This window comes from Clostridium sp. MCC328, from assembly GCF_018785465.1.
In the GTDB taxonomy this organism is placed as follows: Bacteria; Bacillota; Clostridia; order Lachnospirales; family Lachnospiraceae; genus Pilosibacter; species Pilosibacter fragilis.
On the sequence record NZ_WQPW01000008.1, the window covers coordinates 1 to 57,671 of the forward strand.

General features: G+C 49.8%; 48 protein-coding genes and 3 tRNA genes (1 of these 51 running past the window's edge). 46 read left to right on the forward strand and 5 right to left on the reverse strand.

The window, feature by feature from the left end; translation table 11 throughout:
* Nucleotides 1-108 precede the first annotated feature (108 nt).
* The 11 genes from GPK83_RS01135 to GPK83_RS01185 all read left to right on the forward strand — a co-directional run bounded on the left by GPK83_RS01135 (nt 109) and on the right by GPK83_RS01185 (nt 14,654).
* Entirely contained in the window at nt 109-423 is a 315-nt protein-coding gene (locus GPK83_RS01135) for a DUF6110 family protein (protein WP_015554255.1), read from the forward strand.
* A gap of 5 nt (nt 424-428) precedes the next feature.
* Nucleotides 429-2,534 carry a heavy metal translocating P-type ATPase gene (locus tag GPK83_RS01140; RefSeq protein WP_252196196.1) on the forward strand — a complete coding sequence of 702 codons (2,106 nt, stop codon included), beginning with the start codon at nt 429-431 and terminating at the stop codon, nt 2,532-2,534.
* 242 nt (nt 2,535-2,776) lie between these two features.
* Complete coding sequence (locus tag GPK83_RS01145; protein WP_015554257.1) at nt 2,777-3,130, forward strand: hypothetical protein; 354 nt, start codon at nt 2,777-2,779, stop codon at nt 3,128-3,130.
* A gap of 179 nt (nt 3,131-3,309) precedes the next feature.
* Complete coding sequence (gene pyrH / locus GPK83_RS01150; protein WP_015554258.1) at nt 3,310-4,011, forward strand: UMP kinase; 702 nt, start codon at nt 3,310-3,312, stop codon at nt 4,009-4,011.
* Between the two features lie 15 nt (nt 4,012-4,026).
* Nucleotides 4,027-4,581 (forward strand): ribosome recycling factor, encoded by a 555-nt coding sequence (gene frr / locus GPK83_RS01155; protein ID WP_015554259.1) that lies wholly within the window; start codon nt 4,027-4,029, stop codon nt 4,579-4,581.
* Between the two features lie 239 nt (nt 4,582-4,820).
* On the forward strand, nt 4,821-5,549 hold the full coding sequence (locus tag GPK83_RS01160; protein ID WP_015554260.1) for an isoprenyl transferase: 729 nt from the start codon (nt 4,821-4,823) through the stop codon (nt 5,547-5,549).
* 11 nt (nt 5,550-5,560) lie between these two features.
* Entirely contained in the window at nt 5,561-6,364 is an 804-nt protein-coding gene (locus GPK83_RS01165) for a phosphatidate cytidylyltransferase (RefSeq protein ID WP_015554261.1), read from the forward strand.
* 14 nt (nt 6,365-6,378) lie between these two features.
* Nucleotides 6,379-7,527, forward strand: a complete 1,149-nt coding sequence (locus GPK83_RS01170) for a 1-deoxy-D-xylulose-5-phosphate reductoisomerase (protein ID WP_015554262.1) — start codon at nt 6,379-6,381, stop codon at nt 7,525-7,527.
* Between the two features lie 233 nt (nt 7,528-7,760).
* A complete protein-coding gene (locus tag GPK83_RS01175) occupies nt 7,761-8,846 on the forward strand; it encodes a M50 family metallopeptidase (RefSeq protein WP_252196198.1) in 1,086 nt (361 codons plus the stop codon).
* Nucleotides 8,847-8,886: 40 nt separating this feature from the next.
* On the forward strand, nt 8,887-9,951 hold the full coding sequence (ispG, locus tag GPK83_RS01180) for a flavodoxin-dependent (E)-4-hydroxy-3-methylbut-2-enyl-diphosphate synthase (protein WP_215703798.1): 1,065 nt from the start codon (nt 8,887-8,889) through the stop codon (nt 9,949-9,951).
* A 2-nt stretch (nt 9,952-9,953) separates the two neighbouring features.
* Nucleotides 9,954-14,654, forward strand: a complete 4,701-nt coding sequence (locus GPK83_RS01185) for a PolC-type DNA polymerase III (RefSeq protein ID WP_215703799.1) — start codon at nt 9,954-9,956, stop codon at nt 14,652-14,654.
* 467 nt (nt 14,655-15,121) lie between these two features.
* Here the strand turns inward: GPK83_RS01185 and GPK83_RS01190 are convergent, their stop codons facing one another.
* Complete coding sequence (locus GPK83_RS01190) at nt 15,122-15,703, reverse strand: cysteine hydrolase (RefSeq protein WP_215703800.1); 582 nt, start codon at nt 15,701-15,703, stop codon at nt 15,122-15,124.
* A 573-nt stretch (nt 15,704-16,276) separates the two neighbouring features.
* On the opposite strand from GPK83_RS01190, the gene GPK83_RS01195 reads away from it, so the two are divergent.
* From GPK83_RS01195 to GPK83_RS01265, 15 genes are all read left to right on the forward strand, one after another.
* Nucleotides 16,277-16,879, forward strand: a complete 603-nt coding sequence (locus GPK83_RS01195) for an ECF transporter S component (RefSeq protein ID WP_117504062.1) — start codon at nt 16,277-16,279, stop codon at nt 16,877-16,879.
* A 58-nt stretch (nt 16,880-16,937) separates the two neighbouring features.
* Entirely contained in the window at nt 16,938-17,714 is a 777-nt protein-coding gene (locus GPK83_RS01200; protein ID WP_015554270.1) for an energy-coupling factor transporter transmembrane component T, read from the forward strand.
* Nucleotides 17,702-19,402 carry an ABC transporter ATP-binding protein gene (locus tag GPK83_RS01205; protein WP_215703801.1) on the forward strand — a complete coding sequence of 567 codons (1,701 nt, stop codon included), beginning with the start codon at nt 17,702-17,704 and terminating at the stop codon, nt 19,400-19,402. The genes GPK83_RS01200 and GPK83_RS01205 overlap by 13 nt, the downstream gene beginning before the upstream one ends.
* Before the next feature lie 428 nt (nt 19,403-19,830).
* Complete coding sequence (locus GPK83_RS01210) at nt 19,831-20,751, forward strand: carbon-nitrogen hydrolase family protein (RefSeq protein WP_117483202.1); 921 nt, start codon at nt 19,831-19,833, stop codon at nt 20,749-20,751.
* Nucleotides 20,751-21,368 carry a flavodoxin family protein gene (locus tag GPK83_RS01215; protein ID WP_117483201.1) on the forward strand — a complete coding sequence of 206 codons (618 nt, stop codon included), beginning with the start codon at nt 20,751-20,753 and terminating at the stop codon, nt 21,366-21,368. The genes GPK83_RS01210 and GPK83_RS01215 overlap by 1 nt, the downstream gene beginning before the upstream one ends.
* Before the next feature lie 30 nt (nt 21,369-21,398).
* Nucleotides 21,399-21,971: an NUDIX hydrolase gene (locus GPK83_RS01220; RefSeq protein WP_345941749.1), complete on the forward strand. Its 573-nt coding sequence runs from the start codon at nt 21,399-21,401 to the stop codon at nt 21,969-21,971.
* Nucleotides 21,972-22,352: 381 nt separating this feature from the next.
* Entirely contained in the window at nt 22,353-22,592 is a 240-nt protein-coding gene (locus GPK83_RS01225; RefSeq protein ID WP_117514400.1) for a hypothetical protein, read from the forward strand.
* 70 nt (nt 22,593-22,662) lie between these two features.
* Nucleotides 22,663-23,175: a CarD family transcriptional regulator gene (locus tag GPK83_RS01230; RefSeq protein WP_215703803.1), complete on the forward strand. Its 513-nt coding sequence runs from the start codon at nt 22,663-22,665 to the stop codon at nt 23,173-23,175.
* A 308-nt stretch (nt 23,176-23,483) separates the two neighbouring features.
* Nucleotides 23,484-24,635, forward strand: coding sequence for a PLP-dependent aspartate aminotransferase family protein (locus GPK83_RS01235; protein ID WP_215703804.1), 1,152 nt, complete (start codon nt 23,484-23,486; stop codon nt 24,633-24,635).
* Nucleotides 24,636-24,669: 34 nt separating this feature from the next.
* Complete coding sequence (locus GPK83_RS01240; protein ID WP_215703805.1) at nt 24,670-25,848, forward strand: MalY/PatB family protein; 1,179 nt, start codon at nt 24,670-24,672, stop codon at nt 25,846-25,848.
* 342 nt (nt 25,849-26,190) lie between these two features.
* Nucleotides 26,191-26,424, forward strand: a complete 234-nt coding sequence (locus tag GPK83_RS01245) for a hypothetical protein (protein ID WP_015554280.1) — start codon at nt 26,191-26,193, stop codon at nt 26,422-26,424.
* A gap of 73 nt (nt 26,425-26,497) precedes the next feature.
* Entirely contained in the window at nt 26,498-27,358 is an 861-nt protein-coding gene (locus GPK83_RS01250) for a hypothetical protein (RefSeq protein ID WP_147326524.1), read from the forward strand.
* Between the two features lie 209 nt (nt 27,359-27,567).
* Nucleotides 27,568-30,093: a heavy metal translocating P-type ATPase gene (locus GPK83_RS01255; RefSeq protein WP_215703806.1), complete on the forward strand. Its 2,526-nt coding sequence runs from the start codon at nt 27,568-27,570 to the stop codon at nt 30,091-30,093.
* 247 nt (nt 30,094-30,340) lie between these two features.
* On the forward strand, nt 30,341-30,664 hold the full coding sequence (locus GPK83_RS17090) for a metal-sensing transcriptional repressor (RefSeq protein ID WP_117471811.1): 324 nt from the start codon (nt 30,341-30,343) through the stop codon (nt 30,662-30,664).
* Between the two features lie 22 nt (nt 30,665-30,686).
* The gene (locus tag GPK83_RS01265) at nt 30,687-30,998 is read left to right on the forward strand and encodes a hypothetical protein (protein WP_215703807.1); all 312 of its coding nucleotides are present in this window, start codon (nt 30,687-30,689) and stop codon (nt 30,996-30,998) included.
* 234 nt (nt 30,999-31,232) lie between these two features.
* Here the strand turns inward: GPK83_RS01265 and GPK83_RS01270 are convergent, their stop codons facing one another.
* Nucleotides 31,233-31,484, reverse strand: coding sequence for a hypothetical protein (locus GPK83_RS01270; RefSeq protein WP_215703808.1), 252 nt, complete (start codon nt 31,482-31,484; stop codon nt 31,233-31,235).
* Between the two features lie 448 nt (nt 31,485-31,932).
* Between GPK83_RS01270 and GPK83_RS01275 the strand changes: the two genes are divergently transcribed.
* The 3 genes from GPK83_RS01275 (at nt 31,933) to GPK83_RS01285 (ending at nt 32,204) form a co-directional block, all read left to right on the forward strand.
* Nucleotides 31,933-32,006, forward strand: a tRNA-Pro gene (locus GPK83_RS01275).
* A gap of 16 nt (nt 32,007-32,022) precedes the next feature.
* Nucleotides 32,023-32,094, forward strand: a tRNA-Glu gene (locus GPK83_RS01280).
* A gap of 37 nt (nt 32,095-32,131) precedes the next feature.
* Nucleotides 32,132-32,204, forward strand: a tRNA-Thr gene (locus GPK83_RS01285).
* A 143-nt stretch (nt 32,205-32,347) separates the two neighbouring features.
* Here GPK83_RS01285 and aroA read toward each other — a convergent pair.
* Complete coding sequence (aroA, locus tag GPK83_RS01290) at nt 32,348-33,625, reverse strand: 3-phosphoshikimate 1-carboxyvinyltransferase (protein ID WP_215703809.1); 1,278 nt, start codon at nt 33,623-33,625, stop codon at nt 32,348-32,350.
* Nucleotides 33,626-33,762: 137 nt separating this feature from the next.
* Complete coding sequence (locus GPK83_RS01295; RefSeq protein WP_345941752.1) at nt 33,763-34,890, reverse strand: prephenate dehydrogenase; 1,128 nt, start codon at nt 34,888-34,890, stop codon at nt 33,763-33,765.
* Between the two features lie 397 nt (nt 34,891-35,287).
* On the opposite strand from GPK83_RS01295, the gene GPK83_RS01300 reads away from it, so the two are divergent.
* Together GPK83_RS01300 and GPK83_RS01305 are read left to right on the forward strand one after the other, a co-directional pair.
* Complete coding sequence (locus GPK83_RS01300; protein ID WP_215703810.1) at nt 35,288-37,387, forward strand: elongation factor G; 2,100 nt, start codon at nt 35,288-35,290, stop codon at nt 37,385-37,387.
* A gap of 242 nt (nt 37,388-37,629) precedes the next feature.
* On the forward strand, nt 37,630-39,513 hold the full coding sequence (locus GPK83_RS01305; protein WP_215703811.1) for a tetratricopeptide repeat protein: 1,884 nt from the start codon (nt 37,630-37,632) through the stop codon (nt 39,511-39,513).
* A gap of 158 nt (nt 39,514-39,671) precedes the next feature.
* Here the strand turns inward: GPK83_RS01305 and GPK83_RS01310 are convergent, their stop codons facing one another.
* A complete protein-coding gene (locus GPK83_RS01310) occupies nt 39,672-40,859 on the reverse strand; it encodes a ribose-phosphate pyrophosphokinase (RefSeq protein ID WP_015554290.1) in 1,188 nt (395 codons plus the stop codon).
* Nucleotides 40,860-41,132: 273 nt separating this feature from the next.
* Between GPK83_RS01310 and GPK83_RS01315 the strand changes: the two genes are divergently transcribed.
* From GPK83_RS01315 to GPK83_RS01380, 15 genes are all read left to right on the forward strand, one after another.
* A complete protein-coding gene (locus GPK83_RS01315) occupies nt 41,133-42,527 on the forward strand; it encodes a DUF512 domain-containing protein (RefSeq protein ID WP_117469632.1) in 1,395 nt (464 codons plus the stop codon).
* A 15-nt stretch (nt 42,528-42,542) separates the two neighbouring features.
* Nucleotides 42,543-43,868: a ribosome biogenesis GTPase Der gene (der, locus tag GPK83_RS01320; protein ID WP_015554291.1), complete on the forward strand. Its 1,326-nt coding sequence runs from the start codon at nt 42,543-42,545 to the stop codon at nt 43,866-43,868.
* Nucleotides 43,869-43,871: 3 nt separating this feature from the next.
* A complete protein-coding gene (plsY, locus tag GPK83_RS01325; protein ID WP_215703812.1) occupies nt 43,872-44,507 on the forward strand; it encodes a glycerol-3-phosphate 1-O-acyltransferase PlsY in 636 nt (211 codons plus the stop codon).
* A 71-nt stretch (nt 44,508-44,578) separates the two neighbouring features.
* The gene (locus GPK83_RS01330; RefSeq protein ID WP_117469475.1) at nt 44,579-45,586 is read left to right on the forward strand and encodes an NAD(P)H-dependent glycerol-3-phosphate dehydrogenase; all 1,008 of its coding nucleotides are present in this window, start codon (nt 44,579-44,581) and stop codon (nt 45,584-45,586) included.
* Nucleotides 45,587-45,710: 124 nt separating this feature from the next.
* Complete coding sequence (gene spoIVA, locus GPK83_RS01335; protein WP_215703813.1) at nt 45,711-47,183, forward strand: stage IV sporulation protein A; 1,473 nt, start codon at nt 45,711-45,713, stop codon at nt 47,181-47,183.
* A 244-nt stretch (nt 47,184-47,427) separates the two neighbouring features.
* Nucleotides 47,428-49,029: an MBL fold metallo-hydrolase gene (locus GPK83_RS01340; protein WP_215703814.1), complete on the forward strand. Its 1,602-nt coding sequence runs from the start codon at nt 47,428-47,430 to the stop codon at nt 49,027-49,029.
* A 70-nt stretch (nt 49,030-49,099) separates the two neighbouring features.
* Nucleotides 49,100-49,579, forward strand: coding sequence for a ribonuclease HI (gene rnhA / locus GPK83_RS01345; RefSeq protein ID WP_015554296.1), 480 nt, complete (start codon nt 49,100-49,102; stop codon nt 49,577-49,579).
* Nucleotides 49,580-49,711: 132 nt separating this feature from the next.
* Nucleotides 49,712-50,635, forward strand: a complete 924-nt coding sequence (locus tag GPK83_RS01350) for a lysozyme inhibitor LprI family protein (RefSeq protein ID WP_215703815.1) — start codon at nt 49,712-49,714, stop codon at nt 50,633-50,635.
* 303 nt (nt 50,636-50,938) lie between these two features.
* Nucleotides 50,939-51,061 (forward strand): hypothetical protein, encoded by a 123-nt coding sequence (locus tag GPK83_RS17095; RefSeq protein ID WP_015554298.1) that lies wholly within the window; start codon nt 50,939-50,941, stop codon nt 51,059-51,061.
* A gap of 15 nt (nt 51,062-51,076) precedes the next feature.
* Nucleotides 51,077-53,731: an alanine--tRNA ligase gene (gene alaS, locus GPK83_RS01355; protein ID WP_215703816.1), complete on the forward strand. Its 2,655-nt coding sequence runs from the start codon at nt 51,077-51,079 to the stop codon at nt 53,729-53,731.
* A gap of 209 nt (nt 53,732-53,940) precedes the next feature.
* Complete coding sequence (gene rpsU / locus GPK83_RS01360; RefSeq protein ID WP_003504099.1) at nt 53,941-54,117, forward strand: 30S ribosomal protein S21; 177 nt, start codon at nt 53,941-53,943, stop codon at nt 54,115-54,117.
* A 223-nt stretch (nt 54,118-54,340) separates the two neighbouring features.
* Nucleotides 54,341-54,991, forward strand: a complete 651-nt coding sequence (locus GPK83_RS01365) for a bifunctional 4-hydroxy-2-oxoglutarate aldolase/2-dehydro-3-deoxy-phosphogluconate aldolase (protein ID WP_215703817.1) — start codon at nt 54,341-54,343, stop codon at nt 54,989-54,991.
* 23 nt (nt 54,992-55,014) lie between these two features.
* The gene (locus tag GPK83_RS01370) at nt 55,015-56,025 is read left to right on the forward strand and encodes a 2-dehydro-3-deoxygalactonokinase (protein ID WP_117566417.1); all 1,011 of its coding nucleotides are present in this window, start codon (nt 55,015-55,017) and stop codon (nt 56,023-56,025) included.
* A 193-nt stretch (nt 56,026-56,218) separates the two neighbouring features.
* Nucleotides 56,219-57,277 carry a tripartite tricarboxylate transporter substrate binding protein gene (locus tag GPK83_RS01375; protein WP_215703818.1) on the forward strand — a complete coding sequence of 353 codons (1,059 nt, stop codon included), beginning with the start codon at nt 56,219-56,221 and terminating at the stop codon, nt 57,275-57,277.
* 115 nt (nt 57,278-57,392) lie between these two features.
* Nucleotides 57,393-57,671, forward strand: the 5' portion of a protein-coding gene (locus GPK83_RS01380) for a tripartite tricarboxylate transporter TctB family protein (RefSeq protein WP_015554303.1). The gene runs 186 nt beyond the window's last position; only the first 279 of its 465 coding nucleotides appear in the window; its start codon is at nt 57,393-57,395; the stop codon falls past the right edge of the window.

Sequence of the window (57,671 nt, forward strand, 5' to 3'; positions counted from 1 at the left end):
TTATCAAAAAAACAGGGATTCTTTGCGGTTTTTACAAGTTTTTAAACGTTTTATTTGAAATAGCACAATAGGTTAAATTATATCTTTTACTTACAGGAGGAATTTAAAATGTTAGATGTTAAGAAATGCTTGAAATTAAAAAATGTTGCAGTATTCGCAGGCGGTGTTCTTTTCGGGACAGCTGGTGTCAAGGTTCTCGGAAGCCAGGACGCTAAGAAGTTATACATCAACTGCCTCGCAGCAGGTCTCCGCGCAAAAGAGTGCGTTATGACAACAGCTTCCAACATCCAGGCAAACGCTGAGGATGTTCTTGCAGAGGCTAAGGAGATCAACAGAGCACGTGCTGAAGAAGCATTCGGTGAGGAAGAGGAAGCAGCAGAAGACTTCACAGAGACAACAGAAAAAGCAGAGGACGCTGAATAATCATTATGAAATCAGGAATCAGATTTACGGTAAAACATGATATCAAGGGCCGTATCCGAATCCATCTCACCAGAGGCCGCCTGTCAGTCAGACAGGCGGACCTCTTTTCCTTTTATCTCGCATCCCTTCCGCAGGTAACGGCAGCAAAGGTATATGAGAGAATCGGAGATGCGGCGATCACGTACACAGGCTCAAAGGAAGATCTCATTGCTGAGATCTTAAGGTTCTCCTTTGACGATGAAGAGTTAAACGAGATCGTGCCTGTGACAAGCACGAGAGAGTTAAATCAGGAGTTCCAGGAAAAGCTCGTGACAAAGTGTCTTACAAGATGCCTTACAAAGATCTTCCTTCCGGCTCCGGTCCGTGCGGTATGGACAGCGATCCAGTCTGTTCCATTCGTTATTAAAGGCATCAGAAAGCTTGCGGGAAGAAAGCTTGAGGTCGAGGTCCTCGATGCGACGGCGATCACGGTGTCCATGCTGCGGTGCGACTTCAACACAGCAGGATCCGTTATGTTCCTTCTCGGAATCGGTGAGCTTCTGGAAGACTGGACCCACAAGAAGTCTGTCAGCGATCTTGCGGGCAGCATGTCCTTAAATATCGAGAGAGTATGGCAGAAGACAGAGGACGGGGAAGTACTTGTCCCGATCTCTGATATTAAGGAAGGAGATCTCGTCTCCGTCCGCGTCGGCAGCGTGATCCCGCTTGACGGCATTGTAGATTCCGGCGAGGCGATGGTAAACCAGGCATCAATGACCGGTGAGTCTGAGCCGGTCCGCAAGGAGAACGGCATGTACGTCTATGCCGGAACCGCGGTCGAGGAAGGAAACCTCATCGTCCGCGTCAAGAAAGCAGCTGGATCCACAAGATTCGAGCGCATTGTGAAGATGATCGAGGAGTCCGAGAAGTTAAAGTCTTCCTTAGAGACAAAGGCATCCGGACTTGCGGACGCTCTCGTTCCGTGGAGTCTCGGCGGAACCATCGTTACTTACCTTCTCACAAGAAATGTGACAAAGGCGATCTCGATCCTTATGGTTGACTTCTCCTGTGCGTTGAAGCTCGCAATGCCGCTTTCCGTACTCTCTGCTATGAGAGAGGCAAGCAGCTACAAGATGACTGTCAAAGGCGGCTCCTTCATGGAAGCAGTCGCTGAGGCGGACACCATCGTATTCGATAAGACAGGCACCCTCACAAAGGCACAGCCGGTGGTTGCAGACGTTGTGACCTTCGAGGGACGAGACCAGGCTGAGATGTTAAGGATCGCTGCCTGCTTAGAGGAGCACTTCCCGCACTCCATGGCGAACGCGGTTGTTGCGGCCTCCAGAGAGCGCGGACTTGTCCACGAGGAGATGCACTCTAAGGTTGACTATATCGTTGCACACGGAATTGCATCCCATATCGGCGAGGACAAAGTCGTGATCGGTAGCTACCACTTTGTATTCGAGGACGAGCAGTGTGTAGTCCCGGAGGGCGAAGAAGAGAAATTTGAAGCCCTTCCGGCAGAGTACTCCCACCTGTATCTCGCGATCGCGGGAAGACTGGCGGCTGTGATCTGCATCGAGGATCCGCTCCGTCCGGAAGCTCCGGAAGTTATGAAGGAGCTCAGAAAGCTTGGTATCAAGAAGATCGTCATGATGACAGGAGACAGCGAGAGAACGGCCCGCGCCATCGCCGCAAGAGTCGGCGTGGACGAGCATCACTCCGAGGTCCTTCCGGAGGATAAGGCGAACTTCGTTGAAGCGGAGAAAAACGCAGGCCATAAGGTTATCATGGTGGGTGACGGAATCAACGATTCCCCGGCTCTCTCCGCGGCAAGCGTCGGCATCGCGATCAGCGAGGGCGCCGAGATCGCAAGAGAGATCGCGGACATCACGATCTCCGAGGACGCAATGTTCCAGCTTGCGACTTTAAAGGCAATCAGCAATGCGCTGATGCGGCGTGTTCACAGAAATTACCGCTTCGTCATCAGCTTCAACTTTGGTCTCATCATCTTAGGCGTGATGGGCATGCTTGCACCGGCGACATCTGCCCTGCTTCACAACACATCCACTCTGTGCATCAGCATGCACAGCATGACGAACCTGTTGAAGGACGAGGAGAAGAAGCACTGATATAGGTAGAATTGTAACTATGAATGAATGCACTGAATAGTTACGATGAATTATATGCCCGCGGCATGGAGCGATCCGGCCGCGGGTGTTTTTTTCTCTGCATGGAGGTGACATGGAATACCTGGCGGTGCGGCTGCCTGCATTTTGTGGTTCACAAGACGCGGATTTCATGCTATACTAGTGCAGGCATGTGGCAGAAGTCTGTCATCTGCTTTTCAAAAACGACAAAGGAAGGCACAATTATGAACTATATGATCTGTATTCCTTCACCGAGACTCGTCTCGAGGGAATACTGTGAAAGGATCCACAACATTTTAGCCAGAATGTCGGATCAGTACCGGGTCAATATCGTTCCGGAGCCGGTTAAGATGCGCCAGGGATCCTGCCCGGATTTTTATAAGAAATACCGGATCTATAAAGATATCAAGGAACGCGACGGAAACGGGGAGGCGTACCTGACCTCTGAAGAAGAAAATATGATCCTCAGCGTGTGCAGGAATCCGGAGGAAGTGGAGCTTATGAAGAGCTGCACCTACGCGTACCGGTATCCGACAACACTGGTGCTCAAGAGCTTCCGGGAAGATAAAAAGAGGTAGGACAGGGAAACATCCACAAGCGGATCCTGCCGCTCTGAAACTGTTGGCAAACAGACGAAAGTGTGTTATACTTATCCTAAGTCCGCGGGGCGGTCGTGGTCTGCCCTGTGGAAAGGAAAAAGAGATTTGTGGCGACTGGAACGAAACAGTCACAGAAGATTACGAGGAGATCAGAGAAAATGAAAAACAGAAGAGTTTTTTTAAAGCTCAGCGGAGAGGCCCTTGCAGGTCCGAAAAAGACTGGCTTTGACGAAGATACGGTAAAAGAAGTTGCAAGACAGGTCAAGGCATCTGTTGATGCAGGTGTACAGGTCGGCGTTGTGATCGGCGGCGGAAATTTCTGGCGCGGACGCACAAGCGATGCCATCGACCGCCCGAAGGCCGACCAGATCGGAATGCTTGCGACTGTCATGAACTGTATTTATGTATCCGAGATCTTCCGGAACGCGGGAATGAAGACGCAGATCCTGACCCCGTTTGAGTGCGGAAATATGACAAAACTGTTCTCCAAGGACCGTGCAAACAAGTACTTTGAGCACGGAATGGTCGTATTTTTTGCCGGTGGAATCGGACAGCCGTATTTCTCTACAGACACGACGATCACTCTGATGGCGATCGAAATGGATGCGGACTGCATTCTCCTCGCAAAGTCCATCGACGGCGTATACGACAGTGATCCGAAGGTAAATCCGAATGCGAAAAAGTATGACGAGATCTCGATCCGGGAAGTGATCGACAAGCAGCTCGGTGTCGTTGACCTGACTGCTTCTATTATGTGTATGGAACACAAAATGCCGATGGCAGTATTCTCCTTGAACGAAAAGGATGGAATCGCGAACGCCATGCAGGGAAAAATTAACGGTACGATCGTTACCGTCTGATAACAGGAGGAAACCATGAGCGAAGAATTAAAAGTATATGAAGAGAAAATGGAAAAATCCATCGATGCCCTCTTAAACGAGTACGCATCCATCCGCGCAGGACGTGCGAACCCGCATGTACTTGACAAGATCAAAGTGGATTACTACGGAACACCGACACCGATCCAGCAGGTCGGAAATATCTCCGTTCCGGAGGCAAGAATGATCCTGATCCAGCCGTGGGAGAAGAGTCTGATCCGCCCGATCGAGAAGGCGATCCAGACCTCCGAGCTTGGAATCAACCCGAGCAACGACGGTTCCGTGATCCGTCTCGTATTCCCGGAGCTCACAGAGGAGAGACGTAAAGAGCTTGCAAAGGATGTTAAGAAAAAAGGCGACGGCGCTAAGGTAGCGATCCGCAATATCCGCCGCGACGCGAATGAAGCGTTCAAGAAGATGGAGAAGAGCGATGAGATCTCTGAGGACGATTTAAAAGAGCTCACCGAGAAAGTCCAGAAGCTTACCGACAAGTCCATCGAGAAGATCGACAAGGCCGTTGAGAACAAGACAAAGGAAATTCTTACCGTTTAATCGGAGTTTCCTACTACACAAAACAGACAGGGGGCAGGGGAAGTTTTCCTGTCCCCGTTTGTTTGCGCGGGCAACGAGTCAAGGCCCGTGCTTGCACGAGGTTTTGACGTTGCTAAGCGCCAGTGGCGCTTGTCCAGCAACGACCGGAACAGAGTGTAGAAGACGCGGCAACTTGAGAAATGCTTACGTTTCTCATAGTCTGCGCGGGCAACGAGCTAAAGGATAAAGGGAGAACAATCATGGAAGAGAACTTAAAGATTCCCGCCCACGTGGCGCTGATCTTAGACGGAAATGGAAGATGGGCGAAGAAGCGCGGACTTCCGAGACAGCTTGGACATAAAAAGGGCTGTGAGACACTGGAGCAGGTCGTTGAGGACGCAGCACGGCTTGGAATCCGGTATCTGACAGTTTACGGATTTTCCACAGAAAACTGGAAACGCCCGGAGGAGGAAGTCGGTGCGCTGATGCAGTTATTCCGTTTCTACGCGAAGAGACTTCTCGCAATGGCTGAAAAGAACAACATCCGTGTCCGCATGATCGGCGAGAGAGGCCGTTTTGCGTCGGATATCGTAGATGCGATCAATGTCCTGGAAGAAAAGACAAAAAAAAATACAGGAATGACCTTTGTGATCGCCGTAAACTACGGAAGCCGCGATGAGATCACGAGAGCAGTGAGAAAGATCATGACGGATGTGGAGGAAGGGAAGATCGCGCCGGAGGATATGACGGAGGAAGTTTTCGCGTCCTACCTGGACACGGCAGGAATCCCGGATCCGGATCTCATGATCCGCACCAGCGGGGAGCTTCGCCTCTCTAACTACCTGTTATGGCAGCTCGCGTACTCAGAACTTTACGTGACAGAATGCCTGTGGCCGGATTTCAATAAGGAAGAATTATTGAACGCGATCCGCCAGTACAATAAGAGAGAACGCCGGTTCGGAGGAGTTACGGCGGTAAAAACGGAGTAAGAGGTGATCTTATGTTTACGACAAGACTGATCAGCGGAATCGTCCTTGTGATCATTGCGGCGTTTCTGCTTGTTGAGGGCAGTACAGTCCTTTATTTCGGCTCCATGGCGATCTCCTTGATCGGACTTTATGAGCTTTACCGGGTCATGAAGATCGAGAGATCGGCACCGGGGTTTGTGGGATATGCGGCTGTCGTTGCTTATTACTGGATCATGGGAAACAGGGAGCAGTACGTAACGTTCCTCGCTATCATTTCCCTCATGATCTTAATGACGATCTACGTGGTGACGTTCCCGAAGTACGGGACGGAGCAGATCACGGTGGCGTTCTTTGGAATCTTCTATGTGGGGATCATGTTCTCCTACCTCTATCAGGTGCGGGAGATGCCGGACGGAAAATACCTCGTGTGGCTGATCCTTTTAAGTTCCTGGGGCTGTGATACCTTCGCCTACTGCGCGGGAAAGCTTTTCGGAAAGCACAAGATGACCCCGAAGCTGAGTCCGAAAAAGACCGTGGAGGGTGCCATCGGAGGTGTCGTGGGCGCGGCAGTCTTAGGATTCCTCTACGGGACCTTCTTTAAGAACAATATGATCCAGGTGATAAATCCGGGCGTGATCTCGGGAGCTGCCTGCGCCATCGCGGCGGTAATCTCCATGGTGGGAGATCTGGCGGCTTCCGCCATCAAGAGAAACCATGACATCAAGGATTACGGAAATCTGATCCCTGGCCATGGCGGAATCTTAGACCGGTTTGACAGTATGATCTTTACCGCCCCGGCGATTTATTTCGCCATCATGTTTATGGGCATCCGGTAGGAAAGGACAAAGAGATGAAACGAATTGCTATTCTGGGTTCCACAGGTTCCATCGGAACCCAGACTTTGGATGTAGTCCGTGCAAACGGAGATATTGAAGTTGTGGGAATCGCGGCGGGAAGAAACATCGATGCACTGGAAAGCCAGATTCGTGAATTCTCCCCGAAGATCTGCGGTGTCTGGGACGAGGAGAAGGCAAAAGAGCTGGCTGTCCGTGTGGCAGATACAGGCACGAAGATCGTCTCCGGCATGGAAGGACTTTTGGAGATTGCGGTCATGGAAGGATATGAGATCCTCGTGACGGCAGTGGTGGGCATGATCGGCATCCGCCCGACGATGGCAGCTATTGAGGCAGGAAAGGACATTGCCCTGGCAAACAAGGAGACTCTTGTCACTGCGGGGCATCTCATCATCCCACTCGTGAAGGAGAAAAAGGTCCGTCTTCTTCCGGTGGACAGTGAGCACAGCGCGATTTTCCAGTGTTTAAACGGGGAACACGGGAATAAGATTGAAAAGATCCTATTAACGGCATCCGGTGGTCCGTTCCGCGGATGGACGAGAGAGCAGATGAAGAATGTCCAGGTGGAGGACGCCTTAAAGCATCCGAACTGGTCCATGGGAGCGAAGATCACCATCGACAGTTCCACCATGGTCAACAAAGGTCTCGAGGTCATGGAGGCGAAATGGCTTTTTGATGTGGGAATGGACGATGTCCAGGTAGTCGTGCAGCCGAAGAGTGTGATCCACTCTATGGTACAGTTTGAGGACGGCGCTGTGATGGCGCAGCTTGGAACGCCGGATATGAAGCTTCCGATCCAGTATGCCCTCTATTACCCGGAGCGCAGACCAATGAAGGGAGAACGTCTCGACTTCTGGTCCATGAAGGAAATCATATTCGACAAGCCGGATTACGAGAATTTCCGCGGTCTGGCCCTCGCGAGAGATGCCGGAAAAGCTGGAGGTTCCGTGCCGGTAGTGTTTAACGCGGCGAACGAGTTTGCGGTTGCGAAGTTCCTCGGAAAGAAGATCAGCTATCTGGAGATCACGGATATGATCAAGGCTGCGATGGAACATCATAAGAAGATCGCCCATCCGTCATTGGATGAGGTGCTTGACGCGGAAGCGGAGACTTACGAGTTCCTGAAGAAGCAGTGGAATTTCTAAAGCTGTATAATGATTGAAAAACTCTGTTTTACACATCAAAGGTATGTGCAAAGCTTGAATGATATTTTGTAACTGTTCAGGAGGTCTGCGCACTTGCTGCGCTGACCATAAGAAAACCTGAGCTGGAAAGCAAAAATCCCATCAGCCAAGCTGATCTGGAATAGATTTTTGCATGTAACTATGAAGGTACTGAATAGTTATGATGTTTTAATGAAAGCAGGTGAATATTAAAGTTGAATCTTGGGTATCTGGCAGCGGTGGTTGTCCTTGGCGGAATCATCCTGTTTCATGAATTTGGACATTATCTCCTGGCGCGGTTAAACGGGATTGCCGTGGTGGAGTTCTCGGTGGGATTCGGACCGAGACTTCTCTCATGGGTGAGCCAAAAGACCGGAATCCGGTATTCCTTAAAGCTTCTGCCCCTCGGCGGCTCCTGTGCGATGCTTGGAGAATTCGGGGAAGATGAGGATGAAAAGGAAGAAGTCCCGGATGTGAAGGGAGTTTCCTTCTTTGATAAGGGACCATTGGCGAAGATGGCGGTGATCGCCGCAGGACCGATCTTCAACTTTATCCTGGCGTTCGTTTTTTCCCTGGTGATCTTATCCTGGGCCGGAATCGATCCTGCAGTCATCGCCGGAACCTCCGAGGGAATGCCTGCGGAGACGGCTGGACTGAAAGAGGGCGATGTGATCACAAAGCTTGATGGCAGAAAGATCCATCTTTCCAGGGAGATCTCCATGTACCTGATGACGGCCGGACAGGATCCCGTGCAGGTGGAGTATAGACGATATGACGAAACATCATCGTCGTGGACGACAGAACACACGGTGATCCAGCCGGAGTTTAAGGACGGCAGGTATTACCTCGGCGTCATTCTTCAGGGACACCGGGATGCCCCGGAGTCACTGGTGCAGGTTCTGCAGTACAGCGTCTACGAGGTGCGGTACTGGATCCTCACGGTGATCGACAGCCTGAAGATGATCGCCGGGGGCAAGGTCTCCACAAACGATATCGCAGGACCTGTCCGCATTGTCACGATCATTGATCAGACGGTGGAGGAGAACACCCAGTACGGATTCGTGACGGTGGTGATGAACCTCTTAAATCTTATGGTCATGTTTTCGGCGAACCTGGGCGTTATGAACCTGCTCCCGTTCCCGGCGCTTGACGGCGGACGGCTGGTATTCTTACTCTGGGAACTCGTCACGAGACAGCCGGTGAGCCAGAGAGTGGAGAGCGCGGTGAATATGGCCGGGATGGCACTGCTCATGACATTTATGGTGTTTGTTGTATTTAATGATTTGAGAATGATATTTTAGCAGGAGTGAAATTTCGTTTTTTGAAGTGGGAGAGAGATGTATGTATAGAGATCATACAAAGGAAATTCAGATTGGGGACAGAAAGATCGGCGGGGGAAATCCGGTTCTGATCCAGTCCATGTGCAACACGAAGACGGAGAATGTGGCGGCAACGATAGAGCAGATCCACCGCCTGGAGGACGCCGGATGTGACATTATCCGTGTGGCGGTTCCGACCATGGAAGCGGCTGCTGCGATCCGCGAGATCAAGAAGCAGATCCACATTCCGCTGGTTGCCGACATTCACTTTGATTACCGGCTGGCTATCGCAGCTATCGAGAGCGGAGCGGATAAGATCCGCATCAACCCGGGAAACATCGGGGCGAGAGAGCGGGTGAAGGCTGTCGTCGACAAGGCGAAAGAGTACGGGATCCCGATCCGCGTGGGAGTAAACAGTGGCTCTCTGGAGAAAGACCTCCTCGCAAAATACGGCGGTGTGACGGCGGAAGCTCTCGTTGAGAGCGCATTGAAGGAAGTGGCCGTTGTGGAGGAGCTGGGATACGATAATCTTGTGATCAGCATCAAGTCCTCCGACGTTTTAATGTGTGTGGCAGCCCACGAGCTTATCGCAAAGAAGACGAATTATCCGCTTCATGTGGGAATCACAGAGTCCGGAACACTGCTTTCCGGAAATATCAAGTCCTCCGTGGGTCTTGGAATCATTCTCCATGAGGGGATTGGCGATACGATCCGTGTCTCCTTAACCGGAGATCCGGTGGAGGAAGTAAAGAGCGCGAGACTGATCCTGAAAACGTTAGGGCTCAGGAAGGGCGGCGTGGAAGTTATTTCCTGTCCGACCTGCGGAAGAACCCAGATCGACCTCATTCACCTGGCAAATCAGGTAGAGGATATGGTATCCGGCATGGATCTTGATGTGAAGGTAGCCGTTATGGGCTGCGTGGTCAACGGACCTGGCGAGGCGAGAAGTGCGGATATCGGAATCGCCGGTGGAATCGGCGAAGGTCTCCTGATCAAAAAGGGAGAGATCATCAAAAAGGTACCGGAACATGAACTTCTTTCCGTTCTTCGGGAAGAGCTTTTGAAGATGCAGGAGATGCAGAAATAAGTATGGAAAAACCATTCCTTGAAGTTTTCCCGGGGCTTAATATTGCTGATGAACTGAAAGAGCTTTTGAAGCTTGTTGTGGTGGAAAAGGTCACCATGACAAAGGACAGAAGCTCTATTCGTGTTTATATCCGGAGTCCCCGGCTGATCCATAAAAAGAATATTTATGCCTTAGAGGAGGGGATCGCGAAACAACTGTTCCCGGGGAGACCGATCACGATCAAGATCTTAGAGAAATACCGCCTCTCGGCACAGTATACCCCGGAGAAGCTCTACGATGTCTACCGGGACAGTATCCTCATGGAGTTAAAGAACTACGGCATGATCGAGTATAATATTCTCCGCCGGGCGGACACGAAGTTTGTCACCGACGATAAGATGGTCATGACCATCGAGGACAATCTGATCTACAGGGAGCGGTCTAAGGAAGTCGGACGGGTACTGGAAAAGATCTTCACGGAGCGCTGCGGGCTTGCGGCTGAGGTAGAATTTTTATATAAAGAGAGTGAAAAGAAAGACCCGATGGACCAGCCGGTATTCATGAAGCCGGGAGGAGAACTCGTTTTAGGTGTACAGAGTGAGGAGAATTACTTAGAAGGTGCAGCGGAGAGTGCCCCCTGGGATGAAAGAACGTCAAACGGCGGATTTAACGGGACATTCGGGGATGGAAATGGAAACGCGGATGTTCAGATGGCAGCTCAAAGTGCGGCCGGTTCTGGAGCTTCCGGCGCCAGATCCGGCGCGGATCCGGGGAAGGCAGCCAGTGGAAAGAGCGGTTCCGGCACAAAGACATCGGCCGGTTTTGGAGCTGCAAAGCAGAAGACGGACGCGGCTGGAAAGGGCGGCGGAAACCAGGCTGGAAAGTCCGCGGGAGGAGGACAGAACGGGAACGGCGGCGGATTCACGAAGAAGACCTTCGGCGAGAAGGGGAAAGGCGGATTCTCCGGCGGCTTCCGGAAAGGTTCCGATGGAAGGATTCCGTACCGAAAGTCGGAAAATCCGGACGTTCTTTTCGGGCGCGATTTTGAGGGCGATGCGGTGAATATCCATGACATCGACGGTGAGATCGGCGAGGTCGTGATCCGCGGAAAGGTGATCCGCGCGGAGAAGCGGGAACTCCGGAGCGGAAACAAGCTCATGATCTTCGATCTTACAGACTTTACAGACAGTATTACTGTAAAGATGTTCTTAAGAGAAGGGCAGGAGGAGGATGCCACTGCGGCTATCAAGGAAGGAAACTTCATCAAGATCAAGGGAATCACCACCATTGATAAGTTCGACGGCGAGCTGACTATCGGTTCCATCGTGGGCATTAAGAAGAGTGAGGACTTTACCTCCAAGCGTGTGGATAATGCCCCGGTGAAGCGAGTGGAGCTCCACTGCCATACGAAGATGAGCGATATGGATGGCGTTTCCGAGGTAAAGGACCTGGTAAAGCGGGCGAAGAAGTGGGGAATGCCGGCCCTGGCGATCACAGACCACGGCTGTGTCCAGGCGTTCCCGGACGCGAACCATGCCCTTGACAAAGGGGATACTTTTAAGGTCCTCTACGGTGTCGAGGGATATCTGGTGGACGACATGAAGGAGATGGTCGTCAATTCCAGAAATCAGAGTCTCGATGGGGACTATGTGGTGTTCGATATCGAGACCACGGGATTCTCGCCGATAAAGAATAAGATCATCGAGATTGGTGCCGTGAAGGTGAGAAATGGCGAGATCATCGACAGGATGGATGAGTTTGTGAATCCGGAGGTTCCGATCTCCTTCGATATCGAGCGTCTGACAGGGATCAACGATGCCATGGTCATGGGGGCGGATACGGTGGACAAGGTGCTGCCGAGATTCCTCGAGTTTGTGGGGGATGCGGCTCTTGTGGCCCACAACGCGTCCTTCGATGTGAGCTTTATCTCCCACAATGCGGGTCTTTTGGGACTGCCCTTTGATCCGACAGTCCTGGATACGGTGACTCTGGCGAGAGCACTTCTTCCGAACCTGAACCGGTTTAAGCTGGATACGGTAGCGAAGGCACTGGGTGTTTCCCTGGAGAACCATCACCGTGCCGTGGACGATGCGGAGGCAACTGCTGGAATTTTCCTGAAATTCGTGGAAATGTTAAAAAAACAGCACGATATGACGAATCTCGACCAGCTGGAGGAGTTCAGCCACGTGAGCGATGAGACGATCATGAAGATGCCGACGTACCATGTCATCATTCTCGCAAAGAATGACCTGGGACGCGTGAATCTGTACCGTCTTGTCTCATGGTCCCACCTTAAATATTTCTCGAGAAGACCGAGAATTCCGAAGAGCGTGCTGAACCAGTATAGAGAGGGCCTGATCATTGGATCAGCCTGCGAGGCGGGAGAGCTATACCAGGCGATCCTGCGCGGTGTGCCGGATGCGGAGCTTGCGAAGCTCGTGAAGTTTTATGACTATCTGGAGATCCAGCCTCTGGGAAACGACATGTTTATGCTGAGGGATGAGAAGAGCACGGTGAAGACAGTGGATGACCTGATGGATATCAACCGGAAGATCGTTTCCCTCGGCGAGCAGTTTAACAAGCCAGTGTGTGCGACCTGCGATGTGCATTTTATGGATCCGGATGACGCGATCTACCGGAAGATCCTGATGGCCGGAATGGGATTTAAGGATGCAGATGAACAGGCTCCGTTGTTCTTGCGGACAACAGAAGAGATGCTCGCGGAGTTTGAGTATCTGGGAAGTGACAAGTGTTATGAGGTCGTTGTCACAAATACGAGAATGATCGCCGACATGTGTGAGCCGATCGCGCCGGTGCGGCCGGATAAGTGTCCGCCAGTCATCGACAAGTCTGATGAGACGCTGCGGAACATCTGTTACAACCGCGCCCATGAGATGTACGGCGAGAACCTGCCGAAGATCGTTGTAGACCGTCTGGAGCGAGAACTGCATTCCATTATCTCCAACGGATTCGCGGTTATGTACATCATTGCGCAGAAATTAGTATGGAAATCCAACGAGGACGGGTATCTGGTTGGATCACGAGGCTCGGTAGGTTCGTCCTTCGTTGCCACCATGTCCGGTATCACGGAGGTCAACCCGTTAAGCCCGCATTATTATTGTCCGAACTGTCATTATTATGATTTTGACTCGGAGGAGGTAAAAAAGTACGGCGGTATGGCGGGATGTGATATGCCGGATAAGGTGTGTCCAGAGTGCGGACATCCGATGGTGAAGGACGGGTTTGATATTCCGTTCGAGACGTTCCTTGGATTCAAGGGAGATAAGGAGCCGGATATCGACTTAAACTTCTCCGGTGAATACCAGAGCCGCGCCCACGATTACACGGAGGTTATCTTCGGTAAAGGACAGACGTTCCGTGCGGGTACCATCGGTACTCTGGCAGATAAGACGGCCTACGGATATGTGAAAAATTATTTTGAGGAGCATGGAGAGAGAAAGAGAAATTGTGAGATCAACCGGATCGTTCAGGGATGTGTCGGCATCCGGCGTACAACGGGACAGCATCCGGGAGGTATCGTTGTTCTGCCGCTCGGCGAGATGATCTATTCGTTTACCCCGGTACAGCATCCGGCGAATGATATGACGACGAAGACGATCACGACGCATTTCGATTACCACTCCATCGACCACAACCTGTTGAAGCTTGATATTCTCGGACACGATGATCCGACGATGATCCGTATGCTGCAGGATCTTACGGGACTGGATCCGGTTAAGGATATTCCGTTGGATTCCAGGGAGGTCATGAGTCTGTTCCAGAGTACGGACGCGCTGGGAATCAAGCCGGAGGACATCGGCGGGTGCAAGCTTGGGGCGCTTGGCGTTCCGGAGTTTGGTACGGATTTCGCAATGCAGATGCTTATTGATACGAAGCCGAAGTATTTTTCGGACCTTGTGCGTATTGCGGGCCTTGCCCATGGTACGGATGTGTGGCTGGGGAACGCCCAGACGCTTATCCAGGAGGGGAAGGCAACGATTCAGACGGCGATCTGTACGCGTGATGATATTATGATCTATCTGATCCAGCAGGGGCTTGAGGAAGGTCTTGCGTTTACGATCATGGAGGCGGTTCGTAAGGGCAAAGGCTTAAAGCCTGAGTGGGAAGAGGAGATGACGAAGCATGGGGTGCCGGACTGGTATATTTGGTCATGTAAGAAGATTAAATATATGTTCCCGAAGGCTCATGCAGCGGCGTATGTTATGATGGCATGGCGTATTGCTTATTGTAAGGTGTTTTATCCGTTGGCGTATTATGCGGCGTTTTTTAGTATTCGTGCAAGTGCGTTTTCTTATGAGATCATGTGTTTGGGGCGTGAGAAATTGGAATATCACTTGGCGGATTATAAGAAGAGGGCGGATACGCTTTCGAAGAAGGAGCAGGATACGCTCAGGGATATGAGGATCGTGCAGGAGATGTATGCGCGGGGGTTTGATTTTCTGCCGCTGGATATTTATACGGCGAAGGCCAGACATTTCCAGGTTGTGGGGGACAAGCTGATGCCTTCCATTAACAGTATTGACGGTCTGGGGGAGAAGGCTGCGGACTCGATCGAGGAGGCGGCGAAGGATGGGAAGTTCCTGTCCAAAGAGGATTTTAGGAACAGGACGAAGGTTAGTAAGACGATTTGTGATCTGATGGAGGAATTGGGGATCCTGAAGGGACTTCCGGAGTCGAATCAGTTGTCGTTGTTTGATTTTTAAATTTCATAGTGGCTGGGGGGACGCGCCGGTGAGACTTCGGGCGCGAACGCTTAGTGGGATTCCGGGAGGGTTCCTCTAAGCTCCCAGAAAAATGCTAAGGGCGGAGGCCCGGGGACACAACTCGCAACTTGCGTTGCTCAGACAAGTGTCCCCGGGCCTCCAACGCATTTTCCTGCGAGCCAAGAGGAAGCCAGCTCCCTCCACCCAGGCGGTCCGTGCCCGGAGTCTCACCGGCGCTGTGTGTTGGCGGGAGTGAGGGATGAAGGGAAGGTTGTGGTGGGAGAGAGGAGGTGGCGGAAGCTGGACGATGCGCGGGGGCCCTTTGGGCGCCGCGGCATCGCGAGGTTGTTGTGGCGGTGTGAGGAAGTTGAGGGATCGTGAGGATGTGGGCAGTATGGGGACGTTGGGGGATCGTGAGGATGTGGACAGTATGGGGACGTTGGGGGATCGTGAAGCATCTGAGGTTTTTATTCCTCTTGGAGGAGACTGTCCAGGTATTGCTGGGTGGTCATGAGTTTGGTGTGGAGAGGGGACAGGTAGGAAAGGATATTTTCGGCTTCTTTTTGTGAGGTCGCATTGAGCCCTGCTACAGCATCGGTGAGGTAGATGACTTTGCATCCGGCATCGATGGCGGAGAGGGCGGTGGAGAGTACGCAGCATTCTGCTACTACGCCGGAGATCACGACGTGGGAAGCGTGTTTTGCGAGTTCACGCACTTGTGGGATGGCGAAGGAGGAGTAGACGCTTTTTGTGTATACAGGGTATTTTTTTGTGTAGGGCAGAAACTCGGACATCATTTCGTTGAGCCAGGGGTCTGCGTTTACGGCGGCGTTGACTTTGTTGTATTCTTTCCATACGCCTTCCGGGTGTTTTGCGGCGAGGTACTGGGTGAAGATCACCTGGGAAAGAGCGCGGCTGTTTAGAAGGCGGAGAATGGAGTCGGATGCTTTTTCGACTTCTTCGCAGGCCCATTCCTGACCTTTAGTGTAGACATTCTGCATGTCAATGACAAGTAATAGATCCTGATTTGTTTTTGCTGTTTGATCCATAAAGAGATTCCTCCTGATTCTTGGCGGCCTGGTGAGAGAACCGTGTATCTAAAGTTTAGTATAGTTTTGATGAGGAGAATTTACAAGTGGAACGAATGTTACTTTATTAACAATCTTGCTTGAAATCAGGCGTTTTCATTGACTTTACACAAAATCAATGCTATCTTTATTGGGAATTGTTGTTAAATTGCAACTATCTGGGTAACTGTTCAGTAGGTCTGCGCATTTACTGCGCTGACCGTAAGAAAACATAGGCGGGTAGGCAAAAATCCCATTGCCGCAGGCAATTTTTCATGGATTTTTGCTCGTGACTGTGAAGGTACTGAACAGTTACCTATTTGGAAGCTTTTGCGCTTGATGCGCCAACTGGATGGTTGCGTTGAAGTCACAATTTAGTATGTTTTGGAGGGAGGATATTGTATGGGAAGCGAGCAGATGCTGCTGACTTAGATTTTAGTGAGTCTAAGGTAGCGGAATCTGGTGCTTCTGGGAGGAATGGTCAGGAAAGACGTGAGAAGCTCCTGATAAACTGGCAAGGATGAAGATCAAGAAAAAAGAAAGGGTATATGAGGTATGAAGAATTTATTTAAAACAAAGTTTGATGCGGCAGTGATCGTGCTGATCCCAGCCTGCATCGGTATCAATTATCTTGGAAAGCTGTTTGCGAGTGTATTAAAACTTCCGTTATGGCTGGATTCTATCGGAACATGCATCGGTGGATGCCTTGGCGGTCCGATCATCGGCGCGATCTGCGGTGCGGCGAACAACCTGATCTATGGTTTTTCCGCGGGAGATAATATTACGCTTATCTATGCATTGACAAGCTTAGGTATTGGCGCGGCAGTTGGAATCATGGCCCGCCTTGGATTTATGAAATCATTCCCGAAGGCAATTCTTACAGCTTGTGCAGCCGGTCTTGCTGCGGTTGTGATCTCCACTCCGTTAAACGTATTATTCTGGGGCGGTACTACTGGAAATGTATGGGGCGACGCTGTGTTCGCAGCAACTCAGGCGGCTTCCATGCCGGTATTTCTGGGATCTCTGTTAGATGAAGTTGTTGTGGATGTTCCGGACAAACTGATCACTCTGATCGTTGTATTCTTTATTTTAAAGGGTCTTCCAAAGAAGCTTACAACGCTGTATGAGGCAAATTCCGAGATCGAGACTCTGGACTAATCAGATTTAGAAAAGGAAATGCAGCTGTTCTTCGGAGCAGCTGCCGGGAAACAAATATATGAAAAGTATCAGCCTGTTTGTAGATAACGGGACATATCTGACGAAGGTGCATCCCTTTACAAAATTGATGTATATCGCTGCCGCCATCAGTATTCCGCTGATCACCGGAAAGCTTTGGATGTTTGGTGTGTTTATCGCAGTCAGTCTCTGTGTTCTGGCCAGCGGAAAGATCCTGAAAAAGACGTTTCCGCTGATCGCTTTTTCTTTTACGATCCTTTTGACGATTTTCCTGATCCATGGATTGTTCAACCAGAGAAACGAGAATGTGCTGTTTCAGATCGGCGGGCTGAAATTTTACAGAGAGGGCACACTTTACGCCCTCCATATCGGTTTAAACATTCTGAACATGCTGCTGTCCTTTGCAGTGTTCGTCCTCTCTACCAAGCCGTCTGAGTTTGTGGATGAGCTGGAGAAACGTGGGTTTTCACCGCGTTTCGGTTACATCGTGACATCCGTGTTCCAGATCATCCCGCAGATGATGGGAACTATGAATACGATCATGGATGCGCAGCGCAGCCGCGGACTGGAGACAGAAGGAAATCTGCGGACCCGTGCTAAGGCGTTTTTACCGCTGATCTCCCCGGTAGTCATGAGTTCCCTGATCAATACCAGAGAGCGGGCGATCGCTCTGGAGGTGCGTGGATTCGGCGCAGGAAAAAAGAAAACCTGGCTGTCAGATCGGAAACGTCACAAGGGAGACCAGGAGATCACGATTTTACTGGGACTCTGCATTCTGGCAGCTATTGCATGGAGGATCGTTGTATGTCTGAGATAATCATTGAAAATTTACGATACCGCTATCCTCACGCGAAGAAACTGGCGCTGGATGGTTTGAACTTTTCAGTAGAAAAGGGAGAGTTTATCGGTATTATCGGAGAAAACGGAGCAGGAAAAAGTACGCTGAGCCAGGCGATCATGGGGCTTGTTCCGCAGTTTTACAAGGGAGCTTACGGCGGAAAAGTCATTGTGGACGGCATAGAGGCCGGAAAGACTCCGGTATCACAGCTTTGTGGTCATGTGGGTCTGGTGTTCCAGAATCCGTTTAACCAGCTGTCCGGAGCAAAGGACAATGTATATGAGGAAGTCGCTTTCGGAATGCAGAACCTGGGAATTCCGGCCGAAGAGATGAAGGAGCGGGTGGAGAACGCCCTGAAGCTTCTTGATATCTGGCAGTATCGCGATCGAAATCCGTTTGATCTGTCCGGAGGTCAGATGCAGCGTGTGGCGATCGCCAGCGTGCTGGTCATGCGGCCGGATGTCATGATCCTTGATGAACCGACTTCCCAGCTTGATCCGGAGGGAAGCGACGAGGTATTCCGGGCGGTTGAGACCCTGACGAATTCCGGTATCACGATCTTAATGATCGAGCAGAAGATTGAGAAACTGGCGGCTTACTGCGACCGCATTCTTCTTCTGCATGGTGGAAAGCAGATCGCGTTTGATACGCCGCAGAAGGTATTTTCCATGCCGGATCTTGCGGATTATGGGATTCAGGAACCGGCATTTACCCGGATCTGTAAGGCAGAACATGTGACTCTGCCGGATGGAACGTATCCGGTCACTGTGGAAGAGGCTGCCGGAGTGCTGAAAGAGAGACATGCGGGAAGAGCAGAGGCAAAAGGAGCTGCAAAGGCGGATAAAAAAAAGAATTCAGAAGTTTTAAGCGAGGAACAGTTCCTCATTAAGAATCTGGATTTTTCCTATCTTCCGGATGTGCCGGTCTTAAAGGCGTTGAACATGAGACTGGATAAGCGTCCGACGGCGATCATCGGCCAGAACGGAGCGGGAAAGACTACGTTGGTAAAGCTGTTGAAGGGACTGCTGAAGCCGGTATCCGGAAATATTTATTTCCACGGTGAGGATATTTCGGGGAAGACGGTGGCAATGCTGGCCGGAAATATCGGCTATGTGTTCCAGAATCCGGATGATCAGATCTTCAAATACAATGTGATGGACGAGATCATGTTTGGTCCGATGAATATCGGGATGGATCCGAAACGCGCGGAGGAAGAGGCAAAGCGGGCGCTGGAGCTGACAGGGTTGTCGGGTAAGGAGAAGGAAAATCCTTATGACCTTGAGTTATATGAGCGGAAGATGACTGCGATCGCCTCGGTTCTGGCTATGGACACGGATGTGCTGATTTTAGATGAGCCGACGATCGCCCAGGACTGGAAGGGACGCCAGATCATTGGCGGCATTATCCGCAGCTTGTCGGAGAGAGGAAAGCTTGTGATCGCGATCCTTCACGATATGGATTTTGTGGCGGAGAATTTTGAGCGCGTGATCATTATGGCTCACGGACAGGTTCTGGCGGATGGAACGGCAAGAGATGTGTTCATGCAGGATGAAGCGTTGAAAAAGGCAAGACTGCAGAAACCGTATATGATGCAGCTCGGTGAGGTACTGGGGTATGAGAGAGCGTATCTGACGGTGGATGAGATATTGAGGAATCAGGTGTCCTGATTAAAGTGAAAAAGATGTGCAGATCATTGGCCCGGGGAAGATTTGAGCCGATGGGGCACATCTTTTATCAGTTACAAAAATCATAAATGTTTCAATCAGTTCACCATGTTGGTTTTATTTTGTGATATACTGTTTTATATAATTTCGGGTCTCCACTGCCGCTCTTCGTTCCACTACGGTCGGTTCAGAGCCAACGTCCACTGGACGTTGTGAACCGGTCGGCACAGAGCAGAGGTCCGCCGGATCTCTTGTGGTCTTCGCTTCGCTACGGTCGGTGCAAAGCGGACATCCACCGGATGTCCTGCACCCTTGTATTTGTCCGTATCAGAGTTTGTAAACACCGGTGGGTTGATATAGCACAAGGGAAACAATAAGGGAAATTCACTTTTTACATCTGAGTTTACGGTAACGACAGGAGGAAAATTATTATGATCATCAAGAAGGATACATGTAAACTTGCATTGGTGCAGGCGGCACCAGTCATGTTTGATAAGGACAAATGTGTGGAGAAAATCATCACCCTGATCGGGGAGGCGGCTGCTAAGGGAGCGGAACTGATCGTTTTTCCTGAACTTTTTATTCCGGGATACCCGTATGGAATGACTTATGGATTTACCGTCGGAAGCCGCAGCAAGGCGGGACGAGAGGACTGGAAGACTTACTACGACAATTCGATCTTAGTGGATGGACCGGAGATGCAAAGAATCGTGGATTGTGTGAAAGAGCATTCGGTGTATGTGAGTGTCGGATATTCTGAGCGTGATGCTGTTACGGCGACGATTTACAATTCCAATGTCATGATCGCGCCGGATGGACAGACGATGAACCACAGAAAGCTGAAACCGACAGGCAGTGAGCGCGTGGTCTGGGGAGATGCGGATAAGGATTTCTTCCCGGTAATGGAGACACCTTGGGGACCGATGGGTAATCTGATCTGCTGGGAGAGCTACATGCCGCTTGCGAGAGTGGCGCTTTACCAGAAGGGAGTTGCGCTCTATATTTCCCCGAATACGAATGACAATGAGGAGTGGCAGAATACGATCCGCCATATCGCCATCGAGGGACACTGCTTCTTCATCAATGCGGATATGTACTTCACGAAGGATATGTACCCGAAGACCGCCAGCGGGGATGAGGAGATTGCGAAGTTAAATGATATCGTGTGCCGGGGAGGAAGCTGCGTGATCGATCCTTACGGGCATGCAGTGAGTGAGACTGTGTGGGATAAAGAGGAAATCATCTACGCGGACCTCGACATGCAGAAGGTCCCGGCGAGCCGGATGGAGCATGATGTCTGCGGGCATTACGCGAGACCGGATGTTTTGAAGTTGAGTGTGGAGGATAAATAATGAAAGTATTGATGATCAATGGAAGTCCGCGGGCGAATGGAAATACATCGATCGCGTTGAATGAGATGAAGACGGTGTTTGAAAAAGAGGGAGTCGACGCGGAGATCGTGCAGGTCGGCAGTGAGGCGGTAAGAGGATGTATTGCCTGTAATCGATGCGCGGAGCTTGGGAAGTGTGTGTTCGACGATGTGGTGAATAAGCTGGCGGTGAAGCTTTCGGAGGCTGATGGACTGGTGGTCGCAAGCCCTGTTTATTATGCGTCCGCAAATGCGACCCTGATCGCGGTTCTGGACCGGCTGTTTTATAGTACATCCTTTGATAAGACAATGAAAGTCGGGGCGAGCGTTGTCTGTGCGAGACGCGGGGGATGTTCGGCGACTTTTGACGAGTTAAATAAGTATTTTACGATCAGCAACATGCCGATCGCATCTGGTCAGTACTGGAACTCCATCCACGGGCGCGGACCGGGAGAAGCTGTGGGGGATGCGGAAGGTCTTCAGACGATGCGGGTTCTTGCGAGAAATATGACATTTCTCATGAAGAGCATTGAGCTTGGAAAAGAGAAGTATGGTCTTCCGGAGAAGGAAGAGGTCGTGCGGACACATTTTATCAGATAGAGAAGAATGATATTGGAAGGAAATTATGCGATGAATCGGCAGAAACTGGTAAGTCAGATCAGAAGGTATGTTCCTTATAATGAGCAGGAAGAGGCGGATAAGGCTTTGATCCTAAACTGGATCGAGAAGAATGATGACGCGTTCCTTCGGGATAATGTGGTGGCGCACATGACGGCTTCGGCCTGGGTGGTGGATAAGGACAGAAGTAAAGTCCTTATGGTGTATCACAATATTTATCATTCCTGGTCATGGCTTGGCGGGCATGCGGATGGGGAGACAGATCTTCTGGCGGTTGCAATCCGGGAGGTGAAGGAAGAAGCAGGAATTTCCGATGTGCGGCCAGTGTCGGAGGAGATTTTTTCGCTGGAATCACTCACCGTCGACGGACATGTGAAAAAAGGACGGTATGTGTCCAGTCATCTGCATCTGAATGTGACGTATCTTCTGGAAGCGGATTCTGAGGAACAGGTGTCTGTGAAGGCGGATGAGAACAGTGGGGTCGCTTGGTTTACGCCGGAGGAGGCGTTAAAGAAATCTACGGAGCCGTGGTTTGTGGAGCGGGTGTATGCGAAGCTTGTCGAGAAGACGAAGTCCTGGAGATAAACGGAAACTAAATGGAAAGTCGGTCGATCGTATAAAGGGATGCATAAAGAAATTTTGAAAGAGATATAGGGAGAGCAGGTAATATGACTGCAGATGCTATGAAAAAATATGATAATGATCTTGAAAAAAATGCTGAGTGCACAGGAATGAGAGCTGCGTTGTCGTGGTAGAGGGAAATCAGGTTGAGATTACGGTTTAAGCGGAATACACTTGGGGAAATTCATGTGGTATAGTGAAAAGTACCAATAGAATGCCGGTAAAAGATTGTAAAAAATGCCTTTTGAATGTAATCTCTAAAATTGTTATAATAAATATAGCACAAAATATATTTCTGTATTTCGATGATCACGAAATGTAGAATAGAGATGAGAGGTATTTACAATGAAAAGAATCAAGGCAGCCTGCATTACCCAGACAGTGTGTTTTTCAAATCATGACGGTGATACGAGTGAATATGCGAAGAAGATGATCTGTCAGGAATATGAAAAGTATAAGGTACAGTTGGACAGAAGCGGGACAAAATATAAAATTTTATCCGAAAAGACGAATGAAGATGGAGCGATTGTGATCGAGATCAAAAAGCAGTACAATACATCTCCGGTGGGAGACTATCTGAGCTGATCCGGCGGTTTTAGAGGCAGAGATCAGATGTGTGAAACCTGAAGTCAGTGTTCAGCAAGGGGATGATTTCATGAGATATGAGATTGGAGATTTTGTCAGCAAGCCGGTCACAGGAGTGTGCAGGATAGAGGATATTTTGTATCTGGATGCGCAGGGGAAGAAGGACAATAAATTGTATTATCGGATGCATCCGGTGGAGGATGAAAAGGAAACGATATATGTGCCTGTGTCGAATTCGGACTCTGCTTTGAGACCATGCCTGACAGAAGAGAATGCGTGGAAATTGATCGAAAAGATCCCAGAAATTTCGACGCCATGGACGGAGAACGAGAAGATGCGGGAGCAGAAGTATAAAGAGGCGATCAGGGCGAATGACCCGAAGGCGTTGGTTGTGATCATAAAGATGATCTACCAGCGGAAGCAGCAGCGACTCGCGCAGGGAAAGAAATGCACAGCGACGGATACGAAATATTTCCAGATCGCGGAAAAGCTCTTGTATGAGGAACTGGGAACAGCCATCGGGAAGCCGAAGCAGGAGATCGTCGACACGATCGTTGAGCATATTGGACAAAATTCTGTTTGATTTTTCAGAAAACAGAAAATATCATTGTTGATGAACGAGTAGCAGACTGGTATAAATCCGGTTTTGCTGCTCGTTTTTTATTTCAGCCGAGAAGACTCCCACCTTTTTTAGAAAATAATTCGGTTCTATGCCCCGGATTGGTGTTTCTTTTTATTGACTAGTTATAGGTTTTCCCTATATGTAACCATAAAATAGAAAGATTATACAGAACTGCCGTCCGGTGGTAGATTATTATCAAATATCCTATGGGGATAGTAGGAATATGAACTCTCTATTTACAAGAGAAAACAAGACAGGAGTGAAAAGATATGGAGAGAGGGATTAATACACGATGTTTACACTTAGAGGAAACAGAAGGAAAAACAGATAATTACGGAGCACTGAGCTACCCGATCTATCAGACAGCGACTTACGCCCATGCAGGTGTCGGAAAAAGCACCGGATACGATTACAGCAGACTTCAGAATCCGACAAGAGAGCAGCTTGAGAAGGTGGTTGCAAGCCTGGAGGGCGGCATCGATGCTTTCGCCCTTTCGAGCGGAATGGCGGCGATCACACTGCTTATGGAAATCTTCAAGCCGGGTGACCATATTATCGCTGAGGCAGATCTCTACGGCGGAAGTGTCCGTCTGTTTGACAATGTCTCGAAAAAGAATGGATATGAGTTTACATACTTAAACTGTTCCAGGGATGACATCGAAGGTGCCATAAAGGAGAACACGAAGGCGGTCTACATTGAGACGCCGACGAACCCGATGATGAACGTATCTGATATTTCCAAGATCGCGGAGATCGCAAAAAGACACGGACTCTACCTGATCGTCGACAACACATTCCTGTCCCCATATTTTCAGAATCCGTTAAAACTCGGCGCGGATATCGTGATCCACAGCGGAACGAAGTTCCTGGGCGGACACAACGATACCTTAGCCGGATTTATCGTGACAAACAACGAAGAAGTTCAGGAAAAACTTCGGTTTATCATAAAGACGACCGGAGCCGGGCTCGCACCGTTCGACTGCTGGCTGATCTTAAGAGGCATCAAGACTCTCGGAATCCGCATGGAGCGGTCCCAGGAGAATGCCATCAAGATCGCGAACTGGCTGAAGGAACAGCCGGTTGTAAAACATGTATATTATCCGGGACTTCAGGAACACCCGGGATATGAGATCATGAAAAAGCAGACAAGAGGATTCGGCGCGATGCTGACCTTCGATGTGGACACAGAGGCACATGCGCTGCAGATCCTCGAGAGTGTCAGAATGATCAAATTTGCGGAGAGCCTCGGCGGCGTGGAGACACTGATTACCTACCCGACGACCCAGACCCATGCGGATGTGCCGGAGGAAGTACGGCTGAAAAATGGAATCACGCCGTGCACGCTCCGGGTATCCGTGGGAATCGAGGATATCGAGGACCTTCTCGCGGAGTTAGCGGAAGTATTTAAGGGATTGAAATAGGATCAGAAACGCGAAAAGAGGAGAGGATTTCGGCATGGCAGAGAGAAATTTGAATTTTGATGAGATCGTCGAGCGGCGCGGAACAGACTGCTTGAAATATGACTTTGCAAAGAGGAGAGGAAAGCCGGCGGACGTCCTCCCGCTCTGGGTGGCAGACATGGATTTCAAAACCTCTTCCTATGTGGAGGACGCGCTGATTGAACGGGCGAAGCATGGGATCTTTGGTTACAGCGATACCCAGGAAGTATATTTTAACGCGGTGGCAGGATGGATGGAACGGCATCATCACTGGAAGATCAAAGAGGACTGGCTGATCAAGACTCCGGGCGTGGTATTTGCCCTGGCAATGGCGGTAAAGGCGTTCACAAAGGCCGGTGACAGCATACTGATCCAGCAGCCGGTCTACTATCCATTTTCCGAGGTGATCCGGGACAATGACCGTGTGATCGTCAGCAATGACCTGATCCTGGGGGACGATAACCGGTATCATATCGACCTGGCTGATTTTGAAAAGCAGATCGTGGAACATGATGTGAAGCTGTTCCTTCTCTGCAATCCCCACAACCCGTCAGGAAGAGTGTTTACGAAGGAAGAACTGGCTGCAATGGGAGATATCTGTGTGAAGCACGGCGTCACGGTGGTCAGCGATGAGATTCACAACGATTTTGTGTTCCGGGGTGAACATACGGTGTTTGCGTCCATCAAGAAGGAGTTCGAGGACATCTGCGTGGTCTGCACGTCTCCGAGCAAAACCTTCAACCTGGCCAGCATGATGATCTCGAATATATTTGTCCCGAATAAGGAGCTGAGACAAAAATTTCAGCATCAGGTCGATGCCGAGGGAATCAGCCAGCTGGGCGTACTGGGACTTGTGGCGACACAGACGGCGTATGAGAAGGGCGATGAATGGTATGAGAACATGCTCAAATATGTCTGGGAAAATATCGCCTATGTAAAGAAATATGTGAAGGACAACATGCCGGGAGTGAACGTCATTGACGGCGAGGGGACCTACCTCTTGTGGCTGGATTTCAGAGGGACCGGAATCGATGCCGATGAGCTGGACCGTCGGATCATCTACGACGCGAAGCTGTGGCTGGACAGCGGAAAGATCTTCGGAAAGACAGGAACCGGATTCCAGAGGATCAATGTGGCGGCACCGAGGAAGACGATTGAGGAGTGCATGAAAAGAATAGAAGGAATACTGAAATAGCGCATTTTTGGTCTCATAGGAAGACCGGGATCGCAGAATATGGATTGTGACAGGATAAAAAGTCTCTGGGACAGATTGGAAAATTTTTTGATCTGTTCCGGAGACTTTTTTGCAGCTTCCTGCACGATGAATGGGAAGTTACGGAATCCTTACGAAACATGTACGATTTCATTAGAATCCTCCATTAAAAAGAACCGTATGCTATAATAAAATTGGCAGAAAACATGTGGATTCCAGAAAATATGGAATGTTTAGGCAGGAGAAGGATAGAAAGAAATTGGAAATGTAACAGGATGAAAAAAGTGTGAGTGGTAACAGATTTTCAGTGAGGAGGAATGCGGAATGAAGAGAGTGCTGATCGGTGGCTTTTTATCTTTGATCGGAAGTATCTGGGCGATGGCGGTGCTGTTTGTTGCGGGAAGTAATCTGACGTCCGGATGGACAACTCCACCGGGGAGATTTATGACTACGGTGGCGGAAATGGGGCTGTCGGAAGTGTTTGGCATGGCGATCCTTTTCGTTGTTCTGGGGATTGTGATCATGATGGTTGAGTTATTCCGGAGAGATAAGCAGTAGAGATGGTATTCCGTCGATGGTTATGATTTTCTGCGAGTATGTCGTTATCATGTTAATAAGGAGTGAGATTGGTATGAAAAAGAAAACGATGATCCTTTTAACTGCTGTGCTATGCGCATCAGTTGGTGCGCTGGTCATGTTTTTAAACAGACCCTATAAACCAGTATCATTTACTGTCGATGGAGATCAGTGGTCGGCGAAAACTGTTGATGGAGGTTCTCTGCTGCTGGAACTTCATAATGATAACAAAAGCAGAGAATGGTCAATCGTGTCGGAACCAGAAACTTTTGTAAGCGATTATCATAACATTGCGGAAAATATTTCAGAATTTCATATAATTGCATTGGAGGATGGAAATGGTGAGATGGTATTTCAATGTGTAAAAGATGATGGCAGCACGGACATGTATACGCTTGGACTTTCTATTTCACGTCATCAGAAAACCAATCTTCAAATTGATTCAATTACCTTCAAAATTTCCGGGTGTCTGAAACAGGGGATGGAAGAAAAATTGACAGAAACAGCGAAAGAACCGCGGAAAATCGGGAATGCGCAAGGAAATTTACAAGGAATGGCGATCTATTCTTCCTGCCCTTTTGTGCACGAAGACTCACAATGGGAACTTCAGATCTATGTGCAGGAAGATATGCTCATAGATGGAGAACTGACTATGGATGACAGCTGTCGATTTCTGATACAGGCAGTTTCCGGAGAGGATTCCTATGTATTTTTAGATGAAATGATCCAGTTAGGTATACCGGAGGCGGATATCTGGGAGGACGAACAGGAAAAAATGCATATAGTGCTTCGGGATGTACGGACTGCCAGATATAAAGTGTCTGATTTTGTTTTCAATCCGGAAGAAAAGAAATTTATCGGCAGTGATGTACTGGATGGAGAAGGAATCAATTACATTGGAACGACCGGCAAGTAAGAAAATTTACACCGGCACGATACCGCGAAAAAGATGGTATCAGAGGGAAGGCTTTACATCGTATAAAGCCGTTATGCAGCCATGACTTCTTAATCGCAGTCCATTTATAAAGAAAAAATCTCAAATACGGTTCTTGACATTTTTTGAATTCGTGCTATTATTTACGTATACCCAGTATGGGTATATGAAAATAGAAAGGAACGACAAAGATGGAACAGTATACAATAACAGGAATGAGCTGTGCTGCCTGCCAGACCCGCGTGGAGAAGGCAGTTTCCAAAGTGCCGGGCGTTATCTCCTGTTCCGTGAGCCTGCTCACGAACTCGATGGGTGTCGAAGGTACAGCTTCTTCCTCAGAAATTATTGAGGCAGTTCAGGCTGCCGGTTACGGCGCGTCCGTAAAAGGAGTGGAAAAAGCAGACATATCCGGAAACGTCACTCTCTATGATGAATCTGCCCTGGAAGACCATGAAACCCCGGCCTTAAAGAAGAGACTCATTTCCTCCATCGGCTTCCTCTTAGTCCTCATGTATTTCTCCATGGGACACATGATGTGGAACTGGCCGCTTCCGGCTTTCTTCAACGGAAACCATGTGGCGATGGGGCTTTTGCAGCTCCTTCTCACCGTGATCGTCATGGTGATCAACCAGAAATTCTTTATCAGTGGCTTTAAGGGCCTGCTCCACGGTTCTCCGAATATGGATACTCTGGTAGCACTGGGCTCCAGTGCCTCCTTTGCCTGGAGCACCTATGCCTTATTTATGATGACAGATGCTCAGGTAAAAGGGAACGCGGATGCAGTCATGAGCTATATGCACGAGTTCTACTTTGAGTCCGCGGCGATGATCTTAACCCTTATCACCGTCGGGAAAATGCTGGAAGCGAGATCAAAGGGACGCACCACAGATGCCTTAAAAGGTTTAATGAAGCTGGCCCCGAAGACCGCCGTGATCGAAAAGGACGGTGTTGAGACTACGGTTCCGATCGCCCAGGTTAAAAAAGGCGATATTTTCGTGGTCCGTCCGGGTGAAAATATACCCGTGGATGGTATCGTCTTAGAGGGAAACAGCGCAGTAAATGAATCTGCTCTCACCGGGGAGAGTATTCCGGTGGATAAGGAGGCAGGTGACCCTGTCTCGGCTGCGACATTAAATCAGTCCGGCTTTATCCGCTGCGAGGCATCGAGAGTCGGAGAGGATACCACACTCTCCCAGATCATAAAAATGGTCAGCGATGCGGCGGCAACAAAAGCGCCCATCGCGAAGATCGCCGATAAGGTATCCGGCGTATTTGTACCTGCCGTGATCACGATCGCGATCATCACGACCATCGGCTGGCTCCTCGCAGGCGAGACCATGGCCTTCGCCTTAGCCCGAGGGATCTCCGTTCTCGTCATCAGCTGCCCGTGTGCATTAGGACTTGCAACGCCGGTAGCCATCATGGTGGGAAACGGAATGGGAGCGAAGAACGGAATCCTTTTTAAGACAGCAGTTTCGCTGGAAGAAACGGGAAAAGTAGAGATCGTTGCCTTAGATAAGACGGGGACCATCACAAGCGGGGAACCCCGCGTGACAGATCTCGTTCCGGAAAAGGGAGTGAGCGAGTCAGAACTTCTTTCCATGGCATACGCTCTCGAGAAGAAGAGCGAGCATCCGCTGGCGAAGGCAGTCCTCTTAAAGGGTGAGGAAATGGGGCTTTCCGCAGCTGATGTGACAGATTTTGCGGCACTTCCCGGAAACGGACTTTCTGCGAAATTAAATGGAAATACGATCTACGGCGGAAACATGAAGTTTATCGGAACTCATGTGGCTGTTCCGGAAGATATGAAGAAGAAATCCGAAGCTCTCGCGGAGAGCGGAAAGACTCCATTATTCTTTGCGAAGAATGAGAAGCTTGTGGGCATCATCGCTGTTGCGGATATGATTAAGGAAGACAGTCCACAGGCAATCCGGGAGCTCCAGAACATGGGAATCCATGTAGTCATGCTGACCGGCGATAACGAGCGCACCGCAAAGGCCGTCGGAAAAGAGGCAGGCGTCGACGAGGTCATTGCCGGAGTCCTCCCGGACGGTAAGGAGAGTGTGATCAGAAAGCTCAAGGAAAAAGGAAAGGTTGCCATGGTCGGCGACGGGATCAATGATGCTCCGGCCCTCACAAGAGCCGATATGGGAATCGCGATCGGAGCCGGAACCGACGTCGCCATCGATGCGGCGGACGTTGTCCTCATGAAGAGCCGCTTATCCGATGTCCCGGCAGCGATCCGCCTAAGCCGTGCGACGCTTACAAATATCCATGAGAACCTGTTTTGGGCATTTTTCTACAATGTGATCGGGATCCCGCTTGCCATAGGACTCTGGATCCCGGTATTCGGATGGAAACTGAATCCGATGTTTGGTGCCGCAGTCATGAGCTTATCCAGCTTCTGCGTTGTATCCAACGCCCTGCGCTTAAATTTCTTTGATATCCGGCGTTCCGACAGGGACAAAAAGATAAAAACAAAAACTCATAAAGAGGAAAAGGAGAGTAAAACGATGGAAAAGACATTAAAAGTTGAAGGTATGATGTGTCCGCACTGCGAGGCAGCTGTAAAAAAAGCACTTGAGGCCATTGACGGCGTATCCGTTGCAGAGGCAGATCACGTAAAAGGAACCGCAACGGTGACACTCACAAAAGATGTTCCGACCGAAGTGCTTAAAAAAGCCATCGAGGATAAGGATTACAAGGTGATCGGTTGAGAGTTGACTGCAAAAAATGATTGAATATCAGCTGCCCCGGGATGAAAGATTCCTGGGGTGGCTTTCCTGCTATATAGGCAAATGCCTGTGAGGCAGATCAGAGAAGAAAACATGATATCGTAAGAACGTAAAATTGGGGAGGTTGTGCATGGAGAAAAAATCATGTTGCTGTGCCGGAGAAGCGGAGACAGTAAATGTAAATATGGAGATAACAGGGGTAACAGGAGCAGAAGCAACAGCAAATACGGTGACTGCCGAAACAGAAACACCGTCCGATGACGCTGTCTGTCACTGCCGCCACAAGCATAGAACAGAAAAGGAAGAGAAAGATCTTCTGACCCGCTTAAACCGCATTGAGGGGCAGGTCCGCGGCATCAAAGCTATGGTTCAGGACGAACGCTACTGCCCGGATATCCTGGTTCAGGTATCTGCCGTCCAGTCTGCCTTAAACGGCTTCTGCAAAGTTCTCTTGTCCAACCACATCAAAACCTGCGTGGTGGAGGATATCAAGAACGGAAACGAGGAGACCGCGGTGGCGGAACTCTGCGAGACGATCAAGAAGATGATGTAGAGATGGGAGGTAACAATGAAATTTGAAATATATAAAGCTTTACCCGGAATGTGTTATAATTACCGCAGTTGTATTGTATATAAAACATTTACTCTATCCTTATGATTTTCGTGAAAAATTCCCTTATGACGATCCGCCGCCGAAGTTTTTTGGCTCCTTCTCATTGGGGGAATTAGTACAATATATAATCCAGGTATTAACGTTACCTATTATAGGATTTGCTATGATTCCTTTGCAATTTTTAGGGAAGGTAGTGGATGTAATACTGATAATTTTATTAGTTATGTGGTGGTTCATACCAACAGGACTCGCTAGAAAAATAGATGACTGGTAATAGAAAAGCATCCCTGCTATAAAAGCAGAGGACGATTTTCTATTGCAGTAAGATATGTTTTAGAAAGAGCGAAAAACATTTGTGTAGATGGGATAAATTTTTTTCATCAGATGCGAAGGGCGCATTTTAAAAGGATTAATGGATATAATGTTAGATATAGGAAAAAGTGATCTTATATAGAACAATCGCAGGCATGGATTTTGATTTTCCAGCCTGCGATTATATCTCGTAAATCTATCCGATCGTGCGGTAAGTAAAGAATGCGAAGCCGAGGATACAGAGGGACGCGATGATCTCGCTGATGATCCGGATGATGGTATTTGGGGCGCCGTTGCCGGCGATCCGGTGGATGATCCGGATACTCACAGTGATCGCCACAAGAATGATCAGTGTGAAGTACGCAGTTCGCAACGGAATTACATTGAAAGCGCCGAGACCGGCAACGATCAGCATGGCAATGGAAAGAAGGATTCTGATTGCTTTCATAAAAACGCCCCCTCTGGATATAAAATTACGGAAAATTTAAGTTGAACGCACATGAACTCTGATGTGTGATCATGGTCAGTACAGGCTGACAAATTCTTTTCAGGATCACAGCATATCTTCGCAGAGTGCTTCTCCCAGATGGAGATGATATTCCCACTCGGAAAGGCTGTTATGATCCGGCGCTTATAGAAGTGGGACCTCATGACTGAGATAAGCAGATGCGATGAGTTCTCTTTCGGATATTATAACACTATTCTGTTTAAAAAGAAAACTTTTCTGTTAATTTCTTTTCAAAAATTTGATCCGTCAGGCATGTGTGACGGATTAAAAATGGGAAGAAGAGTAGAAAATGTAGATAATGTAGATAAAATGCAAAAAATAGAAAAAAATCAAAAAAAGCTGTTGACATTTCCGCAAATCTATATTATACTTACGTACGTAATCGAGACGAGGCGTGGCTCAGTTTGGTAGAGCGCTGCGTTCGGGACGCAGAGGTCGCAAGTTCGAATCTTGTCGCCTCGACTTACTTAAATACTAAGGCCTGTTGGTCAAGCGGTCAAGACGACGCCCTCTCACGGCGTAAACCCGGGTTCGATTCCCGGACAGGTCACTTGCTGTTGCGTTATGCAGCAGCATTTTTTAAAGGTGCTTCCGTGGCTCAGTTGGTAGAGCAACGCATTCGTAATGCGTAGGTCGCCGGTTCGAGTCCGGCCGGGAGCTTACTGATGAAACCCTTGTGAATCAAGGGTTTTTGTTGTTCTGTGTGAAGATGAAAGCTGTTTGGAATGGACGGCTTTTGTGCTTTTATAAAAAGAACCCGAATCCATCTCTGGAGAAGTACCAGATAGATTCGGGTCTTTTTACTATTTTGTAAGTTTTTCCAACTCCTCATAAAACGCCGGATAAGAGATATCCACGCAGTCCGCATCAATGATCTCAGTCTCCCCGTCCGCAGCGAGAGCAGCTACGGCGAAGGTCATGGCGATGCGGTGATCCTTGTGACTGTCGACGACGGCACCGTGGAGCGGTTTTCCGCCGTGGATGATCATGCCATCCTCAGTCTCCTCCACATCGGCGCCCATGGCGCGCAGGTTTTCGACCATGATGGCGATACGGTTGGATTCTTTGACTTTTAACTCAGCGGCATCGCGGATGACCGTGGTCCCCTCGGCGAAACATGCCATCATGGCGATGGTCGGAAGCTCGTCGATGAGAGTCGGGATGATATCGCCCTCGATGACGCAGCCCCTTAAGGAACTTGTGCGGACCAGAAGGTCGGCTGTCGGCTCTGCGTTCTCGTGATCCTCGTTTAACAGGGTGAGATCAGCGCCCATAGCCTCACAGACCTTGATGAGTCCGGCTCTTGTCGGGTTGATGCCTACATTCTTAATAAGAACTTCGGAATTTGGCAGAATCAGGCCTGCTGCCACAAAATAGACGGAAGAGGAGATATCTCCCGGCACATCGATCCGGTTTCCAAAAAGCTCTGTTGCCGGCCAGATCGTAACGGTAGTTCCCTTTGATTCCAGCTCTGCGCCGAAAAACTTCAGCATCAGTTCCGTATGATTTCTGGAAACCTGCGGCTCCGTGATACTTGTGAGCCCGTCTGCGTAGAGTCCGGCCAGCAGGATCGAAGATTTTACCTGGGCAGATGCGACTTTGGAAGTGTAATGGATCCCCGCAAGCGGTTTTCCACAGATCCTGAGCGGCGCACAGTCATTTCCGCGGACACTCTTGATATCAGCTCCCATCATGGATAACGGCTCGATAATGCGCTTCATCGGACGTTTCTGGATGGATTCGTCACCGGTCAGCGTCACGTCGAAATTCTGCGGCGCGAGAATACCGGAGATGAGTCTTGTGGTGGTTCCGGAGTTTCCACAGTCCAGGGGCTCGGCAGGGGCAGCCAGTCCGTGCATGCCCTTTCCGTGGATAGTGACAACACCATTCTTATTTTCGATATCGATTCCCATGCGGCGGAAACAGCCGATGGTGGAGAGGCAGTCAGCGCCCTCCAGAAAGTTATGGATCTCTGTAGTTCCCTTCGCAATGGATCCGAACATGACACTGCGGTGGGAGATGGATTTATCGCCCGGGACCGTGATCTCACCCCGGACATGGTCTGCTTTATGTAATTTCATATATAAATTCCTCGTAATTTGCGTTTAATACGATCTGATAAAAACCCGGTATGCATTTTGACGTAGCAGTCCGCGTATAACAGGCGGTCATGCGGTATCGGAATATGCTGGCGCATACCTGAATGAAACTATAAGTCTTACTTTGTCAGCACATAGTTATGGCTTCGCAAAAGCTCCGCTGCCTCATTCTTCTTATCCTCCTTATAGAAAGAAATCCGGAGCGCCCCTTCACCTTCCTCACGGCTGTGATTGATACCTATATTCTTAACACTGATTCCCTTCGCGGCAAGGATCGCAGAGAGGACAGAAATAGATCCCGGCTCATCCAAAACATCCACACAGAAGGAGTAATCCCGCTCGATGGGACCCTGTCCGCGGTTCGGGAATGTGGAACGGTATTTGCCTGATTCCTCGAACATCTTGTAGATCGCGTCACCGTTATGGTTTTCCAGCGTGTCGCAAATGGATTCCAGGGAAGTGATATACCGCTTTAAGAGTACCAGAATATTTTCTGTGTTCGTCATGCAGATCTGCTCCCACATGACAGGGGAGGAGGAGGCGATACGCGTGATATCCTTAAAACCTCCCGCGGCCAGCCGCTTCATGATCTCATCCTTTGAATCGTTGTCATGGACAAGATTAACGAGGCTGGATGCCACAAGGTGCGGCAGATGGCTGATGGCCGCGACGGAAAAATCATGCTCATGGTAGTCGAGAACGATGGGAAGAGCACCGATGCCCAGGGCAACCTGACGGATCCGGTCGATCTGCTCCGGTGTGGATTTTTTTGTAGGTGTAATAATGTAGTAGGCATTCTCCAGAAGATGGTCCGTAGAGCTCTCATAGCCGGTCTTTTCAGAACCCGCCATCGGATGGCCGCCGACAAACACATCCTCGTAACCCAGACGTTCCACCGCCTGATGGATGTCTGTCTTCGTGCTTCCGATATCAGTGATCAGTGCACCAGGTTTCAGAAACGGGCGTACCTTTTCGAGGTATACCGCGTTGTATTCTACAGGGGTGCAGAGAAAAATAACGTCACATGCGGAGAGCGTCTCATCGATCCCGTCAAGGATAATATCGATGGTCCCGTCCGCTTTTGCCTGCTCAAGCTTTGAGCGGGTCCGCATGTACGCCATGATTGTAATATCTTTATTCGCACGGCGAAGGCCTCTGGCGATGGATCCGCCGATCAGGCCAAGGCCGATAAAACCAAATGTAGAATCAGACATTGTACAGCTCCTCCTTTGTCCCTTCGATTTTATAACACAGGGATATGAATGTCAACAAGAAAAATCAATACTTTAAAGCGATAAATCAAACATTGCCAGGATCTGCATATCTGTGGGTGTGCGTCGCATGTCTGCCTACAAAACAGAGAAAAGAGAAGAAGAAAGATCTGTGTCAGCCAGAAAAATTTACAAAATAGAATGCGGATGTCAATTTTTAATAGATTTTCGTTTGAAACGCCCATATTTTCCACCACAATCGAAAAATGACAGAAAATATTTTGTGCAATTTCGATATTTAGCTTGAAAAATTCGAAAAGTTTTGGTAAAATATGACCATAGGCAATAAGCAGTATAGCCAAAACATCTGAACTCCGTAATTTGCGGAAGTCTTTTGAAAAATGGCAAAAAAACATATACGGGAGGGATTCATATGGATATTTATGGAACAAAACAGATCCGAAATGTTGTACTTTTAGGCCACGGCGGCGCCGGTAAGACGACGGTAGCCGAGGCACTGGCTTATCTGACCGGCGTTACAAAGAGAATGGGCAAAGTTGCTGACGGCAATACGATCAGTGACTACGACAAAGAAGAGATCAAGAGACAGTTCTCGATCACCACTACGATGGTTCCGATCGAGTACGAAGGTGCCGAGGGAAAGATCAAGATCAACCTTCTTGACACTCCGGGCTATTTCGACTTCGTAGGCGAGGTGGAAGAGGCAGTCAGCGCCGCTGACGCAGCGATCATCGTCGTAAACTGTAAGGCAGGAATTGAAGTTGGTACAGAAAAAGCATGGGATCTGTGTGAAGAATATAAACTCCCGAGAATCATATTTGTAACAAACATGGATGATGACCACGCGTCCTTCCGTGAACTGATCTTAAAACTTGAGAAGAAGTTCGGAAGAAAGATTGCTCCGTTCCAGGTACCGATCCGTGAGAACGAGAAGTTCGTTGGCTTCGTAAACGCAGTTAAGATGCAGGGCCGCCGCTTCACAAACCTGTCCGACTATGAGGACTGCGAGATCCCGGAGTACACAAAGAAGAACCTCGGAATTATCCGCGACGCCCTGATCGAAGCTGTTGCCGAGACAAGCGAAGAGTACATGGAGCGTTACTTCTCCGGCGAAGAGTTTACACAGGATGAGATTTACACCGCAGTACAGACCCACGTATGCGACGGTTCTATTGTTCCGGTCATGATGGGTTCCGGCATCAATTGCCAGGGCTTCAACGCATTATTAAATGCTATCGACCGCTACTTCCCGTCACCGGATAAGGGCGAGTGTGTCGGCGTTGACGTATCAAACGGCGAGCACTTTACCGCAAAATACAACGATGAGGTTTCCCTCTCCGCAAGAGTATTCAAGACCATCGTTGACCCGTTTATCGGAAAATATTCCCTGATGAAGGTCTGCACCGGCACATTAAAACCGGACAGCACTCTCTACAATGTAAATAAGGACACAGAAGAGAAGATCGCGAAAGTCTATGTGTTAAGAGGTAAGGACGTGATCGAGGTTCCGGAGCTGAAGGCCGGCGATATCGGTGCCGTTGCGAAGCTCTCCGTGACACAGACAGGCGATACGATCGCTTTAAGATCTGCTCCGATCGTATACCACAAACCGAAGATCTCCACCCCGTATACATACATGCGCTTTGCTGCAAAGACAAAGGGCGACGAGGACAAGATCTCCAGCGCACTCGCGAGAATGATGGAAGAGGACCTGACACTCCGCGTTGTGAACGATACCGAGAACCGCCAGAGCTTACTCTACGGAATCGGTGATCAGCAGCTTGAAGTTACCGTCAGCAAGCTTCTCGGCCGTTACAAAGTCGATGTGGAACTCTCCAAACCGAAATTTGCGTTCCGCGAGACGATCCGCAGGAAAGTGGAGGCTCCTGGCCGTTATAAGAAACAGTCCGGTGGACATGGACAGTTTGGTGACGTTAAGATGTCCTTCGAGCCGTCCGGCGATCTCGAGACACCTTATATCTTTGAAGAAAAAGTATTCGGCGGCGCAGTTCCGAAGAACTACTTCCCGGCAGTTGAAAAGGGCATACAGGAATGCTGTGCAAAGGGGCCGTTAGCCGGTTATCCGGTAGTCGGCATCAAGGCAACGCTCCTCGATGGCTCCTACCATCCGGTTGACTCCTCCGAGATGGCCTTCAAGATGGCTGCAACCCTGGCCTTCAAGAAGGGCTTTATGGATGCTAACCCGGTTCTCTTAGAGCCGATTGCTTCCGTAAAAGTCGTTGTTCCGGATAAGTTTACCGGAGACGTTATGGGTGACTTAAACAGAAGAAGAGGACGTGTTCTCGGAATGAATTCTCTCCATGGTGGAAAGCAGGAGATCGTTGCTGATGTTCCGATGTCCGAGATGTTCGGCTACAACACAGACCTCCGCTCCATGACCGGCGGTATCGGCGTATTCTCCTACGAATTCAGCCGCTATGAGCAGGCTCCTGGCGATGTTCAGAAGAAGGAAGTGGAAGCGAGAACGGCAGGCGGAGAAGTAGAGGCGTAAGCTTTGAAGATCCTCGTGAAAACTGAATAAAAGATGACTGCAGGGATCAGCTGTATGGCTGGTCCCTGTTTTTGCCGAAATTCTGCCATAGTTTTCCTCTGACTTCCATCTGGACAGAAAGAGAGAAAAATGGTATAGTTATAAACTGGTAAGCTTTAAATCAGCCGGATAAAAAACAAACTGCAAATCGGATAAAATTTTGCTCTATGACAAAATACTCCGGCAAAAAATGAGGAATTAGAATGAGAAAATGGTTTTTGATTATGGCCACAGCGGTGGTGCTTTGTTCCGCCTGCGGCAAGAAAGACGCTTCAGTGAACGATGCGACTCAGGCGGCACAGGCAAGTTCGACGGAAGCGGAGAATCTTTATAAGGAAGGATCCCAGTACGTCGGGGAAGAGGACTACGAGAGTGCCATCGAATCCCTTTTAAAATGTATTGAACTGGATCCGGATTACAGCAAAGCCTATATCCAGCTTTCCAAAGCCTATATTGGAAATGAAGAGTACGATGAAGCTATGTCGATCCTGCAGCAGGGATATGAGAAGACAAAGGATACATCCCTGGAAAAAGAACAGGATAACTGTGTCCGCACGATCTGCCAGGTCCTGACAGACAACGAGGATTACGAGACAGCGATCCCGTGGCTTTTAAAGCTTCAGGAACTCGATGGTGTCACCGTGGAGAATTCCCTGCAGCTTGCGGAAGCATATTCCATGATGGATGATTATGAAAATGCAGTGTCAGTTCTTCAGAAAGCAGATCAGAATGATGCAAGTATTAAAAATGCCCTGCTGGAGGCAAGAGTTGCCTACGGACAGTACTGCTACGATGAAGGAAAGAACGATCAGGCGATCGAGACTTTAAAGGCTGTGATTGATGAGGCGCCAGACCGGATCGATGCATACTCTATGCTGATCGGCGTATATGTAGATGCAGGAAAAGTAAAAGAGGCGGAGAGTATCGTCCAGAGTGGTCTTGAGCGGTTCGTAAACCAGAATTCTACGGTGACAGATGACCAGCTTGATGAATTTTTAAATTCCGCATCTTCCTATTATCTGGAACTCGAGAATGTGGATGCCTGCCTGAGATTCTGGGAGAAGGCAGTTTCCATGAGACCTGGAAATAAAAGTTATAAAGAAGAACTGGACAGCTACCGTTCCTCCGCTGCAGACGAGTCCTACGCGAAGGCAGATGAACTTCTGGAAGCAGGGGACGTGGAAGGCGCTTCCAAGTATTATAAGCGTGCCTTTGCGCTGGCTCCGTCAAACTATGACGCGGGCGTGATCAGCGGAGGCGACTATACATACTGCCTGAACAAAGATGGTTCCTGGAGACTTGGCTGGTATACAGATGAGACTGGCGGCTCCTACTACTTCAATCCGGCAGCGGGACGTCTCTACGCCAGTGCGGTGACGGGATACCAGCAGCTTGACGGTGCGGTATACTATTTTGAGGATGACGGCAGAATGCTGGTGGATGATACGACTCCGGATGGCCGTTATGCGGATGTGGATGGAAAACTTTTAGACCACAATCCATATGGGGATGAGACCGCTGCCGAGGATGAGACGGATGCTGCCGAGGATGAGACTGAGGCAGATACAGAAGAGGAGACGACAGGAAGCTCTGAGAAGGAATCTGCGGCAGCTTCTGTGAAAGAGACAACAGCAGCAGTTAAGGAAACGGTGGAGACCACAAAGGCAAATCCGCAGCCGACGCAGGCAGCGGCCGTGAACTCAGGAAACCTGAAACTGAATGCGGACACTCTTCAGGAAGCTCATGACAATGGCGGAACAACAACCTACGAGAAGACAGATCTCTTCGACGGATCCACAGGAAAGCTGACCATGGGAGATGTCTATAACTGCCTTGCCAAGTACGGAAAGACCGAGTGGGTGTCCCAGAAACTTCCATATGAGCTGAAGGTCGGAAACTTAAAGGTATGGATCCTGCCTGGCGATAACTGGAATACAACAGGACTCGTCATTAAAGACGCGTCCCAGTATTTTGAGGTATTAAAGAAGAAGGCGCTTCCGGATAATGTACAGTTTGCGATCGAATTCGATTCCGCCGCGACAGATAAGCTTGACATCAATAAAGTGAGACGTGTGAACGGAAACTAAGATGCTGTAAGAAATAAAAACGGGAATTCCTGCAGAAATGTTGGAATTTCCGTTTTTTTAATGGGATTCTGCGCCTGAAATGTGTAGAATATGAAAAAACACCGCCTGGAATCCATAATGGAAAGCCGGGCGGCGTAAATATTCTCTGAGATTTAAAATTAAAGAAGACCCTCGTTGTACTTTCTGATAAGTTTCTGGATCTTGTCTGTCGGGGACAGGGAGTTTCCGATGGAAACGTCGTGGTTTAAGGAGTTGATGATGGCAGCGATGTACTTGCTCATATCAGCTTCCACATACCATTCCTTTGTGAAGAGTTCCGGGGAACGGTAGTTTAAGTTTGTTGTGACAACACTGTCGATGTAGCCCTTCTGGTAGAACTCATCGAATTTCTCGAAGCCTGCGGTGAAGAGACCGAAGGTGCAGCATACAACGACCTTCTCGGCCTTGCGCTCCTTTAACTCTTTTGCGGTATCGAGCATGCTCTCGCCGGAGGCGATCATGTCGTCAACGACGATAACGGTCTTTCCTTCAACGGAGCTTCCGAGAAACTCGTGGGCAACGATCGGGTTTCTTCCGTTGATGACCTTGGAGTAATCTCTTCTCTTGTAGAACATACCCATATCAACGCCGAGGTTGTTGGCGAGATATACGGCACGGCTCATTGCACCTTCGTCCGGGCTGATGACCATTAAGTGGTCTTTATCGATCTTTAAGGTATTGTCATGTTTAAACAGTGCTTTTACGAACTGGTAGGTCGGCATGAAGTTGTCGAGGCCGGATAACGGGATCGCGTTCTGTACGCGCGGGTCATGTGCATCAAATGTGATGATGTTGGACACGCCCATGCTTACTAACTCTTCAAGTGCCATTGCACAGTCTAAAGACTCTCTGTGAGTACGCTTGTGCTGACGGCTCTCGTAAAGGAACGGCATGATAACGTTGATACGGTGTGCGGTGGATGCCGTAGCGCCGATGATTCTCTTGAGATCCTGATAGTGGTCATCCGGGGACATGTGGTTTACATATCCGGACATCTTGTAGGTAAGAGAATGGTTTGTTACATCGACCATGCAGAAAATATCGGTTCCGCGGACAGATTCGTTTACGATCCCCTTTGCTTCACCACTTCCGAAACGCGGGCAGGCGCAGTCGAGAAGATAGGAGTCAACATCGTAGCCACGGTACTGTAAATTTCCCTGGCGGCGAAGTAATTCTTCCGCATCGTTGCGGCGGAAGTTTACGATGTGGTCATTGACTTTCTGCGCAAGATCACGGCAGCTCTCAAGAGCAGCGATCTTAAGCGGTGCAAGCGGCAGACGGTCGTTGAAAACGTACTGATTAGACATGTCAGATAATCCTCCGATTTTTTGTGTTGCGGTCCGGCCTCTGCGGTCGGACTGTCAGATCATATTTTTGCCTGGATCTCCTTATTTATGCGGGAACCTGCAGGCATTCCACGCCGAGTATACCATTTTCAGACATTTTTCGTCAATAGTTTCCCATGAAAATTCGAAGGAAAAAGAATATCGTTCCTTTACAAATCGGAGGAAGATTGGTATGATTAAGTTTAGAACCATGCAGGAAGGATAAACGAAGTGAAATATCAGGGACATAAAATTATGGCAGTTACCCCCGGATCCATCGCGGAAGAGCTGGAACTGGAACCGGGAGATGTGCTGCTTACCATAGACGGGGAAGAGCTGGAAGATATCTTTGACTACGACTATATGACGGATGCCGAGAGTTTCGTGATGGTCGTGCGGAAGGCAAACGGAGAAGAGTGGGAACTTGAGATCGAGAGCGGCGGTGAGGATCTGGGACTTACCTTTGAAAACGGACTTATGAGTGACTATAAGTCCTGCTCCAATAAGTGCATCTTCTGCTTTATCGACCAGATGCCGCCGGGAATGCGTGAGACGCTCTACTTTAAGGACGACGACTCCAGACTTTCGTTCCTTCAGGGAAACTACATCACCCTGACAAATATGAAGGATAAGGATATCGAGCGGATCATCCGCTTCCACCTGGCCCCGATCAATATCTCCGTGCAGACTATGAACCCGGAGCTGCGCTGTAAGATGCTCCACAACCGGTTTGCGGGGGAGGCGTTAAAGAAGATCGACCGTCTTTACGAGGCAGGGACGGAGATGAACGGACAGATCGTTCTCTGCCGGGGCGTCAATGATGGAAATGAGTTGGCGTACACCATCGAACAGCTCTCAAAGTACGCGCCGGTGATGCAGAGCGTGTCGGTGGTTCCGGTTGGTCTCTCGAAGTATCGTGAGGGTCTTTACCCGCTGGAACCGTTTACAAAGGAAGATGCCTGCGAGGTGATAGACCTCATCGAAAAATGGCAGAAGATCAACTACGAGCGCCACGGGATCCACTTTATCCATGCAAGTGATGAGTGGTATATCCTGGCGGAGCGCGAGATGCCGGAGGAAGGAAGATACGACGGATATATCCAGCTGGAGAACGGCGTCGGTATGCTGCGGCTGCTGCATGAGGAAGTCATGGATGCCCTGGATGAGAAGACGGACGACGGAAAAGAGGAAGAACTCTCTATCGCCACAGGACGTCTGCCGTATCCGTATCTGGACACGCTTGTAAAGGAGATCATGAAAGTCTATCCGGGACGAAAGGTCCATATCTACCCGATCCGGAATGATTTCTTCGGCGAAAAGATCACGGTGGCGGGACTGATCACAGGACAGGATCTGATCGCCCAGTTAAAGGATAAGCCTTTAGGCGACAGGCTGATCCTTCCGGCCGTTATGTTTAAGAGCGGCGAGGAGGTTTTCCTGGATGATATCACAAAGACCCAGGCGGAAGATGCTTTACAGATTCCGATAAATATAGTAAAATCAAGCGGATATGACCTTGTGGACGCGATCCTTGACCCGGAGGCGGCGAGAGAACAGACTGCGGAACACGGGGCATATGAGCTTACAATGAAAGATGCCGGTCTCACAGAGGACGGGGAAGTTATCCCTGATTGGGACGGCGAAGTATAGAAATGAGGAAAATATATGAGTAAACCAGTAGTGGCGATCGTCGGCAGACCGAACGTGGGAAAATCCACACTCTTCAACGTCCTTGCCGGCAGCACGATCTCGATCGTAAAAGACACTCCGGGTGTGACAAGAGACCGTATCTATGCGGACTGCACCTGGTTAAACAACAACTTTACCTTAATTGATACAGGCGGAATCGAGCCGGATTCCAAGGATATCATTCTTGCGCAGATGCGTGAGCAGGCTCAGATCGCCATCGATACCGCGGACGTCATCATCTTTATCGTGGATGTGCGCCAGGGTCTCGTCGACGCGGACTCCAAGGTTGCGGACATGTTAAGAAAGTCTAAGAAACCGGTCGTTCTTGCGGTCAATAAGGTGGACAGCATGGCGAAGTTCGGAAACGATGTATACGAATTCTATAACCTGGGAATCGGAGACCCGGTCCCGGTATCCGCGGCTTCAAGACTTGGCCTTGGCGAGCTTCTCGATGAGGTAGTCAAGTATTTCCGTGAGGACCAGTATGACGACAGCGAGGATGACCGTCCGAGAATCGCCATCGTGGGAAAACCGAACGTCGGAAAATCCTCTATTATCAATAAGCTTCTCGGTGAAAACCGTGTGATCGTATCCAACATCGCCGGAACCACAAGAGACGCTGTCGATACAGAGATCGTGCGAAACGGCACTGAATATATCTTTATCGATACCGCGGGATTAAGAAGAAAGAGCAAGATCAAAGAGGATATCGAGCGCTACAGTATTATCCGTACTGTGACAGCGGTGGAGCGCGCTGATGTGGTCCTCATGGTCATCGATGCCGTTGAGGGAATCACTGAGCAGGACGCAAAGATCGCCGGTATCGCCCATGACCGCGGAAAAGGCGTGATCGTCGTTGTCAACAAGTGGGATGCCATCGAGAAGAACGACAAGACGATCTATGAGTACACAAGAAAATTAAAAGAGACCCTGTCCTACATGCCGTATGCGGAGTATATCTTCGTGTCCGCCCTGACCGGACAGAGAATGGAAAAGCTCTTCGAGCTCATCGATATGGTCCGCGAGAACCAGACGCTCCGCGTGGCTACCGGTGTATTGAACGAGATCGTGACAGAAGCTGTCGCTATGCAGCAGCCGCCGTCCGACAAGGGCAAACGCTTAAAGATCTACTATGTGACCCAGGTTGCGGTAAAACCGCCGACCTTTGTTATCTTCGTAAACGATAAGGAGTTAATGCATTTCTCCTACACGAGATACTTAGAGAACAAGATCCGTGAGGCCTTCGGCTTCCGCGGAACATCCTTAAAATTCATCATCCGCGAGAGGAAGGAGAAGGATTAAGCAATGGGCAGAGTGATTTGTCTTGTTATGGGTTATGTGTTTGGATTATTCCAGACAGGATATCTTTACGGTAAGATGAACCATATCGATATCAGAAACTACGGAAGCGGAAACTCCGGAACGACAAATGCGCTCCGGGTCATGGGAAAAAAAGCGGGGCTCATCGTGTTCGCGGGAGATTTTTTAAAGACGGTGTTCGCCTGTCTTGCGGCGCGGATCATCTTTAAGGGAAGCCCGGACACAGACCTCTATGTGCTCTACGCAGGTCTCGGCGTTGTCCTCGGTCATAACTTTCCGTGTTACTTAAACTTCAAGGGCGGAAAGGGAATCGCTTCCATGGCAGGCATTCTCGTGTCCATGGACTGGCGCGTGACACTTGTCTGTGCAGCACTGTTCCTTGGAGCTGTCATCATTACAAGATATGTCTCCCTTGGTTCTCTTCTGGTGGTGATCTCATTCTTTATCCAGATACTGGTCTACGGGGCGCATGGAACATTTACCGTCTCTGCGGATCATCTCATGGAGTTTTATGCCGTTGCCTTCGTCCTGATGGCGATGGCGATCTGGAGACACAAGACGAACATAAAAAGACTTTTATCCGGCACAGAGAACAAGCTCTGGGGCGGAAAGAAAAACTGAATAAGCGCTTAAGCACGAAAATATCAGTCGGTACAGGGCAGTGAGATTAAAGAGAAAAGGAGTTCCTGAACATGGAAAAAATTGGTATTATCGGTTCCGGTACATGGGGAACCGCGATTGCGGTGCTGTTAAGAAACAATGGACATGAGGTCACACTGTGGTCCGCGATCCCGGCGGAGATCGAGGAGATGGCAAAGACCAGGACTCACAAGAATCTTCCGGGAGTGACGTTGCCGGAGGGAATCATCTATACCGCTGACCTTGAGGAAGCGATGAAGGATAAGAACCTTCTCGTGATGGCGGTTCCGTCCGTATTTGTCCGCAGCACGGCGCAGAAGATGAAGCCGTTCTGTAAAGAGGGACAGCTCATTGTGGATGTGGCAAAGGGAATCGAGGAGAATACTCTCGATACAATGACCCAGATCATAAAGGAAGAACTTCCGATGGCGGAGACAGCTGTTCTTTCCGGACCGAGCCACGCGGAGGAGGTAAGCCGCGGACTTCCGACGCTCTGCGTTGCGGGATCCCGCAAGAAGAACGTTGCAGAGTACGTCCAGTCCACATTTATCAGCCCGGTGTTCCGCGTATACACGAGCCCGGATGTCCTGGGGATCGAGACAGGCGCCGCGTTAAAGAACGTTGTTGCCCTGGCAGCGGGAATCGCTGATGGCCTGGGTTACGGGGACAACGCGAAAGCAGCCCTCATCACCCGCGGTATGGCGGAGATCGCGAGACTTGGCATCGCCATGGGTGGAAAATACCAGACCTATACCGGACTTTCCGGAATCGGTGACCTGATCGTGACATGTGCCAGCATGCACAGCAGAAACCGCCGTGCCGGTATCCTCATCGGAAAAGGATACACGATGGAAGAGGCAATGAAGGAAGTCCAGATGGTGGTAGAAGGCGTTTATTCCGCGAAGGCTGCGAGAGCCCTCGCAAAGAAATACAATGTTTCCATGCCGATCGTTGAAGAGGTAAACCAGGTTCTGTTTGAAGGAAAACCTGCAAAAGAGGCGGTGGCCGACCTGATGCTCCGCGACAAGCGCATCGAGCACAGCGATCTTCCGTGGGAATAGAAACCAGAACATAATCTTGCAGCGGCCTGCACTTTGCCGTACTGCGGCGTAAGAAAAGGCTCTGTCGGCATAAAATGTCCCCCTCGTGCATACACTGCAACAGTATATGTGAGGGGGTATTTTTATGGATCATTTCCATGTATACAAGGATATCGAGGCGAGGACGGGCGGAGAGATCTATGTGGGCGTTGTGGGACCTGTGCGCACCGGAAAATCCACATTTATCAAACGGTTTATGGAGCTTCTCGTGCTCCCGAACCTCCCGGACGGACAGAAAAAGGCCCAGACCAGGGATGAGCTTCCCCAGAGTGCTGCGGGGAAGACGATCATGACCACGGAGCCGAAGTTTATCCCGAAGGAGGCGGCGGAGCTGGAGCTTGCGGAGGGGATCCGGGCGAAGGTGCGGCTCATCGACTGTGTGGGTTTTATGGTGGAAGGTGCTGCGGGACATACGGAAAACGGGGAGGAACGTCTCGTGAAGACGCCCTGGTACGATTATGAGATCCCGTTCACCCAGGCGGCGGAAATTGGGACGAGAAAGGTGATCCGGGACCATTCCACCATCGGGATCGTTGTGGCCTGCGATGGCAGCTTCGGGGAACTCTCCAGGGATGATTTTAAGGAGGCGGAGGAGCAGACGATCTCGGAGTTGAAGGAGATCGGAAAACCGTTCCTGATCCTGTTAAACTCTACAAGACCCTATGCGGCGGAGACGAAAGCCCTGGCGTTAAAGATGGAAAACCAGTACGGGGTCCCGGTACGGGCGGCAAACTGTGAACAGCTAAAGCGAGAAGACATCGAGGAGATATTGGGCACCGTGCTCCTGGAGTTCCCGGTGACAGAGCTCGACTTTGAGATCCCGAAATGGGTGGAGATCCTGCCGGATGATCATGCGTTAAAGGCAGGTTTGATCATGGAGGCGGGAAAACTCCTGAAGACATCCGTCCAGATGAAGGACGTGCCGAAGGAGGCTGTGCCGGAAACAGATCAGGCAGTGAAAAAACTGATCGCGGATGAGCTGGATCTTGCGAGCGGCCGGGTGACAATCCGGGTCTTGGTGGATGAGGCGGCATACTTTGAGGTCTTAAGCGATATTTCCGGCCTGCCGGTGCGGGATGAGTACAGCCTGTTTAAAATCTTAAAGGAATCTGCCGGGATGAAGGAAGAGTATGAGAAGGTGAGAAACGCCCTGGTGGAGGTGCGCCAGAAGGGCTACGGAATCGTCCTGCCGGATAAGACGGAGATCTCCTTAGATGAGCCGGAGCTGATCCGTCATGGCAGCAAGTACGGTGTGAAGATCCATGCCCAGGCACCCTCCATCAATCTCATAAAGGCCAGGATCGAGACGGAGATCGCGCCGATCGTTGGGAACGAGCAGCAGGCGAAGGACTTGATCGCGTACATAAAGGACGGGGAAGCGACGGAGGAAGGTGTCTGGGATACGAATATCTTCGGAAAGTCCGTGGAACAGATTGTTGAGGACGGCATGCAGGCGAAGATCGCCCAGATGACGGAGGACTGTCAGATGAAACTTCAGGATACGCTGCAGAAAATTATTAATGACAGTAATGGCGGAATGATTTGCATAATTATCTGAAATTTGCTATAATAGATGCAAATAATACAGCTGATTTGCAAACATGAAGATTTTCATCGAATTTTGCAAAACGATGCTGAAATTACAGTATTTGCGGCAGAAACCTGAAGGATAAAATCCGCGGTGAACGTGAAAAGGGTTGCGGACACTGCACGGTTGGGAAAAATGGATATTTCTGTATATCGACCACAGGAATAGGATGTTTGCATGAGTTTCCAGATTTCGCCGCGAAAGGAGGAGTTCCATGAAACTGACATTTATCGGTGCAGATCATGAAGTGACTGGAAGCTGTCATTATCTGAATGCGGCGGGAAAGAACATTCTTGTTGATTACGGTATGGAACAGGGCGGAAACGTCTATGAGAACGCGGAGCTTCCGATCCCGTTCTCCGATGTGGACTACATCTTTATCACCCACGCCCACATCGATCACACAGGCCTGCTTCCACTGATCTATGCGAAGGGCTTTAAGGGGCAGATATTCGCCACACAGGCCACCTGCGATCTCTGCAACATTATGTTGAAAGACAGTGCCCACATTCAGGAAATGGAGGCTGAGTGGAAGAACAGAAAGGCAAGACGTGCCGGAAACCCGGAGGTCCAGGCGCTCTACACGGTAAACGACGCGGAAGGCGTTTTAAAGCATTTCGTGCCATGCCATTATGGTGATATCCTGACGATCTGCGACGGATTGAAAGTACGGTTTACGGATGTGGGTCACCTGCTTGGATCCGCGTCCATTGAAGTCTGGATCGATGAGGACGGCGCACAGAAGAAGATTGTTTTCTCTGGTGATATCGGAAACAAGAACAAACCTCTGATCAAGGATCCGCAGTACACGGATGAGGCCGACTATGTGGTAATGGAGTGTACCTACGGTGACCGTTCCCACGACCGGACCCACGAGCATATCGAGGAGTTCGCGAAGATCATCCAGAGAACCCTGGACCGTCACGGAAACGTTGTGATCCCGGCCTTTGCAGTGGGCAGGACCCAGGAGATCCTCTACTTTATCCGTAAGATCAAGGAAGAGGGCCTTGTCACCGGACATGACGGATTCCCGGTCTATGTGGACAGCCCGCTGGCCGTCGAGGCGACCCATGTGTTCAATAAGAACATTTCCGAGTGCTTTGACGAGGAGGCGATGGATCTTGTGAACAGGGGAATCAACCCGATCGCATTCCCGGGATTAAATCTTTCCGTCAGCAGCGACGATTCCAAGGCGATCAACTTCGACTCCGAGCCGAAGGTCATTATCTCCGCGGCGGGTATGTGTGATGCCGGACGAATCCGCCACCACTTAAAACATAATCTCTGGAGACAGGAGTGTACGATTGTGTTCGCCGGATACCAGGCTGTCGGAACTCTGGGAAGGAGCCTCATTGAGGGGGCGGAAGTCGTAAAACTATTCGGTGAGACCATCGATGTAGAAGCGGAGATCGTGTGCCTGGACGGACTTTCCGGTCATGCGGACAGGGAAGGACTTCTCACCTGGATCAACGCCTTTAAGAAGAAACCGAACCGTGTGTTTATGGTACACGGAGACGATCTCGTATGCACGAAGTTCGCGAACCTCCTGCGCTCGGACTACGATCTTGTGGCGGACGCACCGTTCTCGGGATCAGAGTTTGACCTTGCCGCGGGTGCGTGGCTCAAACAGACCGTCGGTATTCCAATCCAGAAGGAGACAGCGAGACAGAAGGAGAATAAGTCCATCTTTGCTCTTCTTGTGGCTGCAGGCGAGCGCCTGATGCGGATCATCCAGAAGAACCGCGAATGCGCGAACAAGGATATCAAGAAATTTACGGCAGAGGTCAACGCGCTCTGCGAGAAGTGGGATCTGTAACTGCGGCTTGAGCCGTCTGAATTCCGGAATCATATAAAATAAGACATCTGAGAGGAATTACAAAATAGACATGAAAGTAACACTTTATACGGACGGAGCGGCCCGCGGAAATCCAGACGGGCCGGGCGGATACGGAGCGGTGCTCCAGTTTATTGATAAAAATGGGACTCTCCACGAAAAGGAATTGTCCGCGGGATATGTGCGGACAACCAATAACCGGATGGAACTTATGGCAGCGATCGTGGGACTTGAAGCGTTAAACCGGTCCTGTGAGGTAGACCTTTATTCCGATTCGAAATATCTCGTGGACGCTTTCAACCAGAAATGGATCGACGGCTGGGTTAAGCATAACTGGGTCCGCCCTAAGACGGGACCGGTAAAAAATTCGGACCTCTGGAAACGGCTGCTCGTCGCGATGAACCCGCATAAAGTGACGTTCCACTGGGTCAAGGGCCATGACGGCCATCCCGGAAACGAGCGCTGTGACCGCCTGGCCACCAGCGCTGCGGATGGTGGGGATCTGTTGGTGGATACGGGGCTTAGTAACTAAAAAGGCAGTTGCGCTGTTTTTTACAAAAGTCTTACAATGTATTACTAATTTGCGTTTTTTGTTCACAAAGATCTCACGATATGGTATCTTTTTAGTAGAACAGAAGTTACCTGAAAAATCGAGAGGGCACATATGAGCAGACGCAGAATATGGTTGATAATTATTGGAATCCTGATGGCCGGGGTATCCGCCACATGGGAAATGGAAAAATTTGTTTCTTCCCATGGGGTGAATACCGCGGCTGTCGTCGGTTTTGAGGCGGATGCCATGCAGCCGGATGCGGGAAATTCCGGGAATCCCTATATGACAGAGAATCGGATGAAGGTGGCAGAAAATACCCCGGCAGCCCAGAATGCGCCAGCTCCGGCGTGCGGCCCTGCCGATAACGGGATCGCCCTGTACCACGCGGATGCAAAAGCCAGCCGGGGACCGGAAGATGGGGGAGAAGCTTCTGATACTGAAACAAGGATGAAAGAATCTGCGACGAAAGAAAACGCAGCGGCAGAAGCTCCCGATGCGGAGGTCAGCGACCTGTCACTGGCGGATAATGATCAGCTGGCGGTGAGCGGAGGCACAGACGAGGCAGCAGGGATACCGGTGGAAGAGACGGTCAAGTCCCCGCTGGAACCGGACAGCACAGCATCGGAAAATGCAGGGGAAGCAAAACTTGTGATCGAATACACACGTTCTGATCTGGAGGAGCGCCTTGAGGCGGTTAGAATTGAGGCGGAAAAGTACCAGGATGACCAGACGATGAGTCAGACCTCCCGGTATGCGACGGCGGAATATGTGAGAAATCTCTGGGACCGCGAGCTGAACCTGATCTATTCAAGCATCCATAAAGAGATGGACGAGAGTGCAGCGGAAGCGCTCCGCCGGGAAGAAGTGGAGTGGATTCGAAAGCGCGACCTGGCGGCGGATAAAGCCAGTGCGAAGTCAAACAGCACACCATCCCAGAGCATCGAGTATGTCCGCACATCAGCGAGCGTGACGATGGACCGATGCTATGAACTGCTGGAAAATTATGGGGATTACCTGGAGCCTGAGAAAAAATAAAAGACGACACATCGGCGCATTTGAATCACTAAAAAATTCAGATGCGCCGGTTTCACTTATGAAGAAGTGACAGAAAAGCCGTTTGACGGCAGAAAAGGTCCACCAGAATGCCACGGAACAGAAAAAACATCTTGCCAACAGAACGAGAAACGATTATAGTATAAGTTATGAGAATCTGCGCAGAAGACCGGCGCACCGGCTTTACGGGCAGATCCAGAAAAATAATATTATAGAAACTGTACAAATGTGTCATTTTAAACACAGGCGTCTGAATTTTAGACAGCCGGAGAAGGAGGCGTTTTTATGTCCGCATTTTTCGCATCATGTATTTCAACAGCTTTAGAGGCTGTGATTCTGGCCGCAGTTGCCCTGGCGGGTATCGTTCTGGGTAAGAAATTCAGAGATAAAAAAAGTACACAACAGTAACCAGGAGGCAGTACCATGCAGAAATATGGTGTAAACGAACTGAGGAGAATGTTCCTTGAATTCTTCGAGAGCAAGGAACATCTTGCGATGAAGAGTTTCTCCCTCGTTCCGCACAACGATAACAGCTTACTTTTGATCAACTCTGGTATGGCACCGTTAAAGCCGTACTTCACAGGCCAGGAGATCCCGCCGAGACGCAGAGTCACCACATGCCAGAAATGTATCCGTACCGGCGATATCGAAAATATCGGTAAGACAGCCCGCCACGGCACATTCTTCGAAATGTTGGGAAACTTCTCCTTCGGCGATTACTTCAAGACAGAAGCGATCCACTGGGCATGGGAGTTCCTGACCGAATGCGTAGGAATCCCGGCAGACCGTCTCTATCCGTCTGTTTACCTTGACGATGATGAGGCTTTCCGCATCTGGAACGAGGAGATCGGTATCCCGAAAGAGAGAATCTATCGTTTCGGAAAAGAAGACAACTTCTGGGAGCATGGCGCAGGTCCGTGCGGCCCGTGCTCTGAGATCTACTATGACCGCGGAGAGAAGTATGGTACAGGCCCGGAGGACGTTATGGGCGGCGAGGGAGACCGTTTCATGGAAGTATGGAATGTCGTATTCTCCCAGTTCAACAATGACGGACACGGAAATTACACCGATCTGATCCAGAAGAACATCGATACAGGTATGGGACTCGAGAGACTGGCTGTTGTCTGCCAGGATGTGGCATCCCTTTTCGATGTAGATACAAACCGTGCCCTGATGGACGAGGTAGGCGCTCTTGCACACTGCAGATACGAGGAGGACGACAAGAAGGACGTTTCTCTCCGTATTATCGCTGACCACGTAAAGAGCTGCACATTTATGGCATCTGACGGAATCATGCCGTCCAACGAGGGCAGAGGTTATGTATTCCGCAGACTTTTAAGAAGAGCAGCACGTCACGGACGTATCCTCGGCATCGAGGGAAACTTCATGACAAAGCTTGCACAGGTCGTTATTGATCTCTCCAAGGACGGTTATCCGGAGTTAGAGGAGAAGAAAGATATGATCCTCCGCGTGATCGACCAGGAGGAAGAGCGTTTTGCCAACACCATCGACAAAGGCCTTGAGATCCTTGCTGATCTTGAAAAAGATATGGAAGCAAAGGGAACAAAGGTCCTTGCCGGTGAGGATGCGTTCAAGCTTTACGATACTTACGGATTCCCGATCGACTTAACAAAGGAGATCCTCGACGATAAGGGACTCACTGTCGATGAAGAAGGTTTCCACAAGGCAATGCAGGTTCAGAGAGAGACTGCAAGAAGTGCCAGAAAGACCACAAACTACATGGGACGCGACGATATCTACCAGAAACTCGACGCATCCTTAACATCCGCTTTCACAGGATATGACAAGCTTGAGGATGAGTCCAAGGTGACAGCCCTCGTAAGACTTGCCGCTGATGAAGAAGGCGAGGATGAGATCGCAGATGCGGTGACAGACGGTGAGAAAGCATGCGTTATCACCTCTGAGACTCCATTCTACGGAACCATGGGCGGTCAGGTCGGCGACCGCGGCGTGATCGAGAGTGCGAACGGCAAGTTCGAGGTAGAAGATACGATCCACCTTCAGGGCGGAAAGATCGGTCATATCGGACATATGGTAAGCGGTATGTTCCAGACAGGTGAGACAGTAACTCTTAAGGTAAATGAGGAGAACCGTTCCCTGATTGGAAGAAACCACAGTGCGACCCACCTTCTCCACAAGGCATTAAGAACCGTGCTCGGCACACACGTTGAGCAGGCTGGTTCCCTTGTAACAAGAGACAGACTTCGTTTCGACTTCACTCACTTCTCTGCAATGAGCCAGGATGAGATCAAGGAAGTTGAGAATATTGTAAATAAAGAGATCCGCGCGGCACTTCCGGTTGTTACAGATGTTATGAGTCTGGAGGACGCAAAGAAGACAGGCGCGATGGCGCTCTTCGGAGAGAAATACGGCGATAAGGTCCGTGTCGTAAGAATGGGAGACTTCTCCACAGAGCTCTGCGGCGGTACCCACGTTAAGAATACCTCCGAGATCAGCTGCTTCAAGATCCTTTCCGAGGCTGGTGTAGCAGCAGGTGTAAGACGTATCGAGGCACTCACCTCTGATGGTCTGATCCATCACTATGAGAATGTAGAGCAGGAGCTTCATGCGGTAGCAGCTGCAGCAAAGTCCACTCCGGCTGATTTAAAGACAAAGATCGAGTCCATGATGGAGGAGATCAAGACACTCCACTCCGAGAACGAGAAGTTAAAGAGCAAGCTTGCCAAAGAGGCAATGGGCGATGTAATGGATCAGGTTCAGGAAGTGAAGGGCGTGAAAGTCCTCGCAGTCCGCGCAGACGGCGTTGACATGAACGGCTTAAGAAACTTAGGCGACCAGTTAAAGGAGAAGATCGGAGAAGGCGTTGTTGTGATCGCATCCGTTCTTGACGGCAAGGTAAATCTTATGGCTGCTGTGACAGACGAAGCCCAGAAGAAGGGCGCTCACGCAGGTAACCTCATCAAGGCCATCGCAGGTCTTGTAGGTGGCGGCGGCGGCGGACGTCCGAACATGGCGCAGGCCGGCGGTAAGAATCCGGAAGGCGTTGCGGACGCACTCGTAAAGGTTGCGGAAGTCGTTTCTGAGCAGGTAAAATAAGTTAAGAATTAAGGCTGTTTCAAGCCTTTTTGATGCCGGGTTGTGCAAGGTTGCCCGGCATCAAAAATAAATTTGAAAAAAATGCATTTTTCTAGTAAAAATAGGTTGACGAATGTGTAATTTATGATATAATCATACCAGTGCTAAAAAATACCCAAACAGTTGTATTATGCACAATTACACAACTGGAGGGAGGTTAGGTGTGAGCTATGTCAAACGTAATCGTTAAAGATAACGAAAGCCTGGACAGCGCTTTACGCAGATTCAAAAGAAACTGCGCAAAGGCAGGTATTCAGCAGGAGATTCGTAAAAGAGAGCATTATGAGAAGCCGAGCGTAAGACGTAAAAAGAAGTCTGAAGCGGCAAGAAAGCGCAAGTACAACTAATAAGCGTACAGGGGCTGTTCCTTTGGGGACGGCTCCTTTTTCTTTTGCCTGATATGGATACTCGCAGTGGATAAAAATTCAGTTGCCGGATGCAGGTATGAGTATTATACTATTAGAAAATAAATATAAAATATAATGATTGTTTTCTTGCGGTCAGCGCAGCAGGCGTGCAGACCTGCTGCGCAGTTACAAGCAAACTATACAATTCGGAGGAAGAAAAATCATGGAGAAGAAAATTGAAAGTCTGATCAAAGAACACAAGATCATCGCAATTTTAAGAGGTGTGCCGTCCGAGAAGATCGTTGATGTTGCAAAGGCATTATATGATGGCGGAATCCGCCTTTTAGAGATCACTTTTAACCAGAAATCCGAGACAAAGCTCATTGATACACCGAACGCTATCCGCGCAGTCCGCGAGGCGCTGGGGGACAAGATGGTGATCGGAGCCGGAACCGTGATGTCTGTGGAGGAAGTTCGTGCGGCGAAAGAGGCAGGCGCATCCTTCGCACTTGCTCCGAATGTGGACGAGACTGTAATTAAAGAGACTGTAGCATGCGGTCTTGAGTCAATTCCGGGCGCTATGACTCCGTCTGAAATCGCTGACGCTTACCGTTGCGGCGCATCTGTTGTAAAACTTTTTCCGGCAGGAAACCTTGGTCTTTCTTACTGTAAGGCTGTCATGGCACCAATCAACAACGTTCCGATGATCGCAGTTGGCGGTGTGGATGACAAGAACCTTCCAGACTTCTTAAAAGCTGGCTTTATCGGTCTTGGAATCGGTTCCAGCCTTACAAACAAGAAGATGATCGAAGAGGGCAGATACGATGAGTTGAAGGCCTTGGCTGAGGTTTATGTAAAAGCAGCAGAGAACTAAAACAACAGGAGAGCAGTCATAAAATGAAAAACTATACGATCACGATCGACACAGGAACAACGAATACCCGTGTGTACCTGTTTAATGAGAAATATGAGGCAGTGGCATCCGCAAAATCCGAGATCGGTGTCCGCATCACCGCTATCGACGGTAATAATAACCGCTTAAAGGCAGCAATCAAGGGCTGTCTTGAGGATGTCTTAAAGCAGGCTGATATTACATATGACGATGTAAAGCAGGTCGCTGCGTCCGGAATGATCACCTCCAACGTGGGACTCACAGAGATCCCTCACGTGGTTGCCCCGGCATCTGCAGAGGACCTTGCGAAGGCGGCAAAGAGTGTTCTTATCGAGGATGTATGCCCGCTCCCGATCCTCTTTATCCCGGGAGTGAAAAACCGCGACGGAAAGTTGGATCTTACGACCTTCGAGTCGATGGATATGATGCGCGGCGAGGAGGTTGAGACCGTTGCTGTGATCGAGAGCCTTCCAAAGGGACAACCGTATCTTCTCGTTCTTCCTGGTTCCCACACGAAGTTTGTCTCCGTGGACCGCGACGGAAAGATCACTGGCTGCCTCACAACGATCACGGGAGAGCTCCTCTCCGTTATCACAAACGATACCTTGATCGCGGATGCGGTTGGACATTCCTTCGCTTCTGAGGAGACTTATGCGAAAGAGTATGTTCTCGCGGGATACGAGACTGCCAGGAAGACGGGAATCGGCCGCGCATGTTTCTCTGCAAGGATCTTAAATACCTTCGCGGAGCCGGATAAGACGAAGATCGCAAGCTATGTTCTCGGCGCTGTCTTACAGAACGATATGGAGGCCGTAAAGAACAGCAGCGCGTTAAAATGCGATGCTGATACAACGGTTGTGATCTACGGGAAGAATCCCCTGAGAGAAGCTCTCATGGACCTCTTCGCTAAGGAGAATTTCTTCAGGCATGTGACGGAATTCGTCCCGAAGGACTCCGTTCCTACATCTGCCAAAGGAGCCCTGCATATTGTATCTCTGACAGAAAAAAATAAGTAAAATTACGAAAACTCAGGCAGAATTCACATCAATTTTATTGATCTATCACACAACTTAACACGTTCTAAGCGCCTGACAGCTTGACGGCAAGGGCTGGTTTTCCTAAAATAGATATGTATAAAGAATCTCTAAACTTTCTGAAAAAAAATGGGAAGAGATTCAGAAGAAAATATCTAAAAAGGAGAGACTTGTTATGAAAAAACGAGTATTAAGCCTGGCCCTCGCCGCAGCAATGGCGGCATCCCTCACCGCATGCAGCGGTAATTCTACCACAACAGAGACAACGGCAGCTGTCGAGGAGACGAAAGCTGCTGAAAATGCAAATACAGAGAGCAAAAAGGCTGACGGTTCCGGCGTGGATGTATCCGACTGGAAGAATAAGACGGTTACATGTATCGTTCCTTACGATGCAGGCGGCGGTACCGATACAGTTATGCGTGCCTTAGCAGACGCCGCAAAGGGTTCCTTCAAGAATATTTCCGTTGAAAACCGTTCCGGCGGCGGCGGAGCGACAGGCATGCTCGCGGGTGCCAATGCCACGGCAGACGGAACTACCGTTACCATGATCACGGTAGAGCTCGCGACACTTGAGGCTATGGGGACAAACGCAGGACTTACATATTCCATGTTTAAGCCGATCATGATGGTAAACAGCGCATGCTCTGCCATCACGGTAAACGCGAAGGACGACCGTTTCAACACCATCGAGGATTTCATCAACTACGCGAAGGAGAACGAGGTCTCCATGGGCAATTCCGGTAACGGCGCGATCTGGCATCTTGCGGCAGCTGGCCTTGCAAAAGAGACAGGGGCGAAGTTCAAACATGTCGCTTACGACGGAGCAGCAGGTGCGATCACAGACCTTCTCGGTGAGCATATCGATGCGGTAGCGGTTTCCTACGCAGAGGTTGCAAACTATGTTGAATCCGGCGATTTAAAGGTCCTTGCAGTTATGAATGATAAGCGTCTCGACACGATCCCGGATGTTCCGACATGTAAAGAAGCCGGTTACAATGTAGTTCTCGGTACCTGGAGAGGTCTCGGCGTTCCGGCAGGCACACCGGATGAAGTGGTAGAGCAGCTCTATCAGATCTTCTCTGACGCGGCACAGTCAGACGCGTTCGTTGATTTCATGAACAAGTCCAACAATGTGATCGATATCATGGATGGACCGAGTTTTGAGGACAGAATCATTGCTGACCTTGACACTTACAAGACTCTTGTAACTGATCTCGGATTAAAGATTCAGTAAATATCAAAAGGGGACCGCGGTATCAGCCGTGGTTCCCATCTGAAGGCTATGCCGGAGGAAGCAATTTCCGGGTGCCCGGCAGAAAACGATATTATGAAGAATCGAGGTCTCAGCTATGAGAAAAGGAAATATTATTGCGGGCATTGTCTGCGCGGCAGTTGCCCTCTATGTCATCGTGACATGTCTCAGTTATCCGAGGGCGGAAGCTTACGGTACAGGTGTTCCGGGTCCGGGACTCTGGCCGGGCATCATCGCGGCGCTTCTCCTCATCTGCTCGGTCGGTCTGATCGCCGGAACCCTGATGATGAAAAAAGAAGATCTCCCGGAGCTTCCGATGTGGACACCGGGAACAAAGCGTGTGTACATTTCCATGGCGATCCTGCTGGTTTACATG

What these genes read in the sequence shown, in the direction of transcription:
- GPK83_RS01255 (WP_215703806.1), top strand. Translation starts at nt 27,568, where the DNA reads ATGGAACAGTATACAATAACAGGAATGAGCTGTGCTGCCTGCCAGACC.
- GPK83_RS01190 (WP_215703800.1), bottom strand. Translation starts at nt 15,703, where the DNA reads ATGGATCAAACAGCAAAAACAAATCAGGATCTATTACTTGTCATTGAC.
- GPK83_RS01225 (WP_117514400.1), top strand. Translation starts at nt 22,353, where the DNA reads ATGAAAAGAATCAAGGCAGCCTGCATTACCCAGACAGTGTGTTTTTCA.
- GPK83_RS01365 (WP_215703817.1), top strand. Translation starts at nt 54,341, where the DNA reads ATGGAGAAGAAAATTGAAAGTCTGATCAAAGAACACAAGATCATCGCA.
- GPK83_RS01330 (WP_117469475.1), top strand. Translation starts at nt 44,579, where the DNA reads ATGGAAAAAATTGGTATTATCGGTTCCGGTACATGGGGAACCGCGATT.
- plsY (WP_215703812.1), top strand. Translation starts at nt 43,872, where the DNA reads ATGGGCAGAGTGATTTGTCTTGTTATGGGTTATGTGTTTGGATTATTC.
- GPK83_RS01310 (WP_015554290.1), bottom strand. Translation starts at nt 40,859, where the DNA reads ATGTCTAATCAGTACGTTTTCAACGACCGTCTGCCGCTTGCACCGCTT.
- GPK83_RS01210 (WP_117483202.1), top strand. Translation starts at nt 19,831, where the DNA reads ATGATCATCAAGAAGGATACATGTAAACTTGCATTGGTGCAGGCGGCA.
- GPK83_RS01240 (WP_215703805.1), top strand. Translation starts at nt 24,670, where the DNA reads ATGGCAGAGAGAAATTTGAATTTTGATGAGATCGTCGAGCGGCGCGGA.
- aroA (WP_215703809.1), bottom strand. Translation starts at nt 33,625, where the DNA reads ATGAAATTACATAAAGCAGACCATGTCCGGGGTGAGATCACGGTCCCG.
- spoIVA (WP_215703813.1), top strand. Translation starts at nt 45,711, where the DNA reads ATGGATCATTTCCATGTATACAAGGATATCGAGGCGAGGACGGGCGGA.
- GPK83_RS01165 (WP_015554261.1), top strand. Translation starts at nt 5,561, where the DNA reads ATGTTTACGACAAGACTGATCAGCGGAATCGTCCTTGTGATCATTGCG.
- GPK83_RS01350 (WP_215703815.1), top strand. Translation starts at nt 49,712, where the DNA reads ATGAGCAGACGCAGAATATGGTTGATAATTATTGGAATCCTGATGGCC.
- GPK83_RS01375 (WP_215703818.1), top strand. Translation starts at nt 56,219, where the DNA reads ATGAAAAAACGAGTATTAAGCCTGGCCCTCGCCGCAGCAATGGCGGCA.
- GPK83_RS01315 (WP_117469632.1), top strand. Translation starts at nt 41,133, where the DNA reads ATGGCAGTTACCCCCGGATCCATCGCGGAAGAGCTGGAACTGGAACCG.
- GPK83_RS01215 (WP_117483201.1), top strand. Translation starts at nt 20,751, where the DNA reads ATGAAAGTATTGATGATCAATGGAAGTCCGCGGGCGAATGGAAATACA.
- GPK83_RS17095 (WP_015554298.1), top strand. Translation starts at nt 50,939, where the DNA reads ATGTCCGCATTTTTCGCATCATGTATTTCAACAGCTTTAGAGGCTGTG.
- GPK83_RS01160 (WP_015554260.1), top strand. Translation starts at nt 4,821, where the DNA reads ATGGAAGAGAACTTAAAGATTCCCGCCCACGTGGCGCTGATCTTAGAC.
- frr (WP_015554259.1), top strand. Translation starts at nt 4,027, where the DNA reads ATGAGCGAAGAATTAAAAGTATATGAAGAGAAAATGGAAAAATCCATC.
- alaS (WP_215703816.1), top strand. Translation starts at nt 51,077, where the DNA reads ATGCAGAAATATGGTGTAAACGAACTGAGGAGAATGTTCCTTGAATTC.
- GPK83_RS01170 (WP_015554262.1), top strand. Translation starts at nt 6,379, where the DNA reads ATGAAACGAATTGCTATTCTGGGTTCCACAGGTTCCATCGGAACCCAG.
- GPK83_RS01250 (WP_147326524.1), top strand. Translation starts at nt 26,498, where the DNA reads ATGAAAAAGAAAACGATGATCCTTTTAACTGCTGTGCTATGCGCATCA.
- GPK83_RS01370 (WP_117566417.1), top strand. Translation starts at nt 55,015, where the DNA reads ATGAAAAACTATACGATCACGATCGACACAGGAACAACGAATACCCGT.
- GPK83_RS01300 (WP_215703810.1), top strand. Translation starts at nt 35,288, where the DNA reads ATGGATATTTATGGAACAAAACAGATCCGAAATGTTGTACTTTTAGGC.
- GPK83_RS01200 (WP_015554270.1), top strand. Translation starts at nt 16,938, where the DNA reads ATGAAAAGTATCAGCCTGTTTGTAGATAACGGGACATATCTGACGAAG.
- GPK83_RS01245 (WP_015554280.1), top strand. Translation starts at nt 26,191, where the DNA reads ATGAAGAGAGTGCTGATCGGTGGCTTTTTATCTTTGATCGGAAGTATC.
- ispG (WP_215703798.1), top strand. Translation starts at nt 8,887, where the DNA reads ATGTATAGAGATCATACAAAGGAAATTCAGATTGGGGACAGAAAGATC.
- GPK83_RS01205 (WP_215703801.1), top strand. Translation starts at nt 17,702, where the DNA reads ATGTCTGAGATAATCATTGAAAATTTACGATACCGCTATCCTCACGCG.
- GPK83_RS01220 (WP_345941749.1), top strand. Translation starts at nt 21,399, where the DNA reads ATGAATCGGCAGAAACTGGTAAGTCAGATCAGAAGGTATGTTCCTTAT.
- GPK83_RS01195 (WP_117504062.1), top strand. Translation starts at nt 16,277, where the DNA reads ATGAAGAATTTATTTAAAACAAAGTTTGATGCGGCAGTGATCGTGCTG.
- GPK83_RS01230 (WP_215703803.1), top strand. Translation starts at nt 22,663, where the DNA reads ATGAGATATGAGATTGGAGATTTTGTCAGCAAGCCGGTCACAGGAGTG.
- GPK83_RS01340 (WP_215703814.1), top strand. Translation starts at nt 47,428, where the DNA reads ATGAAACTGACATTTATCGGTGCAGATCATGAAGTGACTGGAAGCTGT.
- GPK83_RS01235 (WP_215703804.1), top strand. Translation starts at nt 23,484, where the DNA reads ATGGAGAGAGGGATTAATACACGATGTTTACACTTAGAGGAAACAGAA.
- rpsU (WP_003504099.1), top strand. Translation starts at nt 53,941, where the DNA reads ATGTCAAACGTAATCGTTAAAGATAACGAAAGCCTGGACAGCGCTTTA.
- der (WP_015554291.1), top strand. Translation starts at nt 42,543, where the DNA reads ATGAGTAAACCAGTAGTGGCGATCGTCGGCAGACCGAACGTGGGAAAA.
- GPK83_RS01270 (WP_215703808.1), bottom strand. Translation starts at nt 31,484, where the DNA reads ATGAAAGCAATCAGAATCCTTCTTTCCATTGCCATGCTGATCGTTGCC.
- GPK83_RS01305 (WP_215703811.1), top strand. Translation starts at nt 37,630, where the DNA reads ATGAGAAAATGGTTTTTGATTATGGCCACAGCGGTGGTGCTTTGTTCC.
- rnhA (WP_015554296.1), top strand. Translation starts at nt 49,100, where the DNA reads ATGAAAGTAACACTTTATACGGACGGAGCGGCCCGCGGAAATCCAGAC.
- GPK83_RS01145 (WP_015554257.1), top strand. Translation starts at nt 2,777, where the DNA reads ATGAACTATATGATCTGTATTCCTTCACCGAGACTCGTCTCGAGGGAA.
- GPK83_RS01140 (WP_252196196.1), top strand. Translation starts at nt 429, where the DNA reads ATGAAATCAGGAATCAGATTTACGGTAAAACATGATATCAAGGGCCGT.
- GPK83_RS01135 (WP_015554255.1), top strand. Translation starts at nt 109, where the DNA reads ATGTTAGATGTTAAGAAATGCTTGAAATTAAAAAATGTTGCAGTATTC.
- pyrH (WP_015554258.1), top strand. Translation starts at nt 3,310, where the DNA reads ATGAAAAACAGAAGAGTTTTTTTAAAGCTCAGCGGAGAGGCCCTTGCA.
- GPK83_RS01185 (WP_215703799.1), top strand. Translation starts at nt 9,954, where the DNA reads ATGGAAAAACCATTCCTTGAAGTTTTCCCGGGGCTTAATATTGCTGAT.